The sequence below is a fragment of the Mucilaginibacter sp. P5_A6 genome, from assembly GCF_056400585.1.
The window spans coordinates 115,343-169,364 of record NZ_JBFUKZ010000011.1 but is presented as its reverse complement, the minus strand read 5'-3'; the positions used below and the strand labels follow the sequence as shown (position 1 = coordinate 169,364).

27 protein-coding genes are annotated in these 54,022 nt (G+C 41.9%); 7 read left to right on the top strand and 20 right to left on the bottom strand.

The genetic code is table 11. The annotated features are described in order from the left end of the window. The 6 genes from AC1DO4_RS14125 to AC1DO4_RS14100 all read right to left on the bottom strand — a co-directional run. A partial coding sequence (locus AC1DO4_RS14125; protein ID WP_477416843.1) for an aminotransferase class III-fold pyridoxal phosphate-dependent enzyme occupies positions 1-6,972 on the bottom strand: 6,972 nt, incomplete at its 3' end. Next, the gene (locus AC1DO4_RS14120; protein ID WP_477416841.1) at positions 6,972-12,491 is read right to left on the bottom strand and encodes an SDR family NAD(P)-dependent oxidoreductase; all 5,520 of its coding nucleotides are present in this window, start codon (positions 12,489-12,491) and stop codon (positions 6,972-6,974) included. The genes AC1DO4_RS14120 and AC1DO4_RS14125, both read right to left, overlap by 1 nt. A 447-nt stretch (positions 12,492-12,938) precedes the next feature. Continuing rightward, positions 12,939-13,631, bottom strand: a complete 693-nt coding sequence (locus AC1DO4_RS14115) for a 4'-phosphopantetheinyl transferase family protein (RefSeq protein ID WP_477416840.1) — start codon at positions 13,629-13,631, stop codon at positions 12,939-12,941. Between the two features lie 1,500 nt (positions 13,632-15,131). Beyond that, positions 15,132-15,374, bottom strand: coding sequence for an SDR family NAD(P)-dependent oxidoreductase (locus AC1DO4_RS14110; RefSeq protein ID WP_477416838.1), 243 nt, complete (start codon positions 15,372-15,374; stop codon positions 15,132-15,134). A gap of 58 nt (positions 15,375-15,432) precedes the next feature. Then, positions 15,433-15,909, bottom strand: coding sequence for a GNAT family N-acetyltransferase (locus AC1DO4_RS14105; protein WP_477416836.1), 477 nt, complete (start codon positions 15,907-15,909; stop codon positions 15,433-15,435). A gap of 65 nt (positions 15,910-15,974) precedes the next feature. Further along, positions 15,975-17,009 (bottom strand): zinc-dependent alcohol dehydrogenase family protein, encoded by a 1,035-nt coding sequence (locus AC1DO4_RS14100; RefSeq protein ID WP_477416834.1) that lies wholly within the window; start codon positions 17,007-17,009, stop codon positions 15,975-15,977. A gap of 66 nt (positions 17,010-17,075) precedes the next feature. On the opposite strand from AC1DO4_RS14100, the gene AC1DO4_RS14095 reads away from it, so the two are divergent. Beyond that, the gene (locus tag AC1DO4_RS14095; protein ID WP_477416832.1) at positions 17,076-17,939 is read left to right on the top strand and encodes an AraC family transcriptional regulator; all 864 of its coding nucleotides are present in this window, start codon (positions 17,076-17,078) and stop codon (positions 17,937-17,939) included. A 49-nt stretch (positions 17,940-17,988) separates the two neighbouring features. Here AC1DO4_RS14095 and AC1DO4_RS14090 read toward each other — a convergent pair whose 3' ends face one another. The 6 genes from AC1DO4_RS14090 to AC1DO4_RS14065 all read right to left on the bottom strand — a co-directional run bounded on the left by AC1DO4_RS14090 (position 17,989) and on the right by AC1DO4_RS14065 (position 27,203). Further along, positions 17,989-18,138: a hypothetical protein gene (locus AC1DO4_RS14090; RefSeq protein ID WP_477416830.1), complete on the bottom strand. Its 150-nt coding sequence runs from the start codon at positions 18,136-18,138 to the stop codon at positions 17,989-17,991. Between the two features lie 216 nt (positions 18,139-18,354). Further along, positions 18,355-19,866, bottom strand: coding sequence for a SusD/RagB family nutrient-binding outer membrane lipoprotein (locus AC1DO4_RS14085; protein ID WP_477416828.1), 1,512 nt, complete (start codon positions 19,864-19,866; stop codon positions 18,355-18,357). Between the two features lie 12 nt (positions 19,867-19,878). Next, complete coding sequence (locus tag AC1DO4_RS14080) at positions 19,879-23,037, bottom strand: SusC/RagA family TonB-linked outer membrane protein (RefSeq protein WP_477416826.1); 3,159 nt, start codon at positions 23,035-23,037, stop codon at positions 19,879-19,881. Positions 23,038-23,222: 185 nt separating this feature from the next. Next, complete coding sequence (locus tag AC1DO4_RS14075; RefSeq protein ID WP_477416824.1) at positions 23,223-24,539, bottom strand: gluconate:H+ symporter; 1,317 nt, start codon at positions 24,537-24,539, stop codon at positions 23,223-23,225. Between the two features lie 17 nt (positions 24,540-24,556). Next, complete coding sequence (locus tag AC1DO4_RS14070; protein ID WP_477416822.1) at positions 24,557-26,290, bottom strand: IlvD/Edd family dehydratase; 1,734 nt, start codon at positions 26,288-26,290, stop codon at positions 24,557-24,559. A 76-nt stretch (positions 26,291-26,366) separates the two neighbouring features. After that, on the bottom strand, positions 26,367-27,203 hold the full coding sequence (locus tag AC1DO4_RS14065) for a fumarylacetoacetate hydrolase family protein (protein WP_477416820.1): 837 nt from the start codon (positions 27,201-27,203) through the stop codon (positions 26,367-26,369). A gap of 442 nt (positions 27,204-27,645) precedes the next feature. Here AC1DO4_RS14065 and AC1DO4_RS14060 point away from each other — a divergent pair, with 442 nt between their 5' ends. Together AC1DO4_RS14060 and AC1DO4_RS14055 are read left to right on the top strand one after the other, a co-directional pair. Further along, entirely contained in the window at positions 27,646-28,539 is an 894-nt protein-coding gene (locus AC1DO4_RS14060; RefSeq protein WP_477416818.1) for an AraC family transcriptional regulator, read from the top strand. Then, positions 28,536-30,062 carry a gluconokinase gene (locus AC1DO4_RS14055; protein WP_477416816.1) on the top strand — a complete coding sequence of 509 codons (1,527 nt, stop codon included), beginning with the start codon at positions 28,536-28,538 and terminating at the stop codon, positions 30,060-30,062. Before AC1DO4_RS14060 ends, AC1DO4_RS14055 begins: the two co-directional genes overlap by 4 nt. 33 nt (positions 30,063-30,095) lie before the next feature. On the opposite strand, the gene AC1DO4_RS14050 is transcribed toward AC1DO4_RS14055, so the two are convergent. Beyond that, on the bottom strand, positions 30,096-30,251 hold the full coding sequence (locus tag AC1DO4_RS14050; protein WP_477416847.1) for a glycoside hydrolase family 3 C-terminal domain-containing protein: 156 nt from the start codon (positions 30,249-30,251) through the stop codon (positions 30,096-30,098). Positions 30,252-30,882: 631 nt separating this feature from the next. Between AC1DO4_RS14050 and AC1DO4_RS14045 the strand changes: the two genes are divergently transcribed. The 3 genes from AC1DO4_RS14045 to AC1DO4_RS14035 all read left to right on the top strand — a co-directional run bounded on the left by AC1DO4_RS14045 (position 30,883) and on the right by AC1DO4_RS14035 (position 39,258). Then, positions 30,883-34,050 (top strand): SusC/RagA family TonB-linked outer membrane protein, encoded by a 3,168-nt coding sequence (locus AC1DO4_RS14045; RefSeq protein ID WP_477416814.1) that lies wholly within the window; start codon positions 30,883-30,885, stop codon positions 34,048-34,050. 21 nt (positions 34,051-34,071) lie between these two features. Then, entirely contained in the window at positions 34,072-35,631 is a 1,560-nt protein-coding gene (locus tag AC1DO4_RS14040) for a RagB/SusD family nutrient uptake outer membrane protein (protein ID WP_477416812.1), read from the top strand. 63 nt (positions 35,632-35,694) lie between these two features. Next, positions 35,695-39,258, top strand: coding sequence for a VCBS repeat-containing protein (locus tag AC1DO4_RS14035; RefSeq protein WP_477416810.1), 3,564 nt, complete (start codon positions 35,695-35,697; stop codon positions 39,256-39,258). A gap of 150 nt (positions 39,259-39,408) precedes the next feature. On the opposite strand, the gene AC1DO4_RS14030 is transcribed toward AC1DO4_RS14035, so the two are convergent. Beyond that, complete coding sequence (locus AC1DO4_RS14030; RefSeq protein ID WP_477416808.1) at positions 39,409-41,553, bottom strand: FG-GAP-like repeat-containing protein; 2,145 nt, start codon at positions 41,551-41,553, stop codon at positions 39,409-39,411. Positions 41,554-42,222: 669 nt separating this feature from the next. Between AC1DO4_RS14030 and AC1DO4_RS14025 the strand changes: the two genes are divergently transcribed. Then, a complete protein-coding gene (locus AC1DO4_RS14025; RefSeq protein WP_477416806.1) occupies positions 42,223-43,308 on the top strand; it encodes a glycoside hydrolase family 43 protein in 1,086 nt (361 codons plus the stop codon). Positions 43,309-43,509: 201 nt separating this feature from the next. Here the strand turns inward: AC1DO4_RS14025 and AC1DO4_RS14020 are convergent, their stop codons facing one another. The 6 genes from AC1DO4_RS14020 to AC1DO4_RS13995 all read right to left on the bottom strand — a co-directional run bounded on the left by AC1DO4_RS14020 (position 43,510) and on the right by AC1DO4_RS13995 (position 53,653). Further along, positions 43,510-46,002, bottom strand: a complete 2,493-nt coding sequence (locus AC1DO4_RS14020; RefSeq protein WP_477416804.1) for a glycoside hydrolase family 95 protein — start codon at positions 46,000-46,002, stop codon at positions 43,510-43,512. Positions 46,003-46,183: 181 nt separating this feature from the next. Next, the gene (locus tag AC1DO4_RS14015; protein WP_477416802.1) at positions 46,184-47,404 is read right to left on the bottom strand and encodes an endo-1,4-beta-xylanase; all 1,221 of its coding nucleotides are present in this window, start codon (positions 47,402-47,404) and stop codon (positions 46,184-46,186) included. A gap of 70 nt (positions 47,405-47,474) precedes the next feature. Continuing rightward, entirely contained in the window at positions 47,475-48,329 is an 855-nt protein-coding gene (locus AC1DO4_RS14010) for a sialate O-acetylesterase (RefSeq protein ID WP_477416800.1), read from the bottom strand. A gap of 14 nt (positions 48,330-48,343) precedes the next feature. Next, entirely contained in the window at positions 48,344-50,317 is a 1,974-nt protein-coding gene (locus tag AC1DO4_RS14005; RefSeq protein ID WP_477416798.1) for an alpha/beta hydrolase-fold protein, read from the bottom strand. Between the two features lie 27 nt (positions 50,318-50,344). Next, a complete protein-coding gene (locus AC1DO4_RS14000) occupies positions 50,345-51,622 on the bottom strand; it encodes a family 8 glycosyl hydrolase (protein WP_477416796.1) in 1,278 nt (425 codons plus the stop codon). A 69-nt stretch (positions 51,623-51,691) separates the two neighbouring features. After that, positions 51,692-53,653, bottom strand: a complete 1,962-nt coding sequence (locus AC1DO4_RS13995) for a family 43 glycosylhydrolase (protein WP_477416794.1) — start codon at positions 53,651-53,653, stop codon at positions 51,692-51,694. Between the last annotated feature and the right edge of the window lie 369 nt (positions 53,654-54,022).

Genomic DNA, 54,022 nt, shown 5'->3' with positions numbered 1-54,022 from the left:
CAATAAATTGGCAGAAAACACTTCACCGGCAAGGTTTAAGATGGTTACCTGCTCTAAATTTATCTTTTCTTTGATGAGCAATCCGCAAACGGAAGGCACAATATTCAGGAGCACTTTATCATCCTGAACTACAAAGTCTTTAATTTCTAACCCTGATTGAAGTATCCGGATGGTTTTCCCAACGGTTAACGGAAAGACTAATTCGAATACCGAAAGGTCAAAACAGATGGAAGAAACTGCGTAAACAATTTCAAAACGTGACGGCACAAACTCCTCCATTGCCCAGTACAAAAAGGCAACCGCATTTTTGTGCCGGATAGCAACGCCCTTTGGTTTTCCGGTAGAGCCGGATGTATAAATGATATAAGAAAGATCTTCAGGCGTATTAATTATTTCGGGATTTGAATCCGGATAGGTATTTATTTCTTCGAGTGTTTTTTCATCCCAAATTAAAACCGGACCGGTAATTTCGACAGCAACACCCGCTAAAGATTGATCAATTAAGATCATCTTCATACCGCTATCCTGTATAATGTAATTGATACGTTCTTTTGGATAAGCCGGATCAAGCGGTACATACGCCGCTCCAGATTTAATGATACCCAACAAAGCAATGAGCATTTGYTCCGAACGGTTCATAAAAACACCTACCAAACTTCCCGGAGCTATGGCATGTACCTGGCGTAAATAATGCGCCAGTTTATTGACACTGCTGTTTATCGCGGTGTAAGACCATTGCTGTTTATTAATTACCAGGGCAGTTTTTTCCGCAGAAATCGAAACCTGATCCTGAATTAAATCTTGAATTAATTTGTGTTTAGGATAATCTTTTAAAGTGCCGTTAAAATCAACCAATAATCGTTGTTGATCCTCCTGCGATAAAATGCTTACGTCGGATATTTTAGTATTCGTATCGGTACTGATGGACGCTAATATGTTCTCGTAATAACGAATGAAACTGATTATGGTAGTTTCATTAAACAGATCGGTATTGTAATCACATTCCAGAACGAATTCACCCTGATATTCTGTGATATCAAACAGCAGTTCAAAAGCGGTATAATCTATTTTTTTGGGGAGCAGACTTGTTTCTAATCCGGCAAAAACAGGCAAAACCACGTTGCCCGGATTTAAATTAAACAAGGTGCTTACTATCGGCGAACGGCTGGCATCCCGCTCCACTTTCAGTCTGGTAATTAACTCGGTCAGCGTAAAATCCTGGTTTTCGAAACCGCTTAAAAGTTGTTTGCGAATAGATTTTAAAAAATCCAGCAGGGAATCATCTGATAGGATCTTCGCTCTCACAGGAAGCACATCGGTACAATAACCAATAATAGCCGCTTCAGTTTCGATATCCCTGATCGCAACCGGTATTCCAACAACAATATCCTGCTGCTGACTAAGTTTAGAAAGCAACAAATTGTAAGCTCCAAATAAGATCATGAATGGTGTAAAACCCTTCTCTTTACCTGCTGCTGTAACTTTTTTGGTTATCTCCGGATTGAGACGGACGGCAATGGTACTTCCGTTATAGGTTTTAATTACAGGTCTTTTCTTATCAACAGGAAGCTGCAGTGCACTTAATGGTTTACTGTATTGATCTAACCAATAAGCGGCTTGTTCTGCCAGTGCCGATGATTTTTTAAACTGCTCTCTCTTTAAAAGGTACTCCCCAAACTGAACCGGTTTATTTAAATTTAATGGAGCCCCGTTTAAAAGCTTGGTATAAATCTCGCCTAACTCGGATGAAAGCACACCTGCCGACCAGCCATCATACACACTATGATGAACCGCTACCGATAAAATATGCTGATTCTCCTTAATTTTTAATAAGCCCGCCAGCAATAAAGACCCGTTAATCAAATCAAAAGGAGTTTGGCTCATTTTCCTCCGCCATTCATTAATAGCGGCTTCTTTTTCGTCGGCATTTTTTAAGGAAAAGTCATCAACTAAAAATTCCACTTTCAGGGATGGATGAATCAGTTGATAATCTCCCCGTTCGCTAAAAGTGGTTCTTAGCGCTTCGTGCCGGTCTACAATTATTTGCAGTGATTTTTGAAGAAGTTGGGCATTTACCGAACCATTAAGTTGAAGCGCTACAGGTACATTATAAGCTACTGACCCGGCTGGATCCATTTGAGCCAGCACCCATAACTGGCGCTGCGCCTCTGAAATGAACTTTTTTCTCGGGCTTGCTGGTCCTCCCCGCCCATCAGATTCTGGAAAGAAACCACCATCAATCATTTCAAAAATAACCTCTTTAATTTTAGCAATGATGAAATCTACATCTTGATCGGTATGGGCTACAGATAAGAAATTAATTCTTCGCTCCCAGGTAAAAACACCCTTTTCTATCAACGCGAAATAAAAGATGTCCATCTCGATGGGCTGTAATAAAGGGTTATACTTTCCGAACGGTTCAAAGCGGAACAGGGAACCAAAATTGACCACCTTTACAGTGATATTCAGTTCGTTAAAAAAGGTATTAACTTCAGTTGCTAAACGATCTGTTTTTTGATTAACAGCTTCCTGTAAAGCCGGACCAGCCTCTTTCATCCGCAGCAAAACCGCCTTTGCAGCCGCTAATGCTAAGGGGTGTTTGCAAAATGTACCTCCAAAAAGAGTCATCTGCGTAGCCGGATAAGAGTCATCGCCATACTGCCACCAGCCACCATCAACCGCATCCAGGTATTTTGCTTTGGCAGCAATAACCCCAATCGGCATACCGCCACCTACAATTTTTCCGTAAGTAGTAATATCTGCCTGGATACCCAAAACAGCCTGAACACCGCCGGGATGAATTCGGAAACCGGTAATAATTTCATCCAGAATGAAGGCTACATTTTTACGTGCAGTAATTTCGCGGAGCTTAATTAAAAACTCTTTTGGGAAATTACCCGGTCGGCGGCTTTGTACCGGTTCAACCAGTACAGCAGCTAATTCATCGGCATGGTCTTCAATATATTTTAAGGAATCGTCGCTGCCATAATTCAACGGAACGATGTCATCAATCATCCCCTGGGTAGTTCCCGGTGCAGCCGGATTTGAAAAAATTAACGCACCATTTTGGGTTGATTCTGCCAGGTAACCATCAAAAGTACCGTGATAAAATCCTTTAAAAATGACAATCTTATTCTTTTTGGAAACCGTACGCGCAATACGCATAGCCGCCATCACTGCTTCCGTTCCGGTATTTGAAAAAGCTACGCGCTCGTGTCCTGTAACTTCTTTGATCAGCTCTGCTACTTCGCCGGCAATATCCGATTGGATAGCCAGTTCAAAACCCTTATCAACCTGGGCATGTACTGCTTCTTTGATAAAGTCCGGGCTATTTCCAAAAAAATTCGCTCCAAATCCGATAGCCAGATCCACATATTCATTATCATTTTTATCCCAAAATTTTGAACCAGAAGACCGGACAGATACGATTTGATAAATCATTTCTTTGATCGCCAGCCTGAATCCAAGCGAATTGATCCAGTCGGCAAGTACACCACGATATTGCTGGGTATATTTTTTAGACTCAGACGTTTTGCGATTATAGCGCACAATTAAATCAGCTAAAAACTGCGATTGATCTGCGTTTAGTTCCCGGTCTTCAATTAAACGTATGGCATTGAATTTACTGGTTGCATCGGCTGTTGCTGCTTCTGGTTTATTTTCCGGAGATTTTACCGATTGAACCGGATTAACAGACTGGGACGTTTGAATTTGCTGCGTTGGATGGGATGCGGATGATTGCAATACTTGCAGCTGGGCATTTATTGTTTGCTGCAGAACATCCATTTGTTTCATCAGCAAGCTTTGCAAGCTGTTATCGGGCAAAGTTAAGGGCTGTAAATTTTGGTTATTTGTTGAAGCGAAAACCGGTTCAGGATGGATGGTTTGATCTTTTACAAAAATTGGCTCGGCAACTTCCATATTTGCATGAATGTATTCGGCAAGATTTGCCAAATTAGAAAGCTCTTCAAAAAGCTGGCTAATTTTTAGTTTTACATGATAGGTGGTTTCTATCTTTTTTAAAGCCTCTACCAAAACAATTGAATCTGCTCCCATTTCCACAAAGGGCATGTGGTTATCCAGTTTGGCAGGATCTTCATGAAGTATTTCTGCCAGAATTTTCTTTAATTCCGGTAATACATCCGGCTTATGGAAACCGTTTTTGCTGGTACCATTTAATTCTAGTCCATTTATCACTGTACTATTCATTGCCGGGGTGGTYGAAACAAGCTGAAGGGTTTGATTAATTTGTTTTTTAGTAAGCCAATAACTTTGCTTTTGGAAAGAATAATTTGGCAAGGTGACCTTAGCATAGGAATAAGGCTTGTAGAATGCAATCCAGTTAATTGGATAACCGCTTACATAAATTCTTGCCAAAGTCTGATTAATGCATTGCCAATCAGCTTTTTTAGGATGCAAAGTGGATAACCACAACGTATCTGTAGTAGATGCATAATCTTTAGTCATAGCCAACAGCGAAGGCGTTGGACCGATTTCAATATTAATGCTGGTTTTTTCTTCTTCTAAAGTTTGGATGCCTTTATAAAAAGCTACAGGAGCCAAAATATGCTTGCACCAATACTCCGGATCAGCCATTGTTTCATCCGCTATTTGTCCCGTTAGGTTAGAGATTACTTTTAATTTGGGAGCCTGAAAGTTAATTCCTTTTACAAACTCCCTGAATTCCGCCATAATAGGCTTCAATAACGGAGAATGAAATGCGTGCGAAACTTGTAGTTTTTTAGTTCGGATTCCTGCTTTCTGATAACTTTCTAAAACCTCGTCTATCACATCCAAATCGCCGGAAATTACGGTTAAGCCAGGGCCATTTATCGCAGCGACAGAAACCTTGTCTTCAAACCCAGAAATAGATTTTGTTACCTCAAATTCCGGTGCAAAAATGGCTGCCATGGCACCGCCCGCAGGTAATTTTTGCATCAGCCGACCGCGTTCCGCAATTAATTTTAATCCATCTTCCAGCGTAAAAACTCCTGCTAAACAGGCGGCCACGTATTCGCCAACGCTGTGACCTATTAAAACCGAGGGCATTACACCCCATGACTTCCATAGTTCGGCAAGAGAGTACTCTAATGCAAATAAGGCAGGCTGTGTATAAGCCGTTTGATCAAGAAATGCGGCATTTTCTGGCAAATAAATAATATCCGTAAGGGATTTGCCTAAATAAGATTGCAGCATTAAGGAACACTGATCCAGTGCCGCTTTAAAAACCGGCTGGGTTTCATACAGCTCTTTACCCATACCGGGATATTGAGCGCCCTGACCAGTAAACAGAAAAGCGATTTTATGGTATTTATTCTTATCAACCTTCGCTTTTACGATGTTAAAATTATCTTTTTCGGCAAGTGCGGTAATCAGTTCTTCTGTTGAGGCTGCAGGGATACTGAAGCGATAGTCAAAATGAGTTCTGGCAGCATTCGCTGTAAAACAAATACTTCCCAGGCTTAAATCTTTATTCTCTTTTAGGTAATTGTGATATTTTAATGCCTGCTGTGTTAAACCTTCTTCAGTTTTAGCTGATAAAGTTAGCAGATGCTGTGCAGGCTGCTCAAGAACTTGGGTATTTTCTTGAGATGTATATTCCTCGAGTATTATATGTGCATTGGTACCGCTAAAACCAAATGCACTTACACCGGCAATTCGTTTCTTTTCGCCGTTTTTCCATTTTAATAAGGATGAGGGCACCGTAATGGGAAGCTCAGCCCATAAAATCTTTGCATTTGGTTTGGTTAGATGAAGCGGAGCCGGAATTTCTTTATGACGCATTGCCATCACCGTTTTTATCACGCCGGCAACGCCTGCGCAAGCTTCTGTATGCCCGATAATCGTTTTTAACGCTCCTAAAATTAAGGGGCGATCAGAAGGACGGTCTTTTCCATAAACGCTGGCGAGTGCGTTTACTTCAATCGGGTCGCCTAAAGGAGTACCTGTACCGTGAGTTTCAATATAATCTACCTCCGAAGGTTCTATTCTGGCCGAAGCCAATGCTTTTTTCAAAAGCTTTTCCTGGGCTTTACCGTTAGGCACGGTTAATCCGCCGCTGGCGCCATCCTGATTTACGGCAGAACCTTTTATCAACCCTAAAATGGTATCGTTAGCTGCTAAAGCGTCTGAATATTTTTTTAATACAATAACCGCACAACCTTCACCTCTTACAATCCCATTTGCCTGATCGTCAAAAGTTTTGCAGCGCCCGTTGGGAGAAAGCATGTTCATCCTTGACATCCCGATGGTTGAAACCGGGGAAATCAGCAGGTTTACTCCTCCTGCAATTGCCATGGTACTATCGCCGTTACGTAAACTCTGGCAAGCCAGATGGATCGATACCAAAGACGAGGAGCAAGCAGTATCAATAGCCATACTCGGTCCTTCGAGCCCTAAAACATAAGAGATTCTGCCTGCGGCAACGTTTAATGCGTTACCGGTATTGAAGTAAGCATCTACCAACTCCGGCTGCTGATCGTTTAAACTATTTTGGGAGTAATCGTTGGTAGTAATACCTATGAACACTCCCGTTTCACTTCCGCGGATTTGCTCTAACGTTTTTCCGGCATTTTCTAATGCTTCCCAGGTAACCTCCAGCAACAAGCGTTGCTGCGGATCAATAGCCTGAGCCTCGCGGGCAGAAATCCCGAAGAAATGTGCATCGAACTGGTCAATACCATCCATAAAGCTTCCGTATTTAGAATAAATCTTACCGGCTGTTTCTGGATTCGGGTCAAAATAATTTTCAGCAGACCACCGGTTTGAAGGCACTTCCGTTACACAATCAATCCCATCTTTAATTAATTTCCAAAAATCATCAGGAGTGTTTCCACCCCGAGGGAAACGGCATCCAATGCCAATGATGGCAACAGGTTCGTGCTTTTCGTTTTCCTTATCTTTGAGTTTGACCTCTAAATTATTAATCGCCAACACCGCCCGGCGCATCAAATCCTGATTATTGGAATTCATTATAGAAATTTGTTGATTTGTTCGTTTAATAAGTTTTCTAATTCCTCATTTGAGAGTTCGTCTACCGTTATGCTTTGCACATCAGTAGGTTTGGAGGGTTGGTCAACTAATTCGGATTCGGTAGTTGCCGGAAAATAATTCGACAGTTTATCGTTTATAAAAAAATCGACGAGGTTTTGTATGCTTGGATAATCGAATACAACCGTTTGATTCAGCTTTATTTGAAGGCTTTTCTCCAGTTTTTCTTTAATATCTATAGCTGATATCGAATCCATTCCCATATCAAAAAGCCCTTGATCAACTATGGGATATTCACCTTTTTTATAGCCTAACACCCCGCCTATAACCGTACGGACATGGTGCAGCAGCACATAAGGGCGATCGGGTATGGATGTTTTTTCAAGGATCAGTAAGAAATCAGATTTTTGCACCGTTATCTCGACTTTTTCGATGGATACTTCCTCATCAAAAATGGGTCTGGCAGTATGAAACTGATAAATCTTCTGAAATTTTTGCCAATCAACTTTGGCGACGATCTTTTGGGAAGAATTGCCTCCAATAATTTTCGATAAAATGGCAAAAAGCGATTCCGGATGAATTTCTTCGATGCCTATCTTTTTAAACACATCGGCGTTTTCGGCAGCCATTCCGCCGCCGCAAACCGGACCAAGATTAACAGTTAATGATGGGAATCCTAAGTTTTTACGGTAATAGGTAAGACTATCTAAAAACTGGTTGGCGGCTGCATAATGCGACTGCTTTTTACCTCCCCAAATAGATGTAATGGATGAAAAGCAAACAAAGAAATCCAGATCGACGGTTTGAGTTGATTTGTGCAAAAACCAGGCACCTTTTATTTTAGGTTCCAGCGTTTCATCCAGTGAACTGTTATCCAATTCTTCTATAAACTGATAGTTTGAGATACCAGCCGCATGAAATACACCTTTAAGTTTAAAATCACTATTCTGAACTTCGTTTACCAGTTTTTGCACCTGTTCTGCGTTTCCTAAATCGAGTTGTACAATGGAAATATTGACGCCCATTTTCTCCAGTTCCAGAAGTTCCCGGCTTTTTATTAACAAATCCGGATGCTTGCGGGTGCTAAGAATTAATTGACCGGCACCATTTAATGCCAACCATTTTGCCAGTTTTAAACCCAGATATCCTAGTCCGCCAGTAATGAGGTAAGATCCAGTATCCGTTAACGGAAACGGCTTTTTATTATGTTCAGTAGCTTTGGCTAAACGGAATACATTTCGCTGATCGTTGCGAAGAACGAGAAGATCTTCTGTACGGTTATATAAAACTTCCTGTGTAATTTGATTTATAATGGCGGACGGTTCCTGGTTTCCGATATCCATCATGCCGCACCAGAATTTTGGATACTCTAAGGGTACCGATTTTGCAAAACCCCAAAATGGCGACTGGAATAATCCGGTTATATTGATATCATCAGCGAATAATGCATTTTTAGTGAGGAGCCAAAGCGCAGGCTTCGTGTCAAAATGAATTGTGTTTATTTTTTTAACAATATTCAGGAATTGATAATACGGAGTAAATGAAATATCATCCAAACCATCCAACGTATTCTCTATAGGCCATAGATAGATAAAACCCATCCACGGAAGTGTAGTAGATTCTTTAATTTCCTGCAAAAGAATGTCCAACCGGGATTCATCTGCTTTAAAAATTTTAATGGCAAAATGACCCTGATCTTTTAGCTGCAGTGCCAGTTCTGCACCAATTCCAACCGTATCCGAAAAAATTAACCATGAACCTTTTTCCACATTCGTGAACGCGTGATCGAAGGTTTTTTTAATCCACTTTATCTCATACAAATGCTCATCCAGGCTGTCTGTCTGTTTATCATCACTTACAGGCAGCCATGAAATAGTTTCGTTTGCATTTACCCAATAGCGCTGGCGCTGGAACGGATAGCCTGGTATGGTCACTTTATTACATCCGGAATCTGTAAAAACTTCTTTCCAGTTTTCGCTTAGCGCTTTCTCTGCTATCTCAACCCCAGCTGTAATTAAAGCTAATTTCTCCGAAGCTTCTTCTTTAGTGGAAGCAGTTATATGCAAGGTTTCTGCAAATGCGGTACGACCAAAAGCTGCCGTATAACAGATATCTTTAAAAGCTTTGTCCGTTTTATCTAAAAACTGCTGATAGTTTAATGCTAACTCTTTTAAAGCTTCCTTATTTTTTGCAGATAAAACCAGCGGATAAACCTTATCATCATTCACCGAAAGAATAGGTTCCTGGTAAACTGCTCCCTCTTCTATGATGATGTGGGCATTCGTGCCTCCAAAGCCAAAAGCACTTATACCGGCAATTCTGCTTCCTTCTTTAAGTGTCCATGAAGTATGTTCCGTTGGGATTTTAAGAACACTTTGATGCCCATTCCGGATGTAGGGATTTACATTACTGAAATTTAAATGTTGCGGTATTTCTTTATTCTGAAGCGATAACACCGTTTTTATTAGCCCTGCCATACCAGCGGCTGCTTCCAGATGCCCAATATTTGTTTTTACAGAACCTATCCAGCAAGGTTCATTGTGTGTACGATTTTTTTGTAAAGTTTCATCTAAAACCTGATACTCAATCGGATCGCCCAATGGAGTTCCCGTTCCATGAGTTTCAATATAAGAAACCGCAAGCGGAAGCACATTAGCCACTTTCATTGCTTTTTGAATCACCGCTTTTTGTGCCCTGCCATTTGGAGCAGTCAATCCGTTACTTTTACCATCCTGGTTTAGTGCGCTTCCACGGATAACCGCATGAATGGTATTTTGATCTTTAATTGCATCTGAAAGTCTTTTTAGCATAACAATTGCACCTCCCTCGCCTCTTGAATAACCGTTTGCCTGCTGATCAAAGGTTTTGCATTTACCATCATCAGCCAGCATATTTGCTTGTGAAAAAACGACATTCAAAGCAGGACTTACCATAAGGTTAACACCCCCAACGAGGGCAGCATCGCTTTCTCCCGACCGTAATTGCTGGCAAGCCTGGTGCAGAGCCACAAGAGATGAGGAACAAGCCGTATCGACTGCCATACTCGCACCGCAGAGGTCAAAAAAATATGATAAGCGGTTAGCCGAAATACTTAACGCATTGCCTGTACCCGAATAGGCGTTTAATGCTGCCAGATCATTTATCTGCAGACTTGCATATTCGTTACCGCTTGTGCCAATGTATACGGCAGTATTTGTATTTGATAATTCAGTTTGAGGAATACCTGTATGTTCCATGGCTTCCCAGGCCAGCTCCAGCAATAGGCGTTGTTGAGGATCCATTTCCATGGCTTCTTTGGGCGAGATGCCAAAGAATGACGCATCAAACAGATCGATATCTTTTAAGTAATTGCCAAGCGTGATGGTTTTATTTTTATTGCCGGAAGTTAAATCTTCAACCGCTGTCTTGTTCCATCGGGAACTTTCTATTTCAGAGAGACTATTTTTCCCGTATTTAAGTAACTGCCAAAATTCGTCGAGATTGGCAGCGCCAGGAAATCGGCAAGCCATACCAATAATGGCTATCGGCTCGTTTACTGATTTTTGTTGATTACTGTTTTCCTGATCGGTTTCAGAATCTAAACCAATAAGATATTGAGTGAGGGTTCTGATGTTCGGGAAATTCCAGGCTACAGTAGTATTCACCGCTTCACCCGTTTTTTCTTCAATAGCACGGGCAAATTCAACAGCCATTAATGAGGTTACGCCCTGTTCTGCAAAGGTTGCGTCCAGATCTATATCGTTCAGCGAAACATTCATCCGGTTGGAAAGCCAGCTACGCAGCCATACCTCTAAATCAACCGTGCTAATTGAAATTGTTTTAAAACTTTGAGCAGACGTTAATCCATCCGCAAAGGCTCCGGCAATGAAATCATCTGCCAAAACCACCCGCTGAATCTTTCCGCTGGTGGTTTTGGGTATTTTTTTGATAGGTACAACCCAGGTAACTTCTATTCCTGCTTTGGCAGCGATGTGTCTTTTAAGCTTAGCAGCTATCGGTAAAAAATCTTCTGCTTTCTTTTTGAAAAGAACAAATAAAACCAGTTTCTCCAGACCTGATTTTTCATCAGGAATACCGCACGCCACTATTTTACCGGCTTCAATTTCATCCAGATCGTGCGCTATTCTTTCAATATCATGCGGATAAACGTTCTGACCAGCAAGAAAAATAAGCTCTTTCATGCGCCCGGTAACATACAGGCAACCGTTGAATATAAAACCCAGATCGCCGGTATTGAGCCAACCATCCGCAGTAATTACTTTATTTGAAGCTTCGTTATTGTTGTAATAACCAGAAGTTACATTAGCGCCTTTAATATTGATAAATCCAACATGCCCATCTTCAAGCGCATTATGATGTTCATCAGCTATTAAAACCGAACAATGAGTTATGGGGCTACCACAGTTTACAAGTTCAATAGCATAATTGTCTTGGGTTGTTATTTCTTGTACTTTTTCGCCCGGCCCTAATTTTCGGCGGTCGAATTTTAAGGAAGAAAATGGAGCGGAAGCTTTGGGAAACGTTACAGCAAGGGAAGCTTCTGCTAACCCGTAAACAGTAAACATAACACTTTCTTTTAAGCCAAAAGGACTTAATTTATTTAAAAAATCACGGCAAATATTAGCTGAGATCGGTTCGGCTCCGTTAAAAATCATTCTCAAAGAAGACAGATCGATATTCAGGAAATTACTCTCGTTAAGCTGGTTGAGAAAATGCTGATAGCCAAAATTAGGGGAAGAGGTAATAGTAATGTTATATTCTGATACTTTCCTCATCCAAAGCGTTGGATTCCTGATAAATAACTCCGTAGGCATCAGGTACAAATCAATTCCGCAAACCAAAGGAACTAAATGAAATCCTATCAAACCCATATCATGAGTAAGCGGCATCCAGCTCAATAATTTATCCTCCGATACCACTTCAGTACCTATTGCTATGCCATCAATATTTGCCAATAAATTACCATGTGTCAATTTAATCCCTTTCGGATCGCCAGTTGAACCAGAGGAAAACTGGATGAAAGCTATGTCATTGGAATCAGCTGCATATAGCTCACCAGCACCGGTATCATCTTTTAACTGCTCCAATAAAACTATTTTTAAATTAACATCGGATTCTGTTAACCTTTTCGATAATTTATCTGCATTTTTTTCACTGGTAATTAAGTGGGGATCGTTTAAGGTTTTCCAGACTCTAACTAATTTTTCAATGCCTTCTTCATGATGAATAACCGATAGCGGTACCGGGATGATACCCCCTAATATGCATGCCCAATAAGTAACAATAAAATCCTTAAGGTTTTCGATCTGAAATATAAGTTCAGCCCTAGGCATTAAACCTTTATCTTGTAAAAACTTCAAACTACTTAAAGCCTCATTAAATAAAGCCTTATAAGAGAGAAATTCTTCCCTATCGCTTCCTAAAATAAAGGATATCCCTTTGCTTTTTTCGCAGCTAAGAGCGCATAGGTATTCCCCGAGTGATCTGAACTTCTTATTCATGATCTGAACTTCTTATTCATAGGTAGTTGAACTAATCAGATTAATTTTACACAAAGCTATACACTCAAATGCGTAAGCCGGTTAAGCGTTTGTGATGCTTTCCTTAAGTTTACATTTCCCATGGGTTAATAAAAATGGCTTACAACACAATAAAAATTTAATTAAAGGGAAAAAATTTAATTAAATAATACAAAATCGGCACACGAAAAAGAAATAAAAATCGTTGTGGGAGAAACGGATATGCTCATCAGATCTTATGTAAATATTTGACAGTAAGCACGCTATACAATCCGTGTTAAAACGGCTATTTTCTGCTCAGAAACGGGGCTTTTTGCGGGTTAAAAACCTTTGTTAAGAATTTAATTCAGAGATCTAAAAAACTATTCAATGTAAAATCTGGGTTAGATAATCCAGACAGATTCGTATGCAAAAAGCCAAGCTTTAAACCTACTTGTTATTTGCAATTGGCAGTTGGTCAATATTAGAATTTGCCAGGTAAGAGATATCGATTAAATCAATGTTTAAAAAATGCGTCTCGGTAACAACTGCAATCATAAAATCGCCCGGCAAACTAAAAGTTTTGTAAAAGTAGCTACAAGCATTCGCGATAGTGACTTGTTCATCTTCAATGCAAACATCATGTAGAGGTATACTTAAACCCCTCCCGTCAGCCTTAACTGCAGCCTCTTTAATGCACCAGTATTTAAAAAATGTAAGATTGGGGTTGACGGAACTTCTAATCTGGGCGAGTTCATTTACATTAAACTGGTTTTCAAAGTCATCTAATAAAACAGGTTTTATTTTTTCAGCGTCCACGCCAATGCGGTTACCTGCATTTACACCACAAACAACCAGATTATTGGTATGGGATATATTAAAAAAATATTCACCTGTTAAATATGGTTTGCCAAATTCAGTTCTTTTTATTTCACTAAGATGCATCGAAATACTATTTACTTCAAAAGCTTTCAAAAGTGCTATTTTTCCGAGTAAACATCCATGAGCATCTTCCCAACGCAAAAACCTCAAGATTCTTTGCTGTTCATCAGCAGGTACGAGATTTAGATAAGAATTAAACACCTTTTGCGTTAATGGGCTTTTTAAATGAATATAGTGTAACGTTATACTATTTTTCACCATCTGTTATTTTACATCTAACGAGCCGATAAAATTATACATAATTGATTTAGAAATATTTAATTAATCATTAACTCATCACATTTATCCGCTTATACTCGCTGAGGAAATTTCTACGATTCCTGCAATGATATCAAGACAAAGATTTCTATGAACGATTTAATGATAAGGCCTGGAATAACGAGGGTTGGTTAGATGAATCTTCGCATCTTAGTAACATTACATGGTTATCTTTAAATGCCATGTACGTTACGTCGTACYCATCATTTGAGCATTTTTGTTTAAGGTTGCAAAAAAGATTGAAAGCACTCCGGACAGAAAAATTCAACCTAAGCATATCGGCGGTACTGCCACTTAGATAAATATATAAACTATATACATTTAGTGGGTGAGATGGATACCGCAGATCACGCAAAATCACCATGGGATAAAATCATGCAATTCAAAGCAATAAGAAATTTATTTTTGCATAATAGTGGTATAGTTCATATCTACCTTTAGAACTTATCCTAAAAAATAGGTTTTAATTAACTCACCGAGCTTATAGCATGTCCTACTTAGGCTATTTAAATTAAAGATCTTAAAAAATGACAACATAACTGCTAATAGCTGGCAATTTGGTTACTAGTTCATCCTGAACTCAATGTTTCATTTTACTATTTATTTAAAATGTCGGCATCCGGATAACCTAAAAGCTTAAGTTTTTTAATAATGCTTTTTGCTACCCTTTTCCATCTATGTCTACAATCCGAATATTAAAATAAGGTTTATCCGCCTTAACTAAAATAACCGTGTAGTTATACCTGCTCAAAAAATGTTTGGACTTGAGGGCGTTACGCAATTAAAAATGTGCTGTTTGAATAGTTACGGTCTTGTTTAAGGGAACAATTATATTTATTTCAGATTTTTGGCTCACTGAATCCTCTATAGCTAAAGGCTCATCAATAGATTTAAGAATAAATTCAAGCCAATCTAGTTTCTCCTTTATAATCGACTGACAAGGAATAAAAACAGCCGCAGAAAACATGACCTAGCCGGGTATAGCTTACCAGTTCGTACTCCTAAAGTGAACATAGTTGCAATCTATTTTCCGTAACTTAAATTGGTATGTATCGTATAAAACAGTATCTTTATTTCATAAGATTTGCAATTAATCTGTAACAAAAAGTGGTGCGTAATTCGGTGCGTAAGCTATTATCCCACTCATAAGACGTTGGTTATCAAACTTATTTAGAGGGATTAGAAATTCCTAGCCCTCCAATGAAGACATAAAGCCCTGTAAATCAAGCATTTACAGGGCTTTTTTAGGTAAATACGTTGATATCGAACCTAACTTTGAAAAAACAAAAACCCTCTAATTTCGCTAATTAGAGGATTTTTGTTTTTAGAGTTAGTTAAAAAACACCAAAACTCGTATTAAATCGCAAAACTCATCAGCGTCTTTTGGGGCGTTTTTTGGCCCTAAAAAATGACTCTCCAAGCTCTATTTTACAATAGCAAAAACTAATTAAATAAAGTGTTCCTCGTATTTACGTCTGCTGCATTACTTACATCTCCCTGAACCGCAGTCGCCCGTCCGCCTGAATTATTAATCTCCGTCACAACCCGGTCAGCATCTTTCGCGCTGTTTGCATAATTCACAATAACCTGAACGCCTTCAGCAGCCAGTCCCTTGGCAATTCCTGCCCCTATTCCTTTAGATGCACCGGTAACAATGGCAACTTTTCCTTTTAGATTAAAATCCATTTGGTTAATTATTAAAATTTATAGCAGAAATTTAGTCCCTTCAGCACGATCACTCGTGCTAAAGCAAATCAATAACCATGATCTTTTCGGTTCGATTGAGTACGTCCATTTGTTTCGGCGCAGCTTTGTCATTAAAACCAAGTTTATAATATAGTTTATGCGCCTGCGGCATTGACATCGTAGTTTGCAGCCATAATTCTTTAGCATCATTCTCTTTGCACCTATTGATACAGTCTTCGATCAATTTAGTTGGTACCCCCAGGCCACACGCCCCCGGATCAACGAAGAGTTTAGCAAATTCAAAACTGTCTTCGTCAAGCCTTTTTAAAGCAACCGTACCCAGGCATTTATCATCGTACATAGCAAAAAAGATGAAACCGCCTTTTAAAAGGTAGGCCTGGTCAGGATAGTGCACTGTAAATTCGTCTTCTGTTTCAAGTATTCCTTTAAGAACGCCGGAAAGCCAGGGTTTCACCAGTTCGGTGAAATGTTCTTTGAACGAAGGCCTGTAATCTAAAATTTTAACTGAGCTCATAATTGGAAATTTAAAATTGTTTGTGATCAATCCGGGCAGCTAATTGCTGCCCGGCTATTCGTTGTTTATTGCTGATCAATATCGATGACTACTTTTCCTTTTGCGGTGCGGTTTTCCTGTGCCAGGTAAGCATCGGCTATTGTTTCTAAGGAATAATTTACCGGGTCTACTAACGGGATCACTTTTCCGGCTTCGATCAGTTTAGTTGCTTCCCGCAAGATCTCACCATGATGAATGCGGGCTTTACCGGAAATAAGGGGGTATAAAGCGAATACGCCTGAATAAGTTGCGCCATGGAATGATAATGGGGCAATACTGTGGGTCCCCCATCCCAGGATACTCAACACATGTCCGAAATATTGTTTGGCCGCTTTGAAAGATGCGTCCAGAATATCACCACCGACCGTGTCATAGATAATATCAAATCCTTCGCCGCCCGTATGTCTGTCCACATATTCGTCAACACTTGTGTTTGTGTAATCAATTGGTGTGGCGCCATAACTTTGTATGAGTTCATTTTTATCAGTTTCAACAGTTGTGAAAACCTGTGCACCCTTTGCTTTGGCAATTTGTACAGCAATATGCCCCACGCCTCCGGCTCCGCCGTGGATCAGTACAGTTTTGCCTTCTTGAACGTTTGCGCGGTCTACTAAACCTTCCCAGGCGGTAATAAATACCAATGGAATTGCTGCAGCTTCGCGCATGCTGAGGTTTTTAGGTTTGAATGCCAGCAGGTCAGCGTCAACGGCGGCATATTCGGATAGCGTTCCGTGTACGCCGGCAATACCGCCTGTCATACCATAAACTTCGTCGCCGGCTTTGAACTTTGTTACGCCTTCACCAACGGCTTCTACCACCCCAGACATATCAATACCCAAAATTGCAGGGAGAACTGTCTTTGCGTGACCTGCCTGACCCATTTTGATCTTCAGATCTATTGGATTGACACCACTGGCTTTGATTTTTACTAAAACCTGGCCTTTGGCAGCCACTGGTTTTTCAATATCTTTTATTTGGAAGGACTCATTATAGTTCTCCAGGATCAATGCTTTCATTTTATCGTTTTTAAGTCTGTTAAATTTTCTTTTTGTTTTCTTCATCAAATCTCCGCAAACTAAACCAGGGAAATGTTGAACTTTTACATTAAATAGGTGTACTTTTACAACATGGAACAAGATCACCTGCGTCAGCCGTTCGAATTGGTGTTAAAGGAGTTTTTAGACGAATGCCCTCGTGGATTACACAAGCACACATTTTTTGAACTGATCTACATCGTTGGCGGCACAGGCAGGCAGTATATCAATGACGTTGGTTTTTCTTATAAGCCAGGAAATGTTTTTCTCGTAGCGCCTAATGACACACATATTTTTAAGATCGACCAGCCGACCCAATTCTTTTTTATTCGCTTTAATAATGTTTACGTCAAATCGTCAAAAAAGGAAAACGACCTTATTCAGCGTTTGGAGCTGATCTTGCAAAATGCCCGTCATGAACCTGGCTGTATATTAAAAAATGATGCTGATAAGAATTCAGTTATTCAGCTCATGGAGATACTTATCAGTGAACACCTTCACCATGATGTTTATCATCAGGAACTGATCGCGCAACTGGTGAATACACTGTTGATTATTATTGCCAGAAACATTACCAGAACATTTCCTGAAAAGATCGATGAGACAAGTGAAAAAAAGGCGATAGATATCCTGCAGTATATACAGACTAATATCTATTTTCCTGAAAAACTAAGGGCTGAACAGATCAGTAAAAATTTCGGTATTGCCCAAACCTATTTAGGCAGCTATTTTAAAAAGCATGCCAATGAATCCTTACAACAATACATACTCAATTATAAGTTAAAGCTTATTGAGAATCGTTTGCTTCACAGCAACATGCGGATCACCGAAATAGCGGATGAATTCGGCTTTGCGGATAAAAGTCATCTGAACCGAATCTTTAAGAAATACCGGGGTACAAATCCTACTGAATTTAAGAAAAAAGGTGTTCTGGAAAGACAGGCCGCAGCAATTTAAAAAATGCACAAAACCCTAACGGATCTGTGCATTTAAATAAAAGTGGCAATTATTTTATTGCTTTTAATTCTTCAATTACCTTGTCGGCAACCGGACCCCATGAAGCTGGGTTTTGACCCGTAATCAGGTTTCTTTCGCTGACGACGAAAGGATGCCAATCTTCTGCTTTGACATAGTTTCCGCCATCTTCCTTTATCATATCTTTTAATGAGAAAGGCACCATGTCCTTACTTTGGCCAGTGACTTCTTTCGCTTAACTTAAATAACTGCATTTTGCTTTGTTGGGCATACAGTGATGACACCGATAACATAAAAACGGCAAGTATTTTAATGGTTCCTATAGTATTAAGATTAACGTATAATACCCCGGTATTAAATCAGCGCCGGGGTATTAAGGCATATTAACCGGGAGTATTTATTTATCCCAAAAAACAGGAGTATCTAAGTCGTCTGTGCCTATACTGGCTACGGCCGCCCTGTAGTTATCGGCATTAATAGCCGACTCTGTTTGCGGGTAAGTATACCTGCGTACAAAGCTCCCTTTTATTTGCTTACCGGGATATGTATTGGGCGATAATGCCGGGAAGCCGCTTCTTCTAAAATTGGCCCAGGCTTCTGCGCCGTTTCCAAAAGAAGTTATCCAATACTGGGTATTAATTAGTTTCAAAGCGTTGGCATCAGCATATGCATTTACCGGGTTATTCAAATAGGCATTTTGGGCATCATTGCTGATGACAGCAGCAGCATCATAACTGGCAAATTGATCCATAGCCGCTTTTACACCATTATTATAATAAGTACTTGCTGTACCGCTGATATATCCCCTGAAAACCGCCTCGGCCAGTAAAAGTTGCGTTTGGGCATATGTTACAAAATATTGTGGCGCGGTTACTTTACCAAATACGCTGTAATTTACCTGCGAATATTTGAAACCTGAACCACTCACGCCGCGAAATCCCGGAGCCGTTGGCAGCGTACCGCTATCATAACCGATAGGCAAACCAAACTGGTTGGCAGATGCTGTATCTGGAGTAAGGGATAACGCTTTTCCAGGGTCGGCATACATTGCTGAGATATACTTCAGCCTCGGATCGCAGGTAGCTTTTAATTGTGTTACAAATGGCTCGGCGAGATAATAAGTATTGGTTAACTGTTGAATTTGCTGCGTAACGGGGTTAGGGTATGTATTGTTATATTTCAGGTAACAATTATCGGCATTAGATTGCATTACGCCTCCGGTAACAGCTGCCTGCACAATTGTTTTTGCCTTGCCTGCATCTAATTTAGAATAGCGCATCCCGATACGCAGCAACAGTGAATACCCCAGCCGTTTCCATTGCGAAATATCTCCTGCAAAAAAAACATCGCCTTTTACAACATCCCTGGCAGCGTCTAAAGCCGCCGTTGCTGTAGTAAGTTCGTTCACCAAATCATTATAAATGTCCTGTTGCTTATCATATTTGGGCAAAAAAACCGAATTCAAATAGGCTTGCCCGGCCTGGGTATAAGGAACATCTCCATAAGTATCTACCAACATCATATAATTGTAAGCCCTCCATATTCTGGCTTCATTGTACAGGTTGGTGCGGGCTGCATCACTCTTGGTTTCCGATAAGATATGCTCCAGGAATTTTATGCTGTTTGGATATGCATTATTCCACCGCATTACGGTATATGTTTGATTTAACACGTTGAAGTTAAACGCAGAGGTAACACCACCGAAAGGATCGATAAACTGCTGAACAACGGTTGCTTCGGTTTCCATTAACGATGAATATGTCAAAAGCTCCGCGTTGGAAAACAGGAACATTGGGTCAAGACTGGTTGTGTTGTTTGGGTTAACATTTAACTCTTTGAACCCTTTATCACAACCTGCTGCAGAACACAGGCAGGCAGCACATATTATGATCTTTATATAATTTTTCATGATCGTACTCTTTTAAAATTTGACATTAAGGTTAAATCCATAAGTGCGCGTTGTGGGCAGTGAACTTTGCTCGTAACCCGTTAAAATATCACCACTTGAAGAGATTGCTTCCGGATCGATATTAGGTGTATACTTTTTGATGATCAGCACGTTGTGGCACACGGCAGAAAGCACAAGACCTTTGATAAACTTAGCTTTCACCATCTTCGAAAAATCGTAGCTAACAGAAACGTTTCTTAGCTTGATGAAGTCCGATTTATAAATAAAGGGGTCCAGGATACCCTGTGAACGATAATTGGCATAAAAATCCTCAGCGTTCACGGCCGTGGTGTTAGATGTACCATCAGCATTTACCGCATCAAACTTGACACCGCCTTCCCTGCCAACCAGCGATTCTTTGGATAAACCCTCTCTCAGAAAGTTAAGGTTTGAGCTTGATAATATCTTACCGCCAACCTTGTAATCGATGTGTGTCATCAGGGTAAACTTTTTATAAGTAAATGTATTTACCCAACCACCTGTAGTTTTAGGCAATGCGCTGCCAAAAAGCGCGGGAGATGTACTTGCCACCGGCTTACCGCCTGATACAATGATCTTCCCGTTGGCATCTCTGCGGTAAGTCGAACCCTGTATCTGGTTTAACGGAAGGCCTACCTGGTCAACAATGGAGCCAAAGAATTCTCCTGCACCCAGGGTTAGTTGATTTTGACCGTTAGCCAAGGCTAATACTTTAGAAGAATTTATGGCAGTATTAAACGCTGAACGCCAGGTAAAATTCGCTTTTCTGACAGGTATTAACTCCAGCAAGAATTCCATACCGCGGTTTTGCAACTCGCCGAGGTTTACAATTGTACCGGTATAGCCGGATGCGTTGGAAATAGCCACACTTAAGATCTGGTTTGTGGTGTGCTTATCATATGCGGCTACATCCAGATTCACCCGGCTGTTGAACATTCGCAATTCCAGGCCAATCTCTTTCTCCTTTACGCTGTAAGGTTTGATTGCCTGATTTGGCGTAGTGACATTGGTGATACTCCCAAGCGGAACGCCGTTGAACGCGTTTTGTGAAAGCGTGAAAGTAAGCGAATTGCTATAAGGGTTAATACCGTTTGCACTACCCACATTGGCATAAGTCGCCCTGATTTTTCCAAAAGAGAGCCATGAAGGCGGATTCTTTAAAAATTCCGAAAAAACAAAACTGCCGCTTACAGAGGGATAAAAATAATGATTATGTTCGGGGCTTAGCACCGAGAACCAGTCGTTACGGCCGGTTACATTTAAAAACAAATACGATTTATATCCAAACTCGGCGGTGCCATAAAGCGAGTTTACTGTGGATTTGGAAACTGCAAAAACCGATGTGTTGGTTACGCCATTTCCAAGGGTATAAAAATCCCTGACATAGAAATTTGTAGCGGTAACAGTATATCCTTGTGATGAAGAGGGGAAAGTATTTCCTCCCACAGTAGCATCAAAAGAAAAGGCTCCCCATTTGTGGCCACCTCCTAATAAAAAGTCAGCATTTAAGGCGCGGTAAGTATTATCATTTGAGTTATAACTTCCGTTATAAAGGCCAACGGGCGCAGCAGCATTTGCCAGGGTGCCGGTTGGCGCGTTTTGTTCATAAAACGAAGTGCTATATTCCATATTCACACGGCCCTGCAGGTAAAGCCAATCAAAAAATTGGTAGCGCAGGGTTGCAGTACCCAAAAGGTGGTCTCTGGTTTGCCTTGTAAATTGCTTGTTCATAATCCAGTAGGGGTTTGTAAGGGTAGTGAAACGAGACGTAGGGGTTTCGTTGCCGTTAGCATCAACCGCAGCTGCTTTTAATACATCCAAACTAAGCGAGTTAGAATAACGGTAGATATAATTGGTAACTGATGATCCCTGAATACCAATAACCGGCGGATTGTTATTATTCTCGTGGTCATAATTCACATAGATCTGTGCGGACAACTTAGGGGTAAAGTTATAATTCAAGCCCAGGTTGAATATTTTTTTGTGATAATCGTTGTTAGGTACAATACCCTGTGCATCCTGGTTCGAATAAGAGAACCTGAAGCTGCCTTTTTCATTACCGCCGGAGAACGCGATGGTATTCGTCCACGCATTGGCAAGCCTGAAAAATTTGCTTATACGGTTTCTTTCCGGCGCGTAAGGGCGTTGCACGCCATCAAACTGGTAGGTAGGTGCATTATCAAATTTCTCTCCAAAACTCCAGGCGCCTGAACTTTGTGCCTGGCCCTGCGTCTTGGGGCGTATGTTATTTTCGCCCTGCCCATATTCGTACTGAAAGTCGGTAAAATCCAGTGCCTGATTTTGTGTAAAGTTGGAGGTAAACTCAATGCCTATTCCGCCATTTTTATTACCGCTTTTAGTCGTGATAATCAACGCACCGTTACTTGCTCTTGAACCGTAAAGCGCAGCAGCTGTGGCACCCTTTAGTACGGTCATCGACTCAATGTCGTCGGGGTTTATCTGCTGCATATTATCGCCCAGATCCACTGACTGGGTGTACCCGTTGGTGCTCGACGGGCTTTGCGATAAAGGAAGACCGTTTAATACAATCAACGGCGCATTATCGCCCTGGAACGCAGACTGCCCGCGCAACCTGATCTTGGTGCTACCGCCGGGGCCGCTTGCCGGCGGGGAAATGTCCAAACCGGCAACTTTTCCCTCAAGTGAGTTAACAAAGTTTGTAGAACGGTTGGTTGTTATTTCGCCCACGCGTACATTTTCCGCCGCGTAGCCTAATTTTTTTGATTCGCGCTTTATACCTAAAGCCGTTACTATTATCTCACTTAAGGCGTTTGATTTTGGCTCCAACACAACATTCAGGGTAACTCGCCCGTTGAGGGGCTCGGTTTTGGATTGGTATCCAATGTAGCTGAATAATAACACCGCGTTATCCGAGGATACCTGTATCTTGTAATTACCGTTTGCGTCAGTCACAACGCCGTTTTTAGTCCCTTTTTCGCTTACGCTAACGCCAGTAAGCGGGCTGCCTTTTTCGTCGAGCACTTTACCGGTAACTGTTTGTACGCTCACTTCGATGCGGGTCCCGACGCTGACGGCTTTTCCCGCCTGTACATCTGCCACAAATATAAGTGTAAAAAGAACACTTATTGTAATGAACAACATCATCCCAGATGCTTTGATTTTTTTTTCCATGATTTTAGGTTTAATTCAATTGATAAATCTTCATTTAACCTCTTTCTCAAAATTGGTGATTGCGAAAGAGTTTTTCGAGGCGGCACTTTGTGTGCCGTTTTCCGGTTTTAGTGTAGCTTTTTTTTCATTTACGCAGGGTTTTTGGTTTGAAATTGATTATATACATTGATGGGTTATAGGTCTATTTATAGTAAACAATCTAACGATAAGACGCCTGCAAGCCCTATTACAGATACCAGGCTTTCCATTACCGTCCATGAGCGGAGTGTTTCCTTAACCGATAGCCCGAAATATTCTTTGCATAGCCAAAAAGCCGTATCGTTTACATGTGAGCCAAACAGACTACCCGCCCCAATAGCCAACACCAGCAAATTGGTGTTAACGCCTGCATGATGCGCGATTGGAAACAACACCCCTGCGGCAGTTACGCCAGCCACTGTGGCTGAGCCGAGGCAAAGCCGCAAACAAGCTGTCGCCAGCCATGCAAACAACAAGGGATGTATGGTGCTACTAATCAGCATACCGGCCAGCACATCGCTTAGGCGGCTATCTACAAATATTTGCTTCAGTGCACCCGCACTGCCAATAATGATCAACACCATTGCTATATCTTTTACTGCAGACACATAACCATCCATTATTTTTGCTAATGGCCTCCCTTTTTGCAAGCCAAGCGTATAGGTGCTTATAATTAAGGTGAGCAGCATGGCAATAATGGGTTCGGCGAGCCATGACGCTAAGTTTTTTATAAAGGGAGTTTGCCCAAAAAGCGCAGACAGCAAATGGGCAAGGCAAATCAGTACAACGGGCAAAAGAGATGACAGTATGCTGTTAACAATACCCGGTAGCTCATGTGCCGGCAAGGCAGCAGAACTCTTGGCAAATTGCAAACCGTTCGGCCCTATTTTTTTGAGGGTGGCCGAAAACACTGGTCCTGCTATAATTATAGCAGGGATAGCGATTATCAGCCCATAACTAAATGTTTTAACAATATCTGCATGAAAGACGCTGATGAGCGTCATTGGCGAAGGATGGGGAGGTAAAAAGCCGTGCATTACCGATAAAGCGGTAAGCATAGGCATACCTACATACACCAGCGGTAAACGATAGCTGGAGGCAACCGAAAAAATGATGGGCACCAACAGTATGAACCCTACATTATAATACAATGGGATACCCACAATAAAGCCGGTTATAGCCATGGCATAGGTTACATATTTAGCACCAAACAAATCGTGCATGAAATGGGCTATGCGCTGAGCAGCACCGCTTTCTGCAACCAGTTTGCCCAGCATAGCCCCCAATACAATAATGATGGCTACTGACCCTAATGTATCGCCTAACCCTTTATTTATCGATGTAATAACTGTGGCAAATGGCATACCTAAGAAGCAGCCCGCCAATAGCGCTACGATAAGAAAGGCAAGAAACGCATTTACCTTTGCCCAGGTGATCAGCGCCACAAGTAGTAAAATACAAAAGATCAATACAAGTATTGTCATGCTATCCCCAGTTTAAATTAATGCGAATCGCGGGTTACAACAGATCCTGAATTCCCCACAAGAAAATCGAGGTCGGCCCCTTTATCAGCCTGCTGCACATGGCGTTGGTACATAGATACGTAGCCCCTGTCTGTATGATAAGCTGGCTTTTTCCATAACAGCCGCCGTCTTTCCAGTTCCACCTCGTCTACAAGCAGGTCTATTCTTCTCGCCGGTACATCGAGGCATATCAGGTCTCCGTTTTCCACAAGTGCCAGGTTACCGCCGATGGCAGATTCCGGTGATACATGGAGCACAACGGTACCGTACGCGGTGCCGCTCATCCGTCCGTCGGATATCCTTACCATATCCGTAATACCTTTATCCAGCAGTTTCTTCGGCAGCACCATGTTGCCAACTTCGGGCATGCCTGGATACCCTACCGGACCAACATTTTTCAGTACCATCACACAGTTCTCATCAATATCAAGCTGAGGCTCATCAACCCTGGCGTGATAATCTTCAATGGTTTCAAAAACCACCGCACGGCCCGTATGCTGCATCAGTGATGGCGTTGCAGCCGAAGGCTTGATAACCGCGCCATTAACAGCCAGGTTACCTTTCAAAACGGCTATGCCCCCCTCTCGGATGATGGGGTTGCTGTAGCCTGCAATAACCTCATTATTATAGCATATACCATCATCTTTTATGTTTTCTGCGTGCGATTTTCCGGTTACGGTTATCGCGTCCATAGCCAGTTCATTACTCAGTTCCTTCAATATAACAGGCAACCCGCCCGCATAGTAAAAGTCTTCCATCAGGTATTTTCCGGAAGGCATCAGATTGAGTAACAAGGGTATTTTACTGCCCAGCCTGTCAAAATCGTCCAGGCACAGGTCTACGCCAACACGCCCGGCAATTGCCGTTAGATGTATAATGAAATTGGTAGAACCGCCAATTGCCGCATTTACTTTAATAGCGTTTTCGAATGCGGCACGGGTGAGTATTGTGGATATCGTTAATCCTTCTTTTACCATTTCTACAATACGCCTGCCTGATAGCTGCGCTAGTACTTTTTTCCTTGAATCAACCGCCGGGGTGGCCGCGGCCTGTGAAAGGCACATACCAAGCGACTCGACCATACAAGCCATAGTAGAGGCGGTACCCATCGTCATACAATGGCCTGCGCTTCTCGACATACAGCTTTCGGCCGAAAGGTATTCGTCATTGGTTATTTTACCGGTTTTGAGGTCATCAGTCAACTTCCATACTGCCGTGCCCGATCCAATATCAGCACCCCGGTATTTGCCGTTCAGCATCGGCCCGCCAGGAACTACGATAGTAGGCAAACCTACGCTGGCAGCTCCCATCATGGTAGAGGGCGTAGTTTTGTCGCAGCCGGTCAGCAATACAACCCCGTCTATCGGATTGCCACGTATCGATTCCTCGGCATCCATGCTGGCCAGGTTCCTGAAAAGCATAGCGGTTGGCTTAAGCAGAGTTTCGCCTAAAGACATGATCGGAAATTCCACCGGGAAACCGCCAGCTTCATAAACCCCGCGTTTAACAGCTTCGGCCAGGTCGCGTAAATGGGCATTACAAGGCGTTAGTTCCGACCATGTGTTGCAAATACCGATAACCGGTCTTCCGTCAAAAAGGTCGGCAGGCATACCCTGGTTTTTCATCCAGCTCCTGTATAAAAACCCCATTTTACCTGTTTTCCCAAACCAATCAGAACTTCTGAATTTTGGCATTTTATTTTCTTTTATCATTTAATTTAGATTGATGCTATCGGAAATTCCCCATTCGTTAACACCAGAAGCGGTTCACCTCCGAAATTCATACTCATTATTTCCCTACCTGGTTTGTAAGTGTGCCTATGTTACCTATAGTAATATGTATCACGTCGCCATAGTTAAGCGTAAACGAATCAGGCGGTACGATACCAGTGCCAGTCATGAGGTATGCACCTGCAGGGAATGACATCTCCATAAAAAGATAATGGGCAAGCTCCTGGTGCGTGCGCTTCATCCTGCTGATCAAAATGGCATCAACAAACACTTTAACATCACCTCTCCATATTTCAATTTGAATTTCGGTGTCCGGAGAAATGGGTGTGGCCGGCACGTAAAGACATGGACCAACCGCTGCTGCACCGTCGTATGATTTCGCCTGGGGAAGATATAAAGGGTTTTCTCCTTCGATATCTCTTGATGACATATCATTGCCGATCATATATCCCTCAATGGTACCTGCGCTGCAAATGAATAATACCAATTCCGGTTCCGGAACGTTCCATTCCGAATCTTTCCGGATACGAACGGTACCGCCTGGCCCAACTGCACGATATGCTGAAGATTTAAAAAAAAGCTCAGGACGTTTTGCGCTGTAAACCCTCGCATAGAAATCGCCTCCACCGGCATCTTTAGACTCTTCCATGCGGGCATCTTTGCTGCGCATATAGGTGACGCCTGATGCCCATATTTCCTGATTGACAATAGGGGCGCATAATTGTTCCAAATCATGAGCAAGCAAAGAGTCCGCTGTGATACTTTGGATGTCATTTAAAACCTCGCGGTGCAATACTTCGCGGTTTATAAAACTGTCCCAGCTCCAATCCGGCGAACTGTAAAGCAAGCCGGCGTATTTCACAATAACTTTATCGTTGGTCTTAAATATATGCATAGCTATTTATTACTATCCCGCGTTTGTGCGGTAGTTATTCATTATCAAAAAATGTCTTAGATCGGTTAGTTGGTTATGTACAAAGAATGCTAAATGAAATTGCTTTAGCTTCTAAAAAAACGCAGCGTTGATTTTTGCACAAAAAACTTGGGCAAAACCCTGCGCCGCTTCACTGCCCGGCTGAACTTGGCAAAGTAACCTCAGGGGCAACGGGAGGTGTTTTTTTATGCCAGTAAGAAGCCAATAACAAGCCGGAAATATTCATGAAAGTTGAAAAGATGATAATATTAAACCGGGAAAATACCATTAAAAAACAGCGATGGTTTTTATACAACTCTTCGTTTTATATTATGTAAACTTGCTTTTTCTGGTATCACATTAGGTTCCAGAATACCTGTCGCATTACAGAGATGGCAGCAACGCATACCAATTATTATCCTGGATGAATCAATTGATACTTGAGCAGGGGGCATCGAAAGAACTTGTGCATTTTCCGCATATTCTGGAGTTTGCCCACAAAAAGAACAGCATTATCCAACTTAACTCCTTTAACAGTAACGTTACGGACTCCATTTGCCTGTACTATATTTTAGAAGGGAAATTTACCTGGATAATTGATTCACAAGACCATACCTTATACCCTGGTGATTTTGCAATAATATTGCCCGGGCAACGCATTGGCGGGGAAAGCGGAATATTAAACATAGGTACATTATACTGGATAAAAATATCCACCGAAGATTGCGGAAAGCTTTTGCCTGGCAAATGGAGTGGGCTCACCAAAAAGGAAAAATTATCTATTAACCAAATTTTGATGGTAAATAAGCAACAGCTTGTTTTAAAACTGAAAGAAGCGCACACATTAATGCAAAACTTACAGTTGGAATTGCAAAACGAGGAAGTAGGCTTTTACACACGTGTAAACCAGTTGCTTGATGAACTTTTTGTGTTGATCAGCCGTCAATTGATCAGGCAAAACAACTCCAGAAGAGACTTCCCTCAAACATTCTTAAAACTGGAGCAAACATTGCGGCAAAATCTTGCCCATCAATGGACAGTGGAAGAAATGGCTGCACTGATTGGCATGGGCACTACCGCCTTTACCGAAAAGGTAAAAAACTATTCCGGCTTTTCGCCCTTGAATTATTTGATCAATATCAGAATAACCGAAGCAACCAAACTGCTAAAAAAAAACCAGGTAAATGTTACCGAAATAGCGCTGAACACCGGCTTTTATTCGTCGCAGCATTTCTCCACAACCTTTAAAAGACTTACAGGGTACACCCCAAGCGAGTTCAGGAAAAATAAAACACCAGATCATCAACATACATCATGAATTGTATCATCATAATAGAAATGGGCACGGCCGCTGTGCGGGTTTTCGCCTTTGATCTTTCCGGCAATTTAATCAGTTCGTCAAAGGGGCACTACCCTACCTTTCATGAGCAACCTGACCATAGCGAGCAGGATCCGGAGCAGATGTTTATTACCATGCTCTATATTTTAAAAAATCTGCTCATTGATGAGATATACCCTAAAAAGTATACTGTGACCTGTATTTGCTTTGGCTCGTCTATGCACAGTTTGCTGGCGGTGGATAAAGATGGCATCCCATTGGGCAACGCCATAACCTGGGCAGATAACAGGGGCAAAAAAGAAGCCGCGGAACTTAAACAAAGCAGTTTAGGCGAAGAGATTTATAAAGCCACGGGAACACCTATCCACCCGATGTCGTCGTTGATAAAAATTGCCTGGATGAAAAATAACGAACCTGAGAAATTTGGGTTGGCGAGAAAATTCATGCCTATAAAAACCTATATCATTCAACAACTGACGGGTGCGTGTGTGATAGATTATAGTATAGCTTCTGCAACCGGGCTAATGAATATCCATAATTTAGCCTGGGACCAGGCCGCGCTGGAGTTTGCAGGGATTACACCGGAAGAGCTACCCGATTTGCACCCGGTTTTCTATTCGGGCGTGGTGCTAAAAAAAGAATATCAAAGGGTTTTAAAATTGTTACCGACGGTTAAAATCCTGATTGGATCCAGCGATGGTTGCCTGGCCACCCTGGGTGCCGGTGTATGGGAAAACGGCATGGCTACAATCACCATTGAAGACAGCGGCGCATTCCGGATCATAGGCGATAAAATAATAGAAGATCCCCAACAGCAAATTTTCAACTACCTGCTTACAGAGAAGCATATCATTACCGGCGGGCCTACAAGTAACGGAGGGGTAATATTCAATTGGTTTACCAAACAATTTGGCGATTTTCAAAAAGCTTTTGATGTCGACCAATCAATGGAAATGCTGATAGAGGAAGCCGCAGGCGTCGAAGTCGGTTCGGGCGGCTTAATTTTCCTTCCCTTTTTGCATGGCGAACGGGCTCCTATTTGGAACCCAAATTCCAGGGGATGTTATTTCGGCGTAAATATCCGGCATGAGCGCAAACATTTTATACGGGCCACTATAGAAGGGATTTTATACGAGATGTACAGCATTGGCCGCACACTGGAAAAGCACCGTCATATCGAAGGTCTGTCTATCAATGGTAGTTTTGCATCCATCCCGCTTTGCACGCAAATCATTGCAGATATATTTAACAAGCCGGTAAGCACGCTTAGCCATGGCGACAGCATAGGCAAAGGTGCATTCCTGTTAAGTGCGACCGAGATGGGCATTTATCCTTCTTTAGAGGAAGCCTCAAAAACGGTGACCATGCACCAAACCTATTTACCCAACACCGAAAACCACCATGTATATGCACAATACTTTAAAGTATTTGAAAGTTTGATAACAAAAGTGGCCGATGAATTTGATGTTATTTCTGATCTGCAACAACGGTATAGTCAATAAACATAGTGTCTTGAGGCGATAATAATAAAAGCCTCAATAACATAATACCGTACTACTCGCCGCACCCGGTAACCTGTCCGATGGAATGTAATTGCCAAAAAGCACGTCGGCTATGACTGCACCTGCAGTCTGCCCGCCATACCTTCCATTTATTATTGCAGAGATGTGCTTGCTTCCCCATGCCTTCAGAAGATAATCACGTTTTAACCTTTGCGGCGACGGCGGTTGATCATGAATATGGTGTAAGTTGACAAATGTTGTGTTTTTATGGCAAAAAATTGGGTGCCTATGTTTGCCCCAAATGTAATTTTACTGTTGCAAAGCGACTGCAATCCTACATCAGGTAGCCGTTTAATTATAAACCAATAAAGCCGACCGGCAAGTTCTGTTAAGATATCGATTTAAGTATGAATACTTGATCGACCTGTATACTATGTACGTTGTATTCAGGAAAAGTAAAAACCGGTTCAACTCTACAATCGATTGCAAACCTTTATGAGGCACATTTATGAAAGAATAAATCAACAAAACTTGTTTCGCCGGTTACAGATCGTGGCCCGCAGTAAACTACATCGGTATCAATATTATGGATTCTATAATTAATAAATCCGAACCTGATACAGGCTACCGGTTAAGCAACCAATTAAGCAAACCGCTCTTTATTAAAACAAATGAAGTCTTCTTCAAACCGTATGGTTTATTATTTCAGATGAGTTAATTCATCTGTCACCTAACCATTTCATAATGCAAAGACCTGTTTGATATAAGTGCTAAGCTTTACCAATTTTTCAACCAATGTTTTCAATTAACAAACCCAAATATGAAAAAAAAATATTTACTAAGCACTTTCATGAGAATGACGGTTATAATGGTATTTATAAGTATTACTATTATAAATTCCACGTTTGCTGCTAATGACCTGGCTCATTTGCGACATACAAATCCTGATGTAATAAAATCAGCCATAAGCAAGGTTATAACGGGTAAAGTAACCGACGAAAACGGCTCAGGGTTATCGGGTGTAACTGTTACATTAAAAGGCACCACCACCGCGGTCGGAACCGACAACAATGGCGCATTCCGCATTGAAGTACCTAATGACCAGGCAGTACTCATTTTCAGCTTTATAGGGTACGCATCAAAAGAAGTTTCTGTTTCAGAAAAATCGGTGATTAATGTATCGTTAAAAAATGATGCTAAATCATTAAACGAAGTAGTCGTTGTAGGTTACGGAACACAAAAACGTGCCAACGTAACGGGTGCTGTTTCGTCTGTGAGCAGCAAAGCAATATCAGCTTTACCTGTTGGCGGCGTGGATCAGGCTTTACAAGGCCGGGTGGCCGGTTTAACGGTTACCAATAATGGCTCGCCGGGCTCTGCGCCAATTGTGCAGATACGCGGTGTAAGTTCGGTAGGTTACGGATCTGATCCCTTGTATATTATTGACGGTTTTCCAGGTTCTATCGGCGGGCTTGATCCAAGAGATATACAATCAGTTGATGTACTTAAGGACGCGAGCGCCGCGGCTATTTACGGTTCACGAGCAACTAACGGCGTTATTATCATCACAACCAAAAAAGGTTCCAGTGGTAAAGTTGTGTTAAGCTTCGATTCATATGCGGGATTTCAGGAAGTTACTAAAAGGTATAACCTTCTTAATACAAGCCAATATGTACAATATGAAAGGGCTTTGAATGGAGCAGCCGGAATTGGCATACCGCCGCGTTTACAACCGGCGAACTTTAATCAGCCTATTTATGCGGGTTCTTCGCAAACCTTCGCCCAAACCAATACAGACTGGCAGGATGCCTATTTCAAAAAAGGAGTTGTGCAGCAGCATGCTGTTTCCTTAAGCGGCGGGAATGAGAATTCACGCATATTTACATCTGCCAGTTACTTTGATCAGGATGGTATTACCGTTGGAACTAATTTCAGCCGTAAAAGCTTCCGAATGAATTCTGATCATAATCTGAACAAGTTTATTACAATCGGCCAAACATTCAATGCTTCGGTAACCCGCCAACGCTTTGGGATTCCCCCGGGCAATAGAACGCCTATTACCAATGTAATAAGAATGCAGCCATACATACCGGTTTACAATCCAAACAATCAAGGCGGTTTTTTTGGCCCTCAAAGCAGTTTTGACGGTGCCGACCCGGTAAACCCGGTGGAACAGGCACTAATTAACGAAAACCGGAATTTTGGTATTGGGATACGCGGCAACGCTTATTTAACGGTTAAGTTTACGCCGTGGCTTAAATTCAATTCTACCTACGGCATTGATTACGGAACAAATAGGCAAGAACAATACACCCCGATATACAACGATGGTGGTACTTCAAGCAATCCACTTGCTTCTATAACAGAAAATACCGGATCTGGCACTACTACGCTATATACGCAACAATTAACTTTCGATCACACTTTCGGCAGCAAACACCACGTTTCGGCCCTGGCAGTTTACGAAGTGCAAACCAACCGTAGCGATAGTCAAAATTCTTTTGGCAACCAAAATAACAACATTATTCGTACGCTGAACAATGCTACCAACACCACCACCAATTATACTTATGGTACTAACGTGCTTCATTCATTAGTAGGCCGGGTGGGGTATGATTTTGAAGGAAAATATTTAATTTCCGGTTCAATACGCCGCGATGGCTTGTCGGTTTGGGCCCCGGGTCACAAATATGAAAACTTCCCTGCGGCTTCTGTTGGCTGGAAGGTTGACCAGGAAGACTTTATGAAGAATTTTAAATCAGTAAGTGAGTTGAAATTACGGGCCGGATACGGTGTTACCGGAATAAACGGAACTGTATTGGGAAATTATCCTTACGTTTCCAATGTATCTGCGGGCGGCACAACATATCCGTTTGGCAACCTGGCAACGGGTGCCAACTCTGGTAATGGATCTTATTACAGTGCATTAAGTAATTATTTTCTTCATTGGGAAATAACCAAATCAACCAACATTGGTTTCGACCTTGGCTTATTTCAAAACGCGTTTACCCTATCGGCCGAGGTTTATAAAAGAAAAACTGAAAACTTAATCTTAACTGTGCCGGTACCACCCAGCGAGGGTGTTGGCGCCCCGCTGGCAAATGTTGGCTCGATGCAAAACACCGGAGTTGAAATAACCGCAGGTTACCACAAAACAAGCGGCGACTTTAAATATGATATAACAGGCGTGTTTGGATTAAGCAGAAATAAGGTTACTACATTAACAGGAGCTGCAAACGGTACTATAACTGCAGGCGGTGATGCTGATTTTGGTGGCGGCGGTCCGCTCACCAATACCTCGGTTGGCCAATCTATCCAGTATTTCTACGGCTATTTGGTAGAGGGCATATTCCAAAATGCATCTGATGTAAGCAGCCATGCTACTCAAACAGGTGCTGCTCCAGGCGACCTGAAATTTAAGGACATTAATAATGATCATGTAATTGATGCTAATGACAGGGTTAACCTGGGTAGTTACCTCCCTAAATTTACCTATTCATTAAATTATTCGGCCAGTTACAAGAATTTTGACCTTGCCTTATTTTTCCAGGGAGTATATGGCAATAAAATATTTAATGCCGAAAAAATCATCGCTCAAGGGATGTCGAGGTTGTTTAACTCAGATGTTAAGGTGCTAAACGCCTGGACTCCCACCAATACCAATACCGATATCCCAAGAGCTATTTCAGGAGACCCGAACTCGAATGTAAGGCCATCATCCCGCTGGGTCGAAAACGGCTCATACCTTCGGTTAAAAAACCTCCAGTTAGGGTACAATTTGCCAACGCCGTGGCTTAAAACGGCCAGCAACAATTTAGTAAGCAAAGTGAGGATCTATTTATCATCAACAAACCTGTTCACCATTACAAAATACACCGGGCTTGATCCAGAGGTCGGCTCCAAAAACGGAACGCTTACAAATGGTATAGACTATGGTCAATATCCTTCGCCAAGAGTGTTCCAGGTAGGTTTACAGGCAACATTTTAACAATCATTAAATTGATATATTATGAAACATAGAAAAATTTATTTATTGTCAACCGTTATTTTATTAACGATAACGGTGATTGTATTGTCCTGTAAAAAAACAGCGTTAAATACATCCGATCCCAACAACCTTACTACGGCCAACTATTATAAAACGGCAGCGCAGTTAAAGTCGGGAGTTAACGCCATTTATGCGGTTATGCATCAAAACAACCTCGTATCCCGGGAATGGTATTACCTGCACGACACACGGAGCGATGAGGTAGCGCCAGGCGGCGGACAATTGGAAGCTCCAAGGCTCCAATTGATCAATAATACTGACGATCCTACAAACTCTGTGATGAACTCTGTTTGGAATGGCTGGTACACCGTAATATTCCGTGCAAATGTTGTAACAGACAACGCCCCAAACGTTACAGATAACGTAGCCGACGCGAAAAAATCAGTTGGAGAGGCAAAATTTCTGCGTGCCTGGGCTTATTTCGACCTGGTTAGTATGTGGGGCGGGGTTCCACTGGTAACATCAGTTCCCAAAAGTCCTACCGACTTTAAACCACGCGCCGATGTTGCCGCCGTATATGCGCAGATAGTTCAGGACCTAACAGATGCAGCGGCAGTATTACCCGGTAAATCCTCTACTGATAAAGGGAGGGCCACGGCCGCCGCCGCTAATGCTTTGCTGGGCAGGGTATTAATGCAACAAGGTGATTATGCCGCCGCTAAGGCTGCATTCCTTAAGATACCTACCAGCGGAGCCGATGGCTATTCATTAACTGCCCGTTACCTTGATAATTTTGAGTTAGCCACCGAATTTAACAATGAATCGATTTTTGAAGTTGTGTTTGTGGATAAAGGAACTAATGGTTACAACTGGGGTGGCGAAAGCGCAACTGAAGAGCAGTCAACAGTTAGAAATCAGGAATACTGCCCTGTTGCATGGAGAAACCTTATTCCTTCAAACAAATACCTGAATGAATTTGAAAACACAGCTACGGGTGCGATAAAAACAGATCCCCGTTTTTCATATAGCGTTTATCAAAGCGGCGATGTTTATAACAATGGCCAAAGCACCTTAACTGATGCCGATCAAAACGGTAATTCTTCGGTGTTGAACGGCGTTACCAAAAAAATCAGCTGGCGTAAATTTATGATCATATACCAGGAAAGTGCAAGTACTGCAGGCTTCCACCCCGGAGGTAACAACCAACGTATTATACGCTATTCAGAAGTTTTACTTAACCTTGCTGAGTGTGCTAATGAAACGGGCGACATAGCCGGAGCTGTAGCTTACCTTAATTTGGTGCGCGCAAGGCCAGATGTTGCTATGCCCCCCTATCCAACAGTTCAATTTCCGGTTGCTTCCAAAAGCGACGTGGTAAAAGCCATCATGCACGAAAAAATGGTAGAGTTGGGAGATGAGCAAGTACGTAACATCGATATTTTAAGATGGCGCAAGAAGGCGTATTTCGCGACCGAGCCGATTGCCGGGTTCCATGCCAACAGAGACGAATTATTACCTATACCTCAAGCTGAGTTGGACAATAACCCTCTTGTTGCAGGGCACCAAAATCCCGGCTATTAATTTATTAAACCAATTCTTAAAGCAGGCGGCCCGTAAGCCGCCTGCTTTTATTAATATTAAATTATGAAAATCCTCCTTATTGGTTTTACTGTAGCCCTACTAATTTCTTCCTGTAAAAAACATACGCTATTTGAGCAAATACCATCTTCTGTTTCGGGCATTGTATTTAATAACCTGATTACAGAAAACGATTCGATTAATCCTATCGATAATGCCACTGTATATAATGGCGGAGGTGTTGGCATAGGTGATTTTAATAACGATGGGCTTCCGGATATTTACTTTGTGGGTAACATGGTGCCGAATAAGTTATATATCAACAAAGGTAATTTCAGGTTTGAGGATGTTACTGCAACAGCGGGCGTAGACGGCAATGGACGTTGGGGAAGGGGTGCTTCTGTAATTGATATTAATAACGATGGCTTGCCCGACATATACGTATGTAATTCGTTTGCCAATGATCCCAAAAAAAGGCAGAACTTGTTGTATATCAACAAAGGGGTTAATAAAAATGGGGTTCCTGTATTTAACGAAGAAGCAAAGGAATACGGGCTTGATATCCAGCTATTTTCTACAATGGCTGGTTTTTTTGACTATGATAATGATGGCGACCTTGACATGTATTTGACCGTTAACGAGCCTAACCCTGCCGAATTCCCCAACCAGTTCAGGCCGATTGATACCGCCGGCAACGGCAGAAGCATGGGACGATTGTACCAGAACCACTGGGATCCTATCCTTAAACATCCTGTGTTTAAGGATATGTCGGTAGTAGCAGGTATCAAGATAGAAGGGTACGGACACGCCGCCACTATCGCCGATATCAACCTCGATGGCTGGAAGGACATATATGTTACAAACGACTTTCTGTCGAATAATATATTGTATATCAATAATCATGATGGCACTTTTACCGACAAGTCGAAGGCGTATTTTAAGCATACATCTTTCAATGCAATGGGGCAGGATATTGAAGACATCAATAATGACGGGCTGGCCGATATATTTGAACTGGACATGAATCCTGCTGATAATTATCGAAAAAAAATGATGTCGGGGCCAAGTAGCTATAATACCATTCAAAATTTCGACCATTATAGGTATCAATATCAATATGTCCGGAATACCCTTCAGTTAAACCAGGGTCCGTCTATAGGAGAAAATAACCAGGTCGGTAACCCAACATTTAGCGAAATTGGCTTTTTAAGCGGTGTGGCCCAAACAGACTGGAGCTGGACCCCGATGATAACCGATTTTGACAATGACGGTTACCGCGATATTATTGTTACCAATGGTTATCCCCGCGACGTTACAGATCATGATTTTATTGCTTACAGATCCAATGCATTTTTGATAACGCCGAAGAAGGAAGTTCTCAGCCAGATACCGTCAGTCAAAATTCACAATTACGCCTTTCGTAACCAAAACGGTTTGCAATTTAAGGATGTGAGCATGGACTGGGGCCTGGGTATTCCCTCCTTTTCGAATGGTGCAGTATATGCCGACCTAAATAATGACGGCGCAATGGACCTTGTAATTAATAATATCAATGACCAAGCGCTAATTTATAAAAACACCGCCGGGGAGAATAAAGAAAATGTGCGCCATTACCTCAACATAAAGTTTAAGGGACCAAATCAGAACCGCGAGGGAATTGGAACTTTTGTGGATATATATTATCAGCACGGTTTACATCAGGTTTACGAAAACAGCCCTTACAGGGGCTACCTTACCAGCATTCAATCTGTAGCACATTTTGGGTTAGGTGAATGCAAAAAAATAGACTCGGTGGTTGTTAAGTGGCCGAACAAATACAGACAAACACTTTTAAATGTAGATGCAGATCAAACATTATCTGCTAACGTTAAAAATGCCCGTCAAACCTATACCTGGGCAAATCCGGTACAACTAAAAGCTCCGATATTTACTAATATCACGGGCAAAAGCGCGGTTAAATACATCCATCGCGACACGGATTATACAGACTTTAATATTCAAAAGCTTTTGCCTCATAAGCTTTCAGAATACAATCCTGCGCTGTCAGCAGGCGATATTAACGGCGATGGCTTAGATGATATAGTTGTCGGTGGAAATTTGACAGAGCCGGCACAGGTCTTTTTTCAACAAAACAACGGCACATTTATACAACGGGGCCTTTTAGAAGGAAAGAAGTACAATCACCCCTATCTTGATGGAGGAATTCTCATTTTTGATTCAAACGGAGATAAGTTTCCTGATGTATTAATTACCGGCAGTGGCTATAAAACCCCGGCAAATGATCCGGCATACCAGGACCGCTTATATATTAATGATGGCAAAGGTCATTTTAAGCTTGCGAAGGATGCATTACCGGTGTGTTTTAAAAGTAAGTTGTGTGTAAGGGCTTTTGATTATAATAACGATGGCAGATTAGATCTCTTTATTTCAGGGCGAGTTGAGCCATGGAGATATCCCGAACCGGTGAATAGCTACATTTTAAGAAATGACACAAAGGACGGAAAGGTAAAATTCACCGATGTAACTAATGACGTTGCTCCAGACCTAAAAAAGATTGGGTTGATATGTGATGCTATTTTTAGTGATTTTGACAACGATAATAAAACAGACCTAATATTAGCAGGAGAATGGATGCCGCTAATTTTCTTAAAAAATGCAGGTGGAAAGTTTGTAAACGTTACAGCAAAAAGTGGCGTTGGCAATAAACCCGGATGGTGGAACTCAATAATTGCAGGTGATTTCAGGCATACAGGCAGAATGGATTACATAATTGGAAATGTAGGCTTGAACACCCTTTACCAGGCCAGCGACGAATTCCCGGCTTTTATAACAGCAAATGATTTTGATAAAAGAAACAGGTTCGACGCATTTCCGTCATTATTTCTTCCTGGCAAAGATGGCATACAACGGGAATATCCAGCAAATGTGAGGGATGATGCTTTTAAGCAGATGATTAGTTTACGGGTAAAATTCACTAATTATCATTCATATGCGGAGGCTACTATGCAGGATGTGCTTAGCGCCGACCAAATGAAAAATGCGCTGCGGCTTAAAGCCACCGAGTTGAGGTCCTGCTATTTCAGGAACGACGGCGAAGGTAAATTCACAATAACCCCTTTGCCTCTTGAAGCACAGGTTTCGGCATTAAATGGGATGGTGGCCGACGATTTTGACGCGGATGGCAATCTCGATTTATTGATTAATGGAAATGATTTTGGTACAGATGTTTCAATTGGAAGATATGACGCCCTAAATGGCTTGTTGTTAAAAGGTAACGGCAAAGGAGGATTTACCCCTTTATCAATTGCACACAGCGGAATATATTTACCGGGAGATGGAAAGGCACTTGTAAAATTAAGGAGCGCAAACAATAATTACCTTATGGCGGCAAGCGAACACTTAGGGCCACTCCGGATTTTTCAATTGAATGCTAAGGCATCCATGTTAAAAATAGGTTATACAGATCAAAGTGCCTTAATAACGTATAAAAATGGCAGCCATGTCAAACAGGAATTTCATTATGGCAGTTCGTTTATTTCCCAATCCTCCAGGTTTATGCTCATTAATGATAAAATAGCACAAGTATCAATAAAAGATAATTCAGGAAAAATCAGGCTTGTCAAATTTTAGTTTAAATATCGCTGTTGGGTAATGCCTGATTGGCTGTTCTTAGCAAATAGACTTTCTATCAGTGCAAATCTAAATCATCGGCTATGACATCCTACATGATGATTTAGATTTGCCTTTTTTATATTCAATACTTAAATACAGCGTTGCTTTTCACATATTATCAGCCATCTTCATAGACATCGCTGGCTCACCCGTGTTAAATTCAAGTATCTTCAATTTAAGTTGTGTTACCTTACCATCTTCTGTTATTTCAAGTAACTGGTTAGGCTTTGTTTTTTGAAGATGCTGCACTGTACCACTCCCCGCCCATCGAATTTCGATATCGTCGATGATACTGGCCTGCCCTACTCCTATTTCTTGCCGGAGCGGAGATGAACCAAAGCTTCCACCGGAGTTTACATCCTTAAACACACTTCGTTGTAAGCCATTCTCTGTAAAAGAGACCTTGATTCGTGAACCGATAGCACACCTGTTTGACTTTGTACCTACCAGCTTTAAACCTATCCAATTATTATTATTTTGGCCGGGATTAAGGTATAGCGCACTTTTGTAGGCATCGCCTATATAGGCCCCGCCCATTTCGATAAAAATATCCTGCAGGCCGTTATTCCTAAAATCGGCAAATGATACACCATGACCTTTTTGCAAATTGCCGGTACGTGATGAACTGGTTACATCGGCAAATTTTTTGCCACCTATATTCCGGAAAAGTTTATTGGGTATAAGCGATCCAAAATCCGGGTTGCCGGTACCAAAATAAATATCCGGATAGCCGTCATTATCAATATCACCGAAATTACCTCCCATGCTAAACACTACCTTATTCAGCCCTACATCACGGGTTACGTTTGTAAATGTACCATCGCGGTTGTTTTTAAAAAGAAAAATATTGCCATTATCTGTCACGGGGGTACCCAAAGCCTCTAAGGCGGCATAATAACCCAGGGTTGTACTAAAATTGTAACTACCAATCAAAATATCAGGCCAGCCATCATTGTTGTAATCATAAAACCAGGTGGTAAATGTATTTTGTTTGATACTGATGCCCGCTTTTTCGGTAACATCCTCAAAACCGACGTTGTTCCCTCCTTTACATTTATTTTTCAGCAAATACTTTCTTCCACTCATGGTAGATACAAAAATGTCAGGCCAGCCGTCATTATTGTAATCGGCAGATGTTACCCCCTTCACAAAATCGTTAATTTGGCAATGGGCCTTTTGAGCCATTTCTTTAAAAGTACCATCATGACTATTCATATAAAGTGCCGATGGATGGTTATTGTTAGGGGCGTTTCCGCCATGGCTTTCCATCCCGATAAAAACATCAAGCCAGCCATCGTTATTGAAATCGGCCCACACAGCAGTTTGCGTAGGATGCATAAATTTGAGGCCGGCTGCAATGGTAACGTCGGTAAACCTGCCATTGCCGTTGTTTTTAAGCAACGAACTTGGCTGGTTGCCAAAATCATCCAGAAGCCAGCCTCCCCGCATTATAAAAATATCAGGCCGGCCATCGTTGTTATAATCGGTTTGTTCAATATTAAGGCCGCCAACCACGTCTTGCAAGCCACTTTGAGTGGTACGGTCGCTGAAGGTACCATCACCGTTGTTATGAAAATAGTGCATGTGATCTTGCAGATCCATTCCTGTTGTAATAATGTCTATATAACCGTCGCCGTCAAAATCGTCGGCTATGGAGCCGCCCGCCCGGCTATTCAGGTTTATACCAACATTTGCTGCTACATCTGTAAATGGCTTCACTTTATATGGTCCATCGTCGGCATTTAAATTAGGGATCAAATATTGGGCAGGAACTTTTTCTGGATAACGACCTAATGTCATATAAGCTACATTTAACAGCCACCGTGACTGGGCATCGTGGGAGTTACTTTGCAAAATGTTCTCCAGTGTTTCAATTGCCTGCCGCGATCCTGTTTGAACTTGATGTATGCCTGCTCCTTTAATAGGGAATATGCACGATGAGCCGTTATGACCGAGCATACAATTGGCGCGTTCTCCCAAACGCATATAGGCCACTGCCTGATCAGGTTTTATATTCACGGGGTTCATGTAAGGTGGCAGCTTTGCAACTTTTGTGTATATATCAACAGCCTGCTGTTCATGACCTTCCTGTAATTCAAACAAAGCTTTTTTTGTCAACAATTGAACATCATAGTTTGGCGAATCAACCTTTAACATCGAATCGCAGGCGGCAAGCCGGGCATCGGAGCTAAAGATGTTTTGAGGATTATAATTTCGCTTTTTGAGCTGTTCCAGCAAGTCTGCCATTCTCATCGGGGAATGTGGTTTACATGAGATTATTAAACCACAAGTAGCTGCAGCGAAAAACATGGCCATTTTTGCAAATCGCGATAACATGATAATTGGTTTTAAAATTGGTAACGAATCTTTTTTAGCTCCTTAATATTGGATATCATAAACGCAGCGCAATAATAAATTTGAGCTATAATAAAATAACTAAAATTTAAACCAGCCTTACATCTTATAATAATACTAACAAAGCAATTAACAAATATAAAAAGGTACGGCAGCCCAAAACACAACATTTGTGTATATCCATATAACATCTGAATAAACCTATCGATTAACTACCCGATAGCCAGATATGATAACCCATTGTTATTATACCTAAACGCCTGCAATGCATTCAAAATTTATACGATAAGATCAGGGCTTTGTCAGTTTCATCCCATAATAATTTTATCACTGCATAAAAAAAGTCAGGTAAACCGTGCTACGCCGATATGTTGAACATATGATGTATATAAACATACAAATGTGCGTGCGTAGGATGTTCAACCGGATTATATTCGTCCCACAGCAAAAAAATAACTGCGGCTGATGCAGTATACGCCCCATAAAATTGTTCTAAAATTCGGGATAAGAAATGGCCTGAGGATATTGGGGTATAATTAAAGATAAATAACTAAATAAATCGAAAATATGAAGAAAACGTTTTTAAAGATGACTATGCTGACCGCTGTGTCAACCCTCCTATTCAATCCGTTAATTGCGCAGAAAAGCGCCAAAAAAGTCAAATATCTTAATCCCCCGCTTATTAAAAATATTTATACAGCAGACCCCTCTGCTCATGTGTTTAAAGGGAAAATTTACATCTACCCCTCTCATGACATTGATGCAGGTGTACCCGAAAACGATAATGGCGACCATTTTGCAATGCGCGATTACCATATACTTTCACTTGACCGGATAGGCGGAAAAGTTACAGACCACGGTATTGCCCTGAATATGAAAAACATTCCATGGGTTGGCAAACAGTTATGGGCACCCGATGCCGCCTATAAGAATGGAAAATACTATCTGTATTTTCCCGCAAAAAACAAGGATGGTGTTTTTCAAATAGGGTGCGCAACATCCAATAACCCTGCAGGGCCGTTCAAGGCCAATCCACATCCTATTACCGGAAGCTACAGTATTGATCCTGCTGTATTTGTTGATGATGACGGTAAAGCCTACATGTATTTTGGAGGTATCTGGGGTGGTCAGCTACAGCGGTGGCAAACCGGAAAATACGAGCTTAACGGTTCAAAAACAGATCTTCATAATGATAAGGGACCGGCAATAAGTTGCAGGGTAGTTAAATTGGATAAAAGCATGACGGAATTTGAAGGAAAAGTGCAAAATGCACTTATCATTGACAGCGCCGGACATCAGTTATCGGGTGGCGACCATGATCGCCGCTTTTTTGAAGGCTCATGGATGCATAAATATATGGGCAAATATTATTTGACGTATTCTACTGGAGACACTCACTTTCTTGCCTATGCAATTGGCTCCAGCCCCATTGGGCCTTTTGTATACGCCGGGCACTTTATGCAGCCTGTGCAAGGATGGACAACACATCATTCCATTGTTAAATTCAATAATAAATGGTACATATTTTATCACGACACTGAACTTTCAGGCAAAACAAACCTGAGAAATGTTAAGGTTACCGAGCTGCATCACCTTAGTAATGGTAAGATAGAAATGATCAATACTTACTTAGTAGCCCGGGGGAAAAAATAACACCCTTAGCAGTCGCATCGATCAACTTTGCGGCTGCTATTTTAGGTTATTTAAAGTTTGATTTTACTTACCATCACCAACCTGGATAACCTGATCAATTCATACCTTGACCGGTTACGGTTACCTTAATTGGATTCCTTTCAAAATTACGAGACTACCCCCAATCCAATTTCGCCTTCTGTGCTTATTAATTCCTGATTTTCAATTGTTAATAATAACCACTTCTCCCGGGCGTGTCGGAATATCATATACCCAGGATCTTGTTAGCTTAGCTATAATATTTTTATCGGCACTTTTTACAATCGGCTTTTTCAAATCCATTACCTGGTAAAAGTGGTTTTTATTTATACCATTTGCTTCCCTTAGCAATTTGCTACCGATCTGATGATTAACACGTAGCCGGCAGTTTCCGCCAAGCGAAGAATGTATCACCAATTTGATAATTTTGTGGTTGGCCCATTTCATATCAATTTTAAAACCACCCCTTGCCATTAATCCTGATATACTGCCATCCTTCCACTCATCAGGCAATGCCGGCAATAGGTAAATTGCACCATCATGACTTTGCAAAAGCATTTCTGCTATACCGGAAGTACAGCCGAAATTTCCATCGATCTGGAACGGCGGATGAGCATCAAATAAATTTGGATAAGTGCCGCCAGAGTTCGCGCTTATAGGCTTTATTTGATCCTTAATAAGCTTGTAGGCGTGATTGCCATCCAACAAACGTGCCCAAAGATTGATCTTCCACGCCATAGACCAGCCGGTGGAAACATCGCCACGATAGTCAAGTGATTTTTTAACGGCAGCAAAAAGTTGCGGTTGCGTAAATGGGGATATCTGGTTTCCTGGAAACAAGCCGTATAGATGAGATACATGACGATGATGATCATCCGTACGGTCAAAATCATCTAACCACTCCTGTAATTGCCCGTACCTTCCAATTTGCATTGGAGGGAGTTGGCGGCGGTAGATGACCAGGCTGTCTGCAAATACCTTGTCAATATTGAGCTCGGCGGCAGCTCTTATAGCGTCGGTAAACAAGCCATAAACTAATTGGTTATCCATGGTGGCACCTGCAGTAACAGAAACCTGGTTTTTTCCATCGATATATTCGTGTTCGGGCGAAACTGAGGGTGACACTACCAGCCATCCATGTTCACGCTCTTTTTGAAGGGCATCAATGTAATACTCGGCTGCCGCTTTAATTATCGGGTAATATTGCCTTAAAAATTTCTTATCACCAGAGTATAAATAATGTTCCCACAGATGTTGGCAAAGCCATGCATTTGACGTTGGCCATAAACCCCAGAAAGCGCCGTCTACAACACCGGTTATACGCCAGATATCAGTATTATGATGTAATGCCCATCCACGTGCTCCGTACATCATTTTTGCAGTTGGTGTGCCGGTAACAGACAAATCTCTGATCATATTAAAAAGCGGAGTACTTAATTCTGCTAACTGGGTTACCTCACTTGGCCAGTAATTCATTTCGGTATTTATGTTAACCGTATACTTACTATCCCACGGGCCTTTAACTTCGCCGTTCCAGATACCCTGTAAATTGGCCGGCTGCGATCCAGGTTGAGACGAACAAATTAACAGGTAGCGACCGTATTGAAAATATAACTCGGCTAATTGTTTATCATTATTATTAGAAAAATTTTGGATACGGACGTCTGTGGGCTGTTTTGCAGCGCTATCTATACCAAGATCGAGTTTAACCCGGTCAAAATACGAACGATAATACCTGATGTTTTTGGTTAACAATTCGTTGAAACTGAGCTGATAGGCCTTTTTTAAAATGTTTTCTGCCCGAAGCATTGAATTTGCTGAAACATCATGATAGTTGATAAAATTGGTGGCCATAGAAAGATAAATCACGGCTGTATCTGCATTTGCGATAGTAATACCCGAAGTATCAACAACGTTTGTGCCTCCGGAATTTTTGACCTTGGTGAGCACATTAAATTCTATTTGTCCTTTTTGGCCTTCGTGCTCACTACCCTGGCCGGATAAAACCAGTGTTTTTTCGTCAATTATGGCAACTGAAGATTTAAGAGGGCTTTGAAGTTTCAGCTTACAGCTAATCATGCCTGGCTTATTGGCTGTAAGTCTTACCATGAATGCGTTTGCGCCGAACGACGTAAAAAACTCTCTTTTATAGTTAACTCCGTTTAAAGTATACTTTACCGTAGCTGTGGCGTTCGCTATATCCAGATCGCGATAATAGTCACCCACCCTACCTGTTTCAGGAAAGCTGAGATATAAATTACCTGCCAGTTGGTATGGCATGCCGCTATTGCCCTTTGGCCCAAGTTTACTGTTAGCTATTTCCTGCGCTTCGGCATACTTTTTCTCTGCGAGCAGCTGCCTCACCTGATTAATGTATGGCCTTGCATTTGAATCGATTGTATTATTTGGGCCTCCTCCCCATATGGTTGATTCATTGAGCTGAATGCGTTCATTTTTTACGTCGCCAAACACCATACCCCCGATAAAACCGTTTCCAAGAGGAAGGGCCTCATTCCAGTTTTTAGCTGGTTGATTATACCACAGTTTATATCGCCCGGAGCTATCAGGTATGCTATCTTTTCTACCTGAATGAGTTTTCTGTTGCGCTTGTACCGATGAAAAAATCAACAATGCCGCAGCAAATGGGTATATTATTTTATTTACTAATCTTCTCATACAATTTGGTTTATAATGCGTAATCCCCCATTGGACAGCCTTATTATCTTTTATTGAATTGTCTGTTTCAGCGACGCTTGCGTTTTAAACGCTAAGCCACTTACCAAATTCCTTACGGCTTTCGGCGGTTATGTTCACAAATACAGCAGGCCCCTTATCGGGTCATTTAATAGCGCCGCCGTTAAAAATTCACTACAGACCAGTAGGCATTTTTGCGCTGTCGATTTTCATCAAACAATAAAGGATAGGCCCTGATAACCGCACGGGGCGTATTTAAGCCTGCCGCCGCTCCGCCCATTAATCCTCCTCCTCGCCCGTCCAACCAGCTGTTTCTGTCAGATACATTCCAGAATGTAACATTTGTTATAAACTTTTTATATTGCCGGAAAATTTCGAACGCCATTTTGTATTGCGCTATTTGTTTGGCTTCCAATTCTGGCGTATAACCCGGGTCAGGCGTTGACGGCGTTGTGGCTCCCAGAGGTATCGTTCCAGGCGCAGGTGGTGGTTGTGGCAAGCGTATGGTGATATCCAATTCGGTAAATTGAACCTTTAAACCCAGCGAAGTTACTTCATCCAAAGCCTTACGCAATTCGCCGGGCGATGGGTCATTCAACTTCCAGTGCGCCTGCATGCCCACCCCATCAATCGGCACGTGGTCGTCAATTAGTTTTTTTAATAATTTATATATCTTTTCTCTTTTTACCGGGTGTTCGCTATTATAATCATTGTAGTATAATTTGGCCTGCGGATCGGCTTCATGCGCATATTTAAACGCCGCCGCTATAAAGTCGGGGCCATTGCATATTTTGTACCAGTTGCTTTTACGATATATCTGCGTTGTATCATCGCTGTCATCAACGGCCTCATTAACCACATCCCAGGCATAAATTTTCCCCCTATACCTCCCTGCTACAGCAAAAATATGATCCCTCAAACGCTCTAACAGCAATTCTTTGGTAACCGGCCCTCCGTTTGGCCCCTTAAACATCCATGCAGCTTCCTGATTGTGCCAGCATAAGTTGTGCCCGCGTATTTTAATATGATGGCTCAATGCAAAATCAACAATTTTGTCCGCATTTTTCCAATTATAAATATCTTCTGACGGATGTATCGGCCCCATCTTCATATCGTTTTCGGGCGTTACACTGTTAAATTCCCTGACAATTAATGCAGAATCAGGGCCATGCAAGGATGCCATACTAACCGCTACACCCATTGGAAAATAGTTTCTATAATAATCTTTTAAACCCTTATCTGGATGATCGGCAATAGTACCTGCCTGGAATGATGAAGCCACCTGATGTTTGGGTGTACATTGAACAAACGATAAAATAATAAAGGCAATTGCCGGGAGCAGGATGCCCCGATCAGTTTTTTTATTGACAGTTGAAAAATTCATGGATCATTAATGTTTTTATTGAAAATGTTAACTGTGTATACATCGCCAAGCGTTGTTCATCTTTAACTGGTTAAAGTTTAACGGTTTCTTTAAGCTTATAACCCAACAAGGAAAGCATCGCCCCGCCATATCGTTTTCCTAATAACCTGGCCCCCTCGGCAGTAAAATGCAAATGATCGGAGGAGCAAGCGCAACCTGCAGAAGAAATAACGTATGAATTAGCAACTGTTTGAGGCAGCGTTGCAATAATCTTGTTCATGTTAGCGCAAGCACCTCCCTGGTCAGCATTTACTAACTCGCCTGCAAGTAAAGGCACTTTTTTAGACTTCAGGTTTAAATCCCTGATCAAATTATCATAAATTCCCTTTACTTTTCTTGTCCATAGCGTATCGTTAGGATTCGATTCTCCCTGGTGTAACAAAACACCTTTAATTATACCTGATTTTTGAGCTAATCTGGCCAGTTCTATCAACCTTGCGTAGGGGTTCCCACCATATTCAGCCACTATACCTTTCATCCAGCCGGGGGCCGTTGCAAGATATGATTGATAACTATCCTTTTCAAAAACTTCGATTTTGGCACCGGCCACAGAGACATTTATTATACCGACCCTTATTTTTTCAGGTAGGTTAGCCACCAAAGTCCGGCCGAAATAATCTGTCGGTGTTAAACCCGTTTTGCACCTCGCCAATGGCGGTACGGCCGTATACCAAGTATCTTTTATCCGACCTCTGTCCGCACAATCGACAGCCTGCAACATCCGGAACCTGCTATCAACAGCGGTAGTGTCCTCGGCTTCAATTTTCGCATTACCCTCCATATTTGATTGGCCAAAGCAGATAAATATGTAAAAATTCTTGTCTTGCGAAAAACTTTTCAAGCTCAACAATATGAGGCATGTCACCGCCATTAATCTAAGCTTCATTTTCATGTTTGATCTCAATTTTTGAATATCAGGCTTGCAAACTGGTTTAAGGAACGTCTCCAGGATTGCCACTCATGCGCAGTGCCCGGCGATTCGTAAAACACCTGCTTAATGCCAGCCTTTTCAAGCGCCTCATGAAAGCCCTTTACCGTGGTCTGCATCCTTTCCGGTTCGGTAGTACCAATACTTAAATAAAGCACTTTAACCTTTTGGTTAAATGCATTTGCATCGACAAATACGCCATTGTACATTTTAGTTATATCGGTACCTGGCTGCATGAAGCCCGCGCCGCTAAAACCTCCCACATAGGCAAACTTGTCAAGGTTGGTCATGGTAGTCTGAAAGGTTTGAAACCCGCCCATTGAAAGCCCTGCCATAGCACGGTGATCGCGATCAGCAAGCGTCCTGAATTTTGCATCAACCATCGGGATAATTTCCTTTACAAGCACATCCGGAAAAACATTGCCTGCCATGCTCATTCCCCGGGGCGTGCTGGTTACCGGCTGTGTTGGATCTGTGGCATATCCCCTATCCATAACAACTATCATAGGCGTTGCCTGTTTCCCGGCAAACAAGTTGTCCAATATAAAATTCATTTTACCTTGTGCAGGCCAGCCGGTTTCGTCTTCGCCCGAACCATGTTGTAAGTAAAGTACCGGATATCTCATTTCGGTTTGTATATCATAACCGGGGGGCGTGTATACGTTTGCCCGCCTCCATGCCTTTGTTATGTTTGAATAGTAGTTTACTGAACGCACTTCGCCATGAGGTACGTCCTTTATTGTATAAAAATCGCCTTCCGGATCAGGAATATCAATACCACTTGCCATTCTCCCCATACCGTAAAAAGTTTGACTAGCGGGGTCGACAACGGATACGCCATCAATTATCAAAGAATAGTAATGGAATCCTAATACAATTGGGTCGGTAGTTACTGTCCAATACCCCCCGGTGTCCTTAGTCATTGGGTATTTTTTCAATAGGTCAATCTGAACACTCTTTGCCTCCGGTGCCTTTACGCGAAAAAAAACTGTATTGTCTGGAAATATTTGCGGGTACTTTACGTCCGGAATATTAGTGGGCGCCGGTATACCTACTTCATTATAAGAATATTGGGAGAATGTGGAAACATTTACCGGCTTAAAAATCAGTTGTGAAAACATATATAAGCCGTTTTTCCAAACCTTAAAGTTATGAACACCCGGCTCTATATAGTAGATATGCGGTACTTTTTTTTCTTCCAGGTAATCGTGAGTTCGTTTGCTGAATGCGATTAGCCCGTCGCTTGATCCACATGATATCCAAAGTAATTTTAGCTTACTTTTTACCGCTTCGGGGTTGGGCAGCAACTCTTCAGGCTTTTTGGTATTAGGCGCTGAAGAAAAACCACCAACCCATGAAAATACGTCGAGGTTTCCCAAGCCGAAATTTAATGATTGCCCCCCACCCATTGAAAGACCGGCCACTGCCCTGTGATCTTTATCAGTATATACGCGGTATTTACTATCAATAAATGGGATCAGATCGTTCAGCAAATCTTTTTCAAAAACGGCAAATCCTTGTACCTTATCGGGTGCCATTATATTTCCCGTAGCGCGGTCATCCTTTATAGCCCTGCCGTTCGGCAACACTACTATCATGGGTACAATTTTACCTTGTGCATAAAGGTTATCCAATATAACCTGGGGACTACCGCCGTTATACCATTCTTTTTCATCGCCACCAATACCATGCAAAAGATACAGTACAGGGTATTTTTTGCTTTTGGAATATCCGGGAGGTGTGTAAATAAGCGCGCGGCGGGTATTCCCCACGGTTTTTGATTGATAAGTGATGGTATCAATTTTGCCATGCGGAATATCTGTACGAAATACATCAAAACCGGCCCGTGCCTGGTTGACTATATCTTGTGCGTAAACTGGTATGCTAAAGAAAAGAACGGCACATGCCGCGAAAAAAAGCTGCTTAAAATATTTTAATCTGTTCATTGTTAATATTGTTTATAGGTAAATAAATTATCGGTTGGTTTGTGGTTGTATTAGCTGGTATTTGCCGCTCAGGTGCATCAGGCTGAATAAATACAACAAGCCGTCATAATATGGATCGAAATATCCATCCGCATAAGGCTCAAGCTTAGCGTTCCAAAGAGGCTTAACGAAATCGAATTTTGTATCATCGGCTATCATTAGCGTGGCCGCGGCAGAGGTGGCCACCAATCCCAATGAATGCCTTAACTTCCTAACTCCCCCTGCGGGTAGAATAAAGGCAGGCGTGGACCCATCTGTATTAAACTGATCCTGGAAATCATTTATTCCCTTTGATCGTAAAAAGTTTTGAAAGCGCCTCGCATAATTTTGCTGCCACTTTTTGTCTTTCCCGAACCACACATAATCCATTGCGATATTCATTGGTACACGCCAGGAGTCGAAACGGAAAGCCGACGGCATTCGCTTTCCGCCGAGTGATTTACCATTGAAATCTGTGTTATCAGCGTTAAGTGCCGTAACGGGATCGCAGGCCCTGTGTAAAAACACCCTTGCGGTATCTGCACAGTCCCAGTAAAATTGTTCATGGCCGTCTTTTGCATAAAGCGCCCATACTTCGTAAAACGCAGGCAAATGATAGGAAGGATCTGTCCATCCATATCCGGCGCCTTCGGGCACAAAGGAAATTTGTTTCGCCGCAATGTTTATTAAAGGATGAACATTCCCGGTACCGTCTTTTTTCCACATGGCATCCAGTATTCTCCTGGCCTCTCCATAATAATCAATACCTGTACTATTTCCCCACCGGTTGGAGGCAAAAAGCAGGTCGGTGATATAGTATAATTCTCCGTCGGATGCGGAACCTTCCGAATTATGCTTCATCGTTTTAGGATTAATGCTCCAGGCAAAATATCCTTCGCTTGGTCCGTCCTGGTGTTGAAGATATTTTTTTGACCACCGCCATATACGGTCAAAAACATCTTTTTTATTAAGCTGCACGGCGATCATCATACCATATGAAAGGCCCTCGGTTCTGGCATCGTGGTTTTTCACATCAGACACATATGCCATTGAATCGCCCACCTCGAAATAAACTTTGTTGGGGCCTTCAAACACATCATGATAAGCCTTCGCGACTTTAATGTTGATATCTCCCTTGTTATATCCCGCTTCATGAAAAAGATTAGGATAAACGCCGGAAGCAAAAACCCCTTTACCCGGCATTTTTTTTAAAGTTTTCTGACTTTGACTATTTGCCAAAGCAGGCAGCAAAGCAACTATTACATACAATAACACTATTTTTTTCATACTCACATTCTGGTTTAATAAAGATTATGTCTTACTATTTTTCTCATGGGTTAATAACTAAAAGCAACCTTACTTACCAGGAAATCTAATGCTTTTAATAAAGATTGCTTGTGGAAGGCCAGCAGGATACCGCACAAAAACGTCATGTTGCCCGGTAACATTTTTAAGTTGTTTACTAAATGTTTTATAATTACCGTTGCCTGTAGCGTTTAGCGGTATTGTAGCTATCAATTTACCGGTCCGAAGATCATCCAGCCATATTTGAAGCGTGCCTTTGCGTTTTGAGGAAGCAACTACCTGGACCGAAGACGGCGACTGACTTCCGATTTCCACACCGGATATCATAAACCATCCGCCATATACGGATGTATTGGTTACCGTTTTCCACTTCCCTTTATTACCAGTGGCTATTCCATAGTAATTACGATAGCCTGCTGCTGGTAATGAGGAGGATCCGTCTTTGCAAATAAAACCGTCGAAGTCCGCCGGCTTTCCTTCTGCAAATAACCCTACACTTGTTCCTACCCATGAATTAAAATTTGGTTGGGCTTCATCAAGTTTAACTGCGTTAATTGGCCTGCCTAAAGAAATCCAGGCTTTTCCGTCGCCGCTATAATATCCGGTTAGCTCGTGGCGGTTTCTTTCCAGTTTCAGCCAAACGATGTTTCCGAAGATGTTTGGCGCGCTCCGAGTCGCGGTATCCATTGTAAAAACAATTTTCCTCCCATTGTTGTAACCGCTGTAAAGCCTCACCACCACCGCCTGGTTTCCGTTAGTAAGATAAATACCAGCCTTAACGCTGTCATTGGTTGCACGCAGGTCAACCTTTGTAACAGCAGAATAATAGTGGTCCGTTTCCTTTTGAACAAGGTGGGTTCGGGCAGAATCGGGCGTAAGCCTTATCCATCCCCTCCGCGCGGTAAGCGAATAAGAGGCTGACGCTTTTTTGGTGAGGAAATGCCAATTCAGGCTTAATTCACCGCTATCAAAATAATCTGTTTTCACACTTGTCCATGAAATACCCGACTGTGGCAGGTTCGGTTTCTGGATAGGCGAGGCGGTTGGCGCCATGCCCCAGGGCCTGTCGCCCTCCCATGTTACGGGATAAAGAGCGGTTTGGCGTCCGGCACCTGACCAATCGTCGCCGTCGTACTTCTCATAGCTCTGTCCGATAGTCCACCAGGTGCCATCGGCTAATTGAACGGGAGCTGAAATGTGGTTAGGACGACGAAAACCTGTCTTACTATCGGTAACCGGTTTAAAAAAACCACCCAGCCTTTCCCATTTTGTCGAATCGCCTGTCAATGATCTTCCTCTTAAAACATATTGTCCGCCTGTAACATCACCAGCCGGAAAGTAATAATAATAGCCATTGCGTTTACACATTACAGGGCCTTCTGCCCAGCTATACTGTAGCTTTGCGTTTACCCAGTCGAGATTAATCACACTTTCTGTCAATTGCCCATCCTTACCCAAGGCTTGCAAACGATTAACTTTTTGACCGTTTTTTATCACCATATACGGTTTTCCGTCATCATCCACAAAAATTGAGTTGTCATAACCAAGATTACCTGTTTCAGGATTAGACTTTACTTGTACGGGACTTGACCACGGCCCTTTAGGGGAGCTTGCCTTACAAAACCACTGCCCTCCGGCCGAAAAATATATCCAGTAGGAGCCGTAAAAATAGGTTATGGCACCCTGCCAGATCCCAGCTGAAGGCCGGTCATTAACCCAGGCCGCTTTTGATGATGGGAGCACTCTGCTTATTACTTCCCAATGAACAAGATCTTTTGAGTGATAAATGGGCAAGTAGGGATTAAAATGAAAGGAAGATCCGCAGTGATAAAAATCATCTCCCACTTTAAGTAAGGTGGGGTCCGGGTGGTCGCCAGGTAAAACTGGATTCACATAGGTGTTAACTGTTTGATAAAACACAGCGGAATCTGGCATTTTTCCTTGTCCATTTGCGTATAAAACGATGAGCGAGAAAACGGTTATAAGGCCAATAAGCCGGATGAATTGGTTCATGATATTTAGTTAATTCAGATTGTACCCAGGCGTTTTAAATTGAAGTGTTGGTTCAAAAATTGGTGGTTCACCTGGCGAATAAGTATTAATCATCCATAGCCTCAGAATTTAGTTTACTGAATAAAAAATGGAACAATGGTGAAACCAACAATTGTTAAATCAACTTCGACCAAAAGTATTTTGAAAACAGAACTTGATGTGCCACAAATGTTGAATAAATCAACACTTTAGTTGAAATAAGTGGTCTTTTGTGACACCGACGCCTTAATCAGGCGCACAATATCAAAAATCCTAAATCATTTACTAGCTTAACATCCCATTTCGGCGCCGAAAGAAATCGTTATACTGAAGGCATATCAATAATAAACT

Excerpts from the sequence above, each read along its gene's own strand:
- AC1DO4_RS14120 (WP_477416841.1), bottom strand. The coding sequence starts at position 12,491 with ATGAATAAGAAGTTCAGATCACTCGGGGAATACCTATGCGCTCTTAGC.
- AC1DO4_RS14115 (WP_477416840.1), bottom strand. The coding sequence starts at position 13,631 with ATGGTGAAAAATAGTATAACGTTACACTATATTCATTTAAAAAGCCCA.
- AC1DO4_RS14110 (WP_477416838.1), bottom strand. The coding sequence starts at position 15,374 with ATGGATTTTAATCTAAAAGGAAAAGTTGCCATTGTTACCGGTGCATCT.
- AC1DO4_RS14105 (WP_477416836.1), bottom strand. The coding sequence starts at position 15,909 with ATGAGCTCAGTTAAAATTTTAGATTACAGGCCTTCGTTCAAAGAACAT.
- AC1DO4_RS14100 (WP_477416834.1), bottom strand. The coding sequence starts at position 17,009 with ATGAAGAAAACAAAAAGAAAATTTAACAGACTTAAAAACGATAAAATG.
- AC1DO4_RS14095 (WP_477416832.1), top strand. The coding sequence starts at position 17,076 with ATGGAACAAGATCACCTGCGTCAGCCGTTCGAATTGGTGTTAAAGGAG.
- AC1DO4_RS14090 (WP_477416830.1), bottom strand. The coding sequence starts at position 18,138 with ATGATAAAGGAAGATGGCGGAAACTATGTCAAAGCAGAAGATTGGCAT.
- AC1DO4_RS14085 (WP_477416828.1), bottom strand. The coding sequence starts at position 19,866 with ATGAAAAATTATATAAAGATCATAATATGTGCTGCCTGCCTGTGTTCT.
- AC1DO4_RS14080 (WP_477416826.1), bottom strand. The coding sequence starts at position 23,037 with ATGGAAAAAAAAATCAAAGCATCTGGGATGATGTTGTTCATTACAATA.
- AC1DO4_RS14075 (WP_477416824.1), bottom strand. The coding sequence starts at position 24,539 with ATGACAATACTTGTATTGATCTTTTGTATTTTACTACTTGTGGCGCTG.
- AC1DO4_RS14070 (WP_477416822.1), bottom strand. The coding sequence starts at position 26,290 with ATGATAAAAGAAAATAAAATGCCAAAATTCAGAAGTTCTGATTGGTTT.
- AC1DO4_RS14065 (WP_477416820.1), bottom strand. The coding sequence starts at position 27,203 with ATGCATATATTTAAGACCAACGATAAAGTTATTGTGAAATACGCCGGC.
- AC1DO4_RS14060 (WP_477416818.1), top strand. The coding sequence starts at position 27,646 with ATGAATCAATTGATACTTGAGCAGGGGGCATCGAAAGAACTTGTGCAT.
- AC1DO4_RS14055 (WP_477416816.1), top strand. The coding sequence starts at position 28,536 with ATGAATTGTATCATCATAATAGAAATGGGCACGGCCGCTGTGCGGGTT.
- AC1DO4_RS14045 (WP_477416814.1), top strand. The coding sequence starts at position 30,883 with ATGAAAAAAAAATATTTACTAAGCACTTTCATGAGAATGACGGTTATA.
- AC1DO4_RS14040 (WP_477416812.1), top strand. The coding sequence starts at position 34,072 with ATGAAACATAGAAAAATTTATTTATTGTCAACCGTTATTTTATTAACG.
- AC1DO4_RS14035 (WP_477416810.1), top strand. The coding sequence starts at position 35,695 with ATGAAAATCCTCCTTATTGGTTTTACTGTAGCCCTACTAATTTCTTCC.
- AC1DO4_RS14030 (WP_477416808.1), bottom strand. The coding sequence starts at position 41,553 with ATGAGAATGGCAGACTTGCTGGAACAGCTCAAAAAGCGAAATTATAAT.
- AC1DO4_RS14025 (WP_477416806.1), top strand. The coding sequence starts at position 42,223 with ATGAAGAAAACGTTTTTAAAGATGACTATGCTGACCGCTGTGTCAACC.
- AC1DO4_RS14020 (WP_477416804.1), bottom strand. The coding sequence starts at position 46,002 with ATGAGAAGATTAGTAAATAAAATAATATACCCATTTGCTGCGGCATTG.
- AC1DO4_RS14015 (WP_477416802.1), bottom strand. The coding sequence starts at position 47,404 with ATGAATTTTTCAACTGTCAATAAAAAAACTGATCGGGGCATCCTGCTC.
- AC1DO4_RS14010 (WP_477416800.1), bottom strand. The coding sequence starts at position 48,329 with ATGAAGCTTAGATTAATGGCGGTGACATGCCTCATATTGTTGAGCTTG.
- AC1DO4_RS14005 (WP_477416798.1), bottom strand. The coding sequence starts at position 50,317 with ATGAACAGATTAAAATATTTTAAGCAGCTTTTTTTCGCGGCATGTGCC.
- AC1DO4_RS14000 (WP_477416796.1), bottom strand. The coding sequence starts at position 51,622 with ATGAAAAAAATAGTGTTATTGTATGTAATAGTTGCTTTGCTGCCTGCT.
- AC1DO4_RS13995 (WP_477416794.1), bottom strand. The coding sequence starts at position 53,653 with ATGAACCAATTCATCCGGCTTATTGGCCTTATAACCGTTTTCTCGCTC.